Origin of the sequence: Halomonas sp. ANAO-440 (assembly GCF_019915905.1) — a bacterium.
In the GTDB taxonomy this organism is placed as follows: domain Bacteria; phylum Pseudomonadota; class Gammaproteobacteria; order Pseudomonadales; family Halomonadaceae; genus Halomonas; species Halomonas chromatireducens.
This window is the reverse complement of the sequence record NZ_JAHXBV010000002.1, coordinates 1-56,684: the sequence shown is the minus strand read 5'-3', so window position 1 is coordinate 56,684 and position 56,684 is coordinate 1. Positions and strand designations below refer to the sequence as shown.

Annotated in this window: 53 protein-coding genes (1 of these 53 running past the window's edge); 26 read left to right on the top strand and 27 right to left on the bottom strand. The window is 63.5% G+C overall.

Annotation, left to right across the window (positions count from 1 at the left end; translation table 11 throughout):
• Positions 1 to 74: the 5' end (the start) of an SUF system Fe-S cluster assembly regulator gene (locus KZO25_RS01240; RefSeq protein ID WP_066451309.1), read on the bottom strand. Its footprint begins 391 nt before the window's first position; the window shows 74 of its 465 coding nt (coding positions 1-74); its start codon is at positions 72 to 74; its stop codon lies off the left edge, out of view.
• 323 nt (positions 75 to 397) lie between these two features.
• Here KZO25_RS01240 and KZO25_RS01235 point away from each other — a divergent pair, with 323 nt between their 5' ends.
• The 3 genes from KZO25_RS01235 (at position 398) to KZO25_RS01225 (ending at position 3,251) form a co-directional block, all read left to right on the top strand.
• Positions 398 to 1,438, top strand: coding sequence for a TAXI family TRAP transporter solute-binding subunit (locus KZO25_RS01235; RefSeq protein ID WP_223135583.1), 1,041 nt, complete (start codon positions 398 to 400; stop codon positions 1,436 to 1,438).
• A gap of 403 nt (positions 1,439 to 1,841) precedes the next feature.
• Complete coding sequence (locus KZO25_RS01230) at positions 1,842 to 2,315, top strand: Lrp/AsnC family transcriptional regulator (RefSeq protein WP_083517746.1); 474 nt, start codon at positions 1,842 to 1,844, stop codon at positions 2,313 to 2,315.
• Between the two features lie 27 nt (positions 2,316 to 2,342).
• A complete protein-coding gene (locus tag KZO25_RS01225; RefSeq protein ID WP_262488782.1) occupies positions 2,343 to 3,251 on the top strand; it encodes a complex I NDUFA9 subunit family protein in 909 nt (302 codons plus the stop codon).
• Between the two features lie 15 nt (positions 3,252 to 3,266).
• On the opposite strand, the gene KZO25_RS01220 is transcribed toward KZO25_RS01225, so the two are convergent.
• From KZO25_RS01220 to KZO25_RS01210, 3 genes are all read right to left on the bottom strand, one after another.
• Positions 3,267 to 3,947 (bottom strand): phosphate signaling complex PhoU family protein, encoded by a 681-nt coding sequence (locus KZO25_RS01220; protein WP_066451298.1) that lies wholly within the window; start codon positions 3,945 to 3,947, stop codon positions 3,267 to 3,269.
• A gap of 26 nt (positions 3,948 to 3,973) precedes the next feature.
• The gene (locus tag KZO25_RS01215; protein ID WP_262488781.1) at positions 3,974 to 5,182 is read right to left on the bottom strand and encodes a Na/Pi symporter; all 1,209 of its coding nucleotides are present in this window, start codon (positions 5,180 to 5,182) and stop codon (positions 3,974 to 3,976) included.
• A gap of 149 nt (positions 5,183 to 5,331) precedes the next feature.
• On the bottom strand, positions 5,332 to 5,769 hold the full coding sequence (locus KZO25_RS01210) for a nucleoside deaminase (RefSeq protein ID WP_223135581.1): 438 nt from the start codon (positions 5,767 to 5,769) through the stop codon (positions 5,332 to 5,334).
• 169 nt (positions 5,770 to 5,938) lie between these two features.
• Here KZO25_RS01210 and KZO25_RS01205 point away from each other — a divergent pair, with 169 nt between their 5' ends.
• Positions 5,939 to 6,514 (top strand): NADPH-dependent FMN reductase, encoded by a 576-nt coding sequence (locus KZO25_RS01205; protein WP_223135580.1) that lies wholly within the window; start codon positions 5,939 to 5,941, stop codon positions 6,512 to 6,514.
• Positions 6,515 to 6,551: 37 nt separating this feature from the next.
• On the opposite strand, the gene KZO25_RS01200 is transcribed toward KZO25_RS01205, so the two are convergent.
• Positions 6,552 to 7,103 (bottom strand): hypothetical protein, encoded by a 552-nt coding sequence (locus KZO25_RS01200; protein WP_223135579.1) that lies wholly within the window; start codon positions 7,101 to 7,103, stop codon positions 6,552 to 6,554.
• A 310-nt stretch (positions 7,104 to 7,413) separates the two neighbouring features.
• Here KZO25_RS01200 and KZO25_RS01195 point away from each other — a divergent pair, with 310 nt between their 5' ends.
• From KZO25_RS01195 to phoR, 6 genes are all read left to right on the top strand, one after another.
• Entirely contained in the window at positions 7,414 to 8,367 is a 954-nt protein-coding gene (locus KZO25_RS01195) for a PstS family phosphate ABC transporter substrate-binding protein (RefSeq protein WP_066451280.1), read from the top strand.
• Between the two features lie 139 nt (positions 8,368 to 8,506).
• Positions 8,507 to 10,810, top strand: a complete 2,304-nt coding sequence (locus KZO25_RS01190; RefSeq protein WP_223135578.1) for an ABC transporter permease subunit — start codon at positions 8,507 to 8,509, stop codon at positions 10,808 to 10,810.
• 15 nt (positions 10,811 to 10,825) lie between these two features.
• On the top strand, positions 10,826 to 12,502 hold the full coding sequence (gene pstA / locus KZO25_RS01185) for a phosphate ABC transporter permease PstA (protein WP_223135577.1): 1,677 nt from the start codon (positions 10,826 to 10,828) through the stop codon (positions 12,500 to 12,502).
• 81 nt (positions 12,503 to 12,583) lie between these two features.
• Positions 12,584 to 13,378 (top strand): phosphate ABC transporter ATP-binding protein PstB, encoded by a 795-nt coding sequence (pstB, locus tag KZO25_RS01180; protein WP_410505368.1) that lies wholly within the window; start codon positions 12,584 to 12,586, stop codon positions 13,376 to 13,378.
• Between the two features lie 118 nt (positions 13,379 to 13,496).
• On the top strand, positions 13,497 to 14,186 hold the full coding sequence (gene phoB, locus KZO25_RS01175; protein WP_223135575.1) for a phosphate regulon transcriptional regulator PhoB: 690 nt from the start codon (positions 13,497 to 13,499) through the stop codon (positions 14,184 to 14,186).
• 1 nt (position 14,187) lies between these two features.
• Positions 14,188 to 15,495, top strand: a complete 1,308-nt coding sequence (phoR, locus tag KZO25_RS01170) for a phosphate regulon sensor histidine kinase PhoR (RefSeq protein WP_223135574.1) — start codon at positions 14,188 to 14,190, stop codon at positions 15,493 to 15,495.
• Here the strand turns inward: phoR and phoU are convergent.
• From phoU to KZO25_RS01135, 7 genes are all read right to left on the bottom strand, one after another.
• Positions 15,479 to 16,207, bottom strand: a complete 729-nt coding sequence (gene phoU / locus KZO25_RS01165) for a phosphate signaling complex protein PhoU (RefSeq protein WP_066451271.1) — start codon at positions 16,205 to 16,207, stop codon at positions 15,479 to 15,481. The genes phoR and phoU overlap by 17 nt on opposite strands.
• A gap of 19 nt (positions 16,208 to 16,226) precedes the next feature.
• On the bottom strand, positions 16,227 to 17,084 hold the full coding sequence (gene pstB, locus KZO25_RS01160; RefSeq protein ID WP_223135573.1) for a phosphate ABC transporter ATP-binding protein PstB: 858 nt from the start codon (positions 17,082 to 17,084) through the stop codon (positions 16,227 to 16,229).
• Between the two features lie 19 nt (positions 17,085 to 17,103).
• The gene (pstA, locus tag KZO25_RS01155) at positions 17,104 to 18,687 is read right to left on the bottom strand and encodes a phosphate ABC transporter permease PstA (RefSeq protein WP_223135572.1); all 1,584 of its coding nucleotides are present in this window, start codon (positions 18,685 to 18,687) and stop codon (positions 17,104 to 17,106) included.
• A complete protein-coding gene (locus KZO25_RS01150; RefSeq protein WP_223135814.1) occupies positions 18,684 to 19,817 on the bottom strand; it encodes an ABC transporter permease subunit in 1,134 nt (377 codons plus the stop codon). The genes pstA (KZO25_RS01155) and KZO25_RS01150 overlap by 4 nt, the downstream gene beginning before the upstream one ends.
• 43 nt (positions 19,818 to 19,860) lie before the next feature.
• Entirely contained in the window at positions 19,861 to 20,841 is a 981-nt protein-coding gene (locus KZO25_RS01145) for a phosphate ABC transporter substrate-binding protein (protein WP_316935345.1), read from the bottom strand.
• A gap of 61 nt (positions 20,842 to 20,902) precedes the next feature.
• The gene (locus tag KZO25_RS01140) at positions 20,903 to 21,289 is read right to left on the bottom strand and encodes a response regulator transcription factor (RefSeq protein WP_223135571.1); all 387 of its coding nucleotides are present in this window, start codon (positions 21,287 to 21,289) and stop codon (positions 20,903 to 20,905) included.
• A 22-nt stretch (positions 21,290 to 21,311) separates the two neighbouring features.
• Positions 21,312 to 24,611 carry a chemotaxis protein CheB gene (locus KZO25_RS01135; protein WP_223135570.1) on the bottom strand — a complete coding sequence of 1,100 codons (3,300 nt, stop codon included), beginning with the start codon at positions 24,609 to 24,611 and terminating at the stop codon, positions 21,312 to 21,314.
• Between the two features lie 305 nt (positions 24,612 to 24,916).
• Between KZO25_RS01135 and KZO25_RS01130 the strand changes: the two genes are divergently transcribed.
• Positions 24,917 to 25,861 carry a 2-dehydropantoate 2-reductase gene (locus KZO25_RS01130; protein ID WP_083517613.1) on the top strand — a complete coding sequence of 315 codons (945 nt, stop codon included), beginning with the start codon at positions 24,917 to 24,919 and terminating at the stop codon, positions 25,859 to 25,861.
• A 124-nt stretch (positions 25,862 to 25,985) separates the two neighbouring features.
• Complete coding sequence (locus KZO25_RS01125) at positions 25,986 to 26,753, top strand: class I SAM-dependent methyltransferase (RefSeq protein WP_223135569.1); 768 nt, start codon at positions 25,986 to 25,988, stop codon at positions 26,751 to 26,753.
• Positions 26,754 to 26,769: 16 nt separating this feature from the next.
• Here KZO25_RS01125 and KZO25_RS01120 read toward each other — a convergent pair whose 3' ends face one another.
• The 4 genes from KZO25_RS01120 to KZO25_RS01105 all read right to left on the bottom strand — a co-directional run bounded on the left by KZO25_RS01120 (position 26,770) and on the right by KZO25_RS01105 (position 30,494).
• Positions 26,770 to 27,735 (bottom strand): putative zinc-binding metallopeptidase, encoded by a 966-nt coding sequence (locus KZO25_RS01120; RefSeq protein WP_066451254.1) that lies wholly within the window; start codon positions 27,733 to 27,735, stop codon positions 26,770 to 26,772.
• Positions 27,736 to 28,008: 273 nt separating this feature from the next.
• The gene (locus tag KZO25_RS01115; RefSeq protein ID WP_066451253.1) at positions 28,009 to 28,653 is read right to left on the bottom strand and encodes a lysozyme-like domain containing protein; all 645 of its coding nucleotides are present in this window, start codon (positions 28,651 to 28,653) and stop codon (positions 28,009 to 28,011) included.
• A 206-nt stretch (positions 28,654 to 28,859) separates the two neighbouring features.
• A complete protein-coding gene (gene thpD, locus KZO25_RS01110) occupies positions 28,860 to 29,768 on the bottom strand; it encodes an ectoine hydroxylase (protein ID WP_223135568.1) in 909 nt (302 codons plus the stop codon).
• Positions 29,769 to 30,017: 249 nt separating this feature from the next.
• Entirely contained in the window at positions 30,018 to 30,494 is a 477-nt protein-coding gene (locus tag KZO25_RS01105) for a YbhB/YbcL family Raf kinase inhibitor-like protein (protein WP_066451251.1), read from the bottom strand.
• 131 nt (positions 30,495 to 30,625) lie between these two features.
• Here KZO25_RS01105 and KZO25_RS01100 point away from each other — a divergent pair, with 131 nt between their 5' ends.
• Positions 30,626 to 31,087 (top strand): flavodoxin family protein, encoded by a 462-nt coding sequence (locus KZO25_RS01100; RefSeq protein ID WP_066451249.1) that lies wholly within the window; start codon positions 30,626 to 30,628, stop codon positions 31,085 to 31,087.
• Between the two features lie 122 nt (positions 31,088 to 31,209).
• Here the strand turns inward: KZO25_RS01100 and KZO25_RS20195 are convergent, their stop codons facing one another.
• From KZO25_RS20195 to fadB, 3 genes are all read right to left on the bottom strand, one after another.
• The gene (locus tag KZO25_RS20195; RefSeq protein ID WP_066451246.1) at positions 31,210 to 31,395 is read right to left on the bottom strand and encodes a CCGSCS motif protein; all 186 of its coding nucleotides are present in this window, start codon (positions 31,393 to 31,395) and stop codon (positions 31,210 to 31,212) included.
• A 136-nt stretch (positions 31,396 to 31,531) separates the two neighbouring features.
• Positions 31,532 to 32,710, bottom strand: a complete 1,179-nt coding sequence (gene fadA / locus KZO25_RS01090; RefSeq protein WP_066451243.1) for an acetyl-CoA C-acyltransferase FadA — start codon at positions 32,708 to 32,710, stop codon at positions 31,532 to 31,534.
• Between the two features lie 28 nt (positions 32,711 to 32,738).
• Positions 32,739 to 34,928, bottom strand: a complete 2,190-nt coding sequence (fadB, locus tag KZO25_RS01085; RefSeq protein WP_223135567.1) for a fatty acid oxidation complex subunit alpha FadB — start codon at positions 34,926 to 34,928, stop codon at positions 32,739 to 32,741.
• Between the two features lie 200 nt (positions 34,929 to 35,128).
• On the opposite strand from fadB, the gene KZO25_RS01080 reads away from it, so the two are divergent.
• The gene (locus KZO25_RS01080) at positions 35,129 to 36,406 is read left to right on the top strand and encodes a DUF5924 family protein (protein ID WP_410505365.1); all 1,278 of its coding nucleotides are present in this window, start codon (positions 35,129 to 35,131) and stop codon (positions 36,404 to 36,406) included.
• 103 nt (positions 36,407 to 36,509) lie between these two features.
• Positions 36,510 to 36,953, top strand: coding sequence for a transcriptional regulator SlyA (gene slyA, locus KZO25_RS01075; protein WP_066451238.1), 444 nt, complete (start codon positions 36,510 to 36,512; stop codon positions 36,951 to 36,953).
• Positions 36,954 to 36,961: 8 nt separating this feature from the next.
• Here slyA and KZO25_RS01070 read toward each other — a convergent pair whose 3' ends face one another.
• A complete protein-coding gene (locus KZO25_RS01070) occupies positions 36,962 to 37,516 on the bottom strand; it encodes a preprotein translocase subunit YajC (protein WP_223135566.1) in 555 nt (184 codons plus the stop codon).
• Between the two features lie 106 nt (positions 37,517 to 37,622).
• On the opposite strand from KZO25_RS01070, the gene KZO25_RS01065 reads away from it, so the two are divergent.
• Entirely contained in the window at positions 37,623 to 38,078 is a 456-nt protein-coding gene (locus KZO25_RS01065) for a universal stress protein (RefSeq protein WP_066451234.1), read from the top strand.
• A 110-nt stretch (positions 38,079 to 38,188) separates the two neighbouring features.
• Here KZO25_RS01065 and KZO25_RS01060 read toward each other — a convergent pair whose 3' ends face one another.
• Positions 38,189 to 40,114, bottom strand: a complete 1,926-nt coding sequence (locus KZO25_RS01060) for an ATP-binding cassette domain-containing protein (RefSeq protein ID WP_223135565.1) — start codon at positions 40,112 to 40,114, stop codon at positions 38,189 to 38,191.
• Positions 40,115 to 40,240: 126 nt separating this feature from the next.
• Between KZO25_RS01060 and KZO25_RS01055 the strand changes: the two genes are divergently transcribed.
• Complete coding sequence (locus KZO25_RS01055) at positions 40,241 to 41,137, top strand: TatD family hydrolase (RefSeq protein ID WP_223135564.1); 897 nt, start codon at positions 40,241 to 40,243, stop codon at positions 41,135 to 41,137.
• 1 nt (position 41,138) lies between these two features.
• A complete protein-coding gene (locus KZO25_RS01050; RefSeq protein ID WP_223135563.1) occupies positions 41,139 to 41,618 on the top strand; it encodes a hypothetical protein in 480 nt (159 codons plus the stop codon).
• A 6-nt stretch (positions 41,619 to 41,624) separates the two neighbouring features.
• On the opposite strand, the gene KZO25_RS01045 is transcribed toward KZO25_RS01050, so the two are convergent.
• Positions 41,625 to 42,680: an ACP S-malonyltransferase gene (locus tag KZO25_RS01045; RefSeq protein ID WP_223135562.1), complete on the bottom strand. Its 1,056-nt coding sequence runs from the start codon at positions 42,678 to 42,680 to the stop codon at positions 41,625 to 41,627.
• Complete coding sequence (locus tag KZO25_RS01040; protein WP_316935338.1) at positions 42,677 to 44,911, bottom strand: thiamine pyrophosphate-dependent enzyme; 2,235 nt, start codon at positions 44,909 to 44,911, stop codon at positions 42,677 to 42,679. Before KZO25_RS01040 ends, KZO25_RS01045 begins: the two co-directional genes overlap by 4 nt.
• 107 nt (positions 44,912 to 45,018) lie before the next feature.
• On the opposite strand from KZO25_RS01040, the gene KZO25_RS01035 reads away from it, so the two are divergent.
• On the top strand, positions 45,019 to 45,927 hold the full coding sequence (locus KZO25_RS01035) for a LysR family transcriptional regulator (RefSeq protein WP_223135561.1): 909 nt from the start codon (positions 45,019 to 45,021) through the stop codon (positions 45,925 to 45,927).
• Here the strand turns inward: KZO25_RS01035 and KZO25_RS01030 are convergent.
• Entirely contained in the window at positions 45,852 to 46,412 is a 561-nt protein-coding gene (locus KZO25_RS01030; RefSeq protein WP_223135560.1) for an elongation factor P hydroxylase, read from the bottom strand. The two genes, KZO25_RS01035 and KZO25_RS01030, sit on opposite strands and share 76 nt — an antisense overlap.
• A gap of 153 nt (positions 46,413 to 46,565) precedes the next feature.
• On the opposite strand from KZO25_RS01030, the gene KZO25_RS01025 reads away from it, so the two are divergent.
• The 3 genes from KZO25_RS01025 to KZO25_RS01015 all read left to right on the top strand — a co-directional run bounded on the left by KZO25_RS01025 (position 46,566) and on the right by KZO25_RS01015 (position 49,892).
• Entirely contained in the window at positions 46,566 to 48,014 is a 1,449-nt protein-coding gene (locus KZO25_RS01025; RefSeq protein WP_223135559.1) for an MATE family efflux transporter, read from the top strand.
• Positions 48,015 to 48,045: 31 nt separating this feature from the next.
• Complete coding sequence (locus KZO25_RS01020) at positions 48,046 to 49,044, top strand: DUF3080 domain-containing protein (protein WP_262488780.1); 999 nt, start codon at positions 48,046 to 48,048, stop codon at positions 49,042 to 49,044.
• Between the two features lie 137 nt (positions 49,045 to 49,181).
• Positions 49,182 to 49,892 carry a hypothetical protein gene (locus tag KZO25_RS01015; RefSeq protein ID WP_066451199.1) on the top strand — a complete coding sequence of 237 codons (711 nt, stop codon included), beginning with the start codon at positions 49,182 to 49,184 and terminating at the stop codon, positions 49,890 to 49,892.
• A gap of 98 nt (positions 49,893 to 49,990) precedes the next feature.
• On the opposite strand, the gene tusA is transcribed toward KZO25_RS01015, so the two are convergent.
• The gene (gene tusA / locus KZO25_RS01010; RefSeq protein ID WP_066451194.1) at positions 49,991 to 50,242 is read right to left on the bottom strand and encodes a sulfurtransferase TusA; all 252 of its coding nucleotides are present in this window, start codon (positions 50,240 to 50,242) and stop codon (positions 49,991 to 49,993) included.
• Positions 50,243 to 50,273: 31 nt separating this feature from the next.
• Here tusA and KZO25_RS01005 point away from each other — a divergent pair, with 31 nt between their 5' ends.
• Complete coding sequence (locus KZO25_RS01005; RefSeq protein WP_043512077.1) at positions 50,274 to 50,561, top strand: antibiotic biosynthesis monooxygenase family protein; 288 nt, start codon at positions 50,274 to 50,276, stop codon at positions 50,559 to 50,561.
• A gap of 68 nt (positions 50,562 to 50,629) precedes the next feature.
• On the opposite strand, the gene rlmM is transcribed toward KZO25_RS01005, so the two are convergent.
• Positions 50,630 to 51,679: a 23S rRNA (cytidine(2498)-2'-O)-methyltransferase RlmM gene (gene rlmM / locus KZO25_RS01000; RefSeq protein ID WP_223135810.1), complete on the bottom strand. Its 1,050-nt coding sequence runs from the start codon at positions 51,677 to 51,679 to the stop codon at positions 50,630 to 50,632.
• A gap of 44 nt (positions 51,680 to 51,723) precedes the next feature.
• Positions 51,724 to 52,167, bottom strand: coding sequence for a DUF2721 domain-containing protein (locus KZO25_RS00995; protein WP_066443339.1), 444 nt, complete (start codon positions 52,165 to 52,167; stop codon positions 51,724 to 51,726).
• Between the two features lie 252 nt (positions 52,168 to 52,419).
• Between KZO25_RS00995 and gdhA the strand changes: the two genes are divergently transcribed.
• The 3 genes from gdhA (at position 52,420) to KZO25_RS00980 (ending at position 55,968) form a co-directional block, all read left to right on the top strand.
• Entirely contained in the window at positions 52,420 to 53,772 is a 1,353-nt protein-coding gene (gdhA, locus tag KZO25_RS00990) for an NADP-specific glutamate dehydrogenase (protein WP_066443337.1), read from the top strand.
• Positions 53,773 to 54,149: 377 nt separating this feature from the next.
• Positions 54,150 to 54,431, top strand: a complete 282-nt coding sequence (locus KZO25_RS00985) for a hypothetical protein (protein ID WP_223135557.1) — start codon at positions 54,150 to 54,152, stop codon at positions 54,429 to 54,431.
• A gap of 508 nt (positions 54,432 to 54,939) precedes the next feature.
• A complete protein-coding gene (locus tag KZO25_RS00980) occupies positions 54,940 to 55,968 on the top strand; it encodes an IS110 family transposase (RefSeq protein WP_223135556.1) in 1,029 nt (342 codons plus the stop codon).
• Positions 55,969 to 56,684: the final 716 nt, after the last annotated feature.

The following is a 56,684-nucleotide window of genomic DNA, read 5'->3' as shown; positions in this document are numbered from 1 at the left end:
GGCTGCTCCGGGTGACGGGCGATCTGCGCCATCACCACCGCGGCATAGTCGGTCAGCCGAGAAAGCTTGAGCATGCCTGACTCCTAACGATTCGCCGCCAAGCCCTGTACGAGCTTCGCATTCGATTGAGGACCATTTTAGTCCTGTATGGATTCGATGTGAAGTCCCCTCTGGCCATTTGGCCATGGCTAGCGCCACGATACCGGCAAGATCGATGCCGATAGCATAAAAAACAACAATCATTCTCATTAAAACGAAACGCCGCAGGCGTGCTGCACCACATCATCGAAAGCAATGCGCGAGCGCATCAAGGGCTATTTCCATTCGCCTGCTAGACTCAAACAAGCACACAACAAAGATACAAAACGTCTACGCGAGCCCCTCCAGGGAGATCCTCATGAAACCATGTGGAACAGTGACGAAATCGACCGCAGGATTGGCCAGCCTTGGCGGCGGCCTGCTGGCAGGGTTGATACTGGCGCTGCCGGCCCAGGCAGCGGAAGATCAGATCGTCATTGGAACGGCCAGCTCAACCGGCGTCTACCACATTACGGGCCAGGCTTTTTGTCGCCTGCTTGAAGGCCCATGTCATGCCCGCCCGTCGGAAGGTTCTGTCGCCAATCTGCGCGATATCCGTCGTGGTGAAGTGCCGATCGCACTGGCCCAGTCGGACCAGCAGTACTACGCCGTGGAGGGTCGGGAAGGCTTCGCAGACGCCGGCCCGGATGACACGCTTCGCGCTCTTTTTTCAGTACATAGCGAACCCTTTACCCTGGTGGTACGCCGGGAGTCCGGCATTCAAGGCTTCGACGACCTGGAGCAGCGTGCGGTCAACATTGGCAACCCCGGTTCCGGGCAGCGGGCCACCATGCTGCAGCTGATGGCCGCCAGGGGCTGGACACTGGACAATTTCGCCCTGGTCAATGAGCTGCCCGCCGATCAGCAGTCGCTGGAACTGTGTCATGGCAATATCGATGCCATGGTCTACACCGTGGGGCATCCGGACCTAAGCATTCGCCAGGCCGTGGATCTCTGCAACGCCGCCGTGGTCGGCGTCGAGGGGGATTTCGTCGCGTCCCTGGTAGACGAGGCACCCTACTACAGCCTGGCCGAAATCCCCGCCGGACTCTACTACGACGACCAGCCGGAAGTGCAGACCTTCGGCGTCCGCGCCACCGTCGTGGCCAGCGAAGCCACCGATCCGGATCAGGTCTATACCCTGGTCGCTGCCGTGTTCGACAATTTTGAGCGTTTCACTGACTTTCATCCCGCCTATGCGGTTCTCGAACCCGAACGGATGATCAAGGATGGTCTCTCGGCACCGCTTCATGAAGGCGCCCTGCGCTACTACCGCGAGCGTGGCTGGATCGAGGAAGCATCCAACGGCGAAGACAAGGACGCAGCCGAGGAGGCGGAGACCAACGCTGCGACGGACTAGCAGCCTAGGCGTTGCCCGAAAAGTCGGCGAGCGAAGGCCAGGGCCGTTCCCTACGGGCCAACGCACTTCCCACTTCTCTGTGGGTCGCAAGGCAAAATCGGCGTGAAGACGGACAGGGCTCGCGTGCGAGTTTACGGGGTGTAAATGAGTACTTTGAGCCGATTTTTTTCACGTCTGGCCGAGCGCAGCCAGTTTTCGGACTGAGCCTAGCGCTTATACCTTCTTGACGAACACAGACTTCCACTTCATCGATCCGATGCCATCGACCTCTAGACCACAAAGGAGTAGCCGGCGGTGTGGGCCAACTCCACTGGCGAACATGGGCAATATTACCCAGAATCAAAGGGACTATTAGCCGCCCAAGCCAAGAAATAACGGAATGTTACATTGATGAGGCATGGCCATGCGCACCTTGAAACTCGACCGCATCGACCGCCTGCTGCTGGAAGCCCTGCAGCAGGACGCCCGCCTGACTACCGCGGAGCTGGCGGAGCGTGTCAACCTATCGCCCTCCCCCTGTGCCAGACGTATTCGACGACTCGAGCAGGACAACCTGATCACACGCTACCGCGCCGAACTGGATAAGGAACGACTGGGGCTCGATCTCACCATATTCGTCCAGGTACGCCTCAGCCAACATCAAGACTCACTGGTCGAACAATTCGAAGCTGCGGTCAGCGAGATGCCAGAAATCATTAATTGTCATACCATTTCCGGGGCCTTTGATTATCTGCTTCAGGTGGTCACCGCCGACCTGCGCGGCTACGAACGCTGGGTACGGCGACTACAGAAGCTGCCCATGGTCAGCAGCGTGGACAGCAGCTTCGCCATACGCGCTGTCAAGGAGAACGGTGCGCTGCCCCTGCCAGCGGGCTGAAAGCTGCAATCTCGAAAGGAGGCAATGATGTCGTTCGGCTGTGTCACCGTCTTCGGCGGCACCGGCTTTCTCGGCAGCCACGTGGTCCGTGAGCTGGCGGACGCCGGTCGGACGGTACGCATCGCCGCCCGTCGGCCCGCCCTGCCCGACTGGGCGGAACCCGGCGATCCGCTGGAGCTCGTAAGCGTCGATATTCGCAGCAAGGCCGATATCGCCAAGGCGCTGGAAGGGGCCGATAGCGTGGTGAATGCGGTCAGTCTCTATGTGGAAAGTCGTAGCACACGCTTCCAGACCATTCACGTGGAGGCCGCCGGGCAACTGGCGCAGCTTGCCCATGAGGCAGGCATCCAGCGGCTGGTACAGCTTTCGGGCATCGGGGCCGACCCGGCCTCGCGCTCGGCCTATGTCCGTGCGCGAGGCCGTGGCGAAACGGCAGTTGTCACGGCGCTTCCCAAGGCAATCATCCTGCGGCCCAGCGTCATGTTCGGCCCCGATGACGCCTTCCTGTCGGCCCTGGCGGGCTTGACGAGGCTGCCGGTCATTCCCCTGTTCGGCCATGGCGAGACGCGCCTGCAGCCGGTTCATGTGGTGGACGTGGCCCGCGCCATCGGCAGGCTGCTGGGCAGCGACCCGCCCGAGCGACGCCTCTTCGAACTCGGCGGCCCCGATATCATTCGCTACCGGGAAGCGGTGGAACTGGTCATGCGCGAACTGTCGCGGGAACGGCCTCTGCTTCCCATCCCCTTCCCGCTGTGGCAGCTGCTGGCGCTCATGGCCTCCCCCCTGCCCAATCCACCGCTGACCCGCGACCAGGTGGTCTTGATGACCCAGGACAATGTCGCAAACGACGCCATTGGCAGCTTCGATGACCTGGGCATACTGCCACGCTCGCTACGAGACAGCCTCCCACTATGTTTAGCGGTTGATGCGGTTTGACCCTACCCTGCCCGCTCAGCCGTCGTCGTCGGCATCGGAATAGAAGTCCAGGTCTTCCAGCCGCCCCAGAACGGCCGTGGCGATGTTGGCGAGATGTGCTGCGACACGCTTGTAATGCCGCGCCAGCAGTGAGTAGGCCACCGCCTCGTGAAACGCGATATGGTGCTCGTCGCGAAACAGCTCCTCGATCAGGCGGTCACTGCGCTGACGCACTTCCACCGCCTTGGTGAGCGCCTGGCGGGCCTGCTTTTCGTCGGAATTCCGCGTCGCCTTGATCACCTTGTCGAACATGTCACCCATCTCGAGCGCCATGTTGTCGAGGGGCTCCTGGTACTTGGGCACATGGAAGCCTTCGGTGTAGAAATGCCCCACCTCGAAGACATTCTTGCAGTAGTCGCCAATGCGCTCGGCATCCTTGGCCACGCTCATCAAGGCCAGGCAAATGGCGACATCATGCCCCGGATTGACGGTCAGGTGACGCAACACCTTGCGGCGAATCGAGCGCTCCAGCTCGTTGATCGCCTGGTCACGGTCATAGAGCGGCTGACGCACCTCATCGGCCGACGCCTGACTGTGCAGCACTTCATTGGCGCGGTCGAACATCCAGGCGCCATGCTTGAGCATCTGGGTCAGATCCTCGAAGGCCAGATTGAGCGTGTTTTCCGAGGTCAGGGCGCTGTAAAGCTGTCGAAACATGGTAGAAATCTCCTGAGGCGCCGCGCTCAGCGCAGGCTCGTGAACAGTTCGGTGGCGCCGATTCCCAGCAGCGGTATCACCAGGAATACGCCGATCAGGAAGACGAAGGCGTAACGGGTCTGGCGGGCGGCCAGCCGGCCATACCAGGTGGCAATCCGCAGCGGGATATAGCGCAGCGGGTACCAGACGGCGGTGCCGGTCAGGTTGAAGATGACATGAAACAGGGCCACGGTCATCGCGGCAGCCACAGGGTTCGCCGTGGCCGCCAGCACGCTGGTCACCGTGGTGCCCAGGTTGGCACCCATCATGAAGGGCAACACGCGGCGCAGGCGAACGACCCCGGCGCCTGCCAGCGGCACCATCAGGCTGCTGGTGATGGTGCTGGACTGGACCAGTACAGTGGAGACCAGGCCGACACCGTAGGCACGCACATCGCTGCGAAAGAAGTAGGTGCGGAACAGGCCATCCATGTGACGTAGCAGGGCGCCTCGCAGGTTCTGCACCATGAAGATCAGCGCAGCGAACATCAGCAGCATGCCAAGACCGGCCACCACCAGCCCCTGGGCAGCCGGGGTGGTCGTCAGCAAGGAGGCGACACCGTTCGCACCATCGACCACCGGCGCGGTGATCACCTTGACCGGGCTGTCAGGGCGAGCCACCTCCTCCATTCCGATCAGGTCGGCCAGCCAGCCGGCCAGCCGGGTAAAGATCCCCCTGCCAGCTTCGTGGAAGAACCCGCTGATGAACTCCAGGGGAAAGACGATCGCCACGGTCAGGATATTGAAGAAGTCATGCATTAATGCCGCCGTGAACGAGCGGCGGAAATTGCGCTTGATCCGCACGTTGGCCAACGCCACGATCACCCCGGTGACCGCCGTCCCGATATTGGCCCCCATGATGGCGAACACCGCCGTGCCCAGCGTCATCTCGCCGCTGGCGACCAGCGTCACGATCAGCGCCGAGGTGAAGGATGAGCTCTGCACGATCATGGTGACCAGAACGCCGGCCAGCAGAGCGATGAAGGGGTTCTCGCCGTAGGCGAAGAGCTGGGTCAGGAAGTCGCTGGCCCGGCCGAACGTTCCCAGCCCCGAGCCGAGTACGTTGAGTGCCGCCAGGAAAAAGTAGAGGCAGAGACCGGCATAGATGCCGCGCAGCCAGGCCGGTACCTCACGGATATCCTCGCGGGTGAGAGCCGCTCGGTTCGTGTCGGGCGAAGAGGAATCTGGTTTCGACATGAAAAGGCCGTTGAGAGGTTACACGTTCAGGATGACGGGTGTGTGACACCCACGTTACTGTCCGCGCACGGTAACCGGGACATGTGACAGTTTCATGACAGCCAGGCATATCGCCTCGCCGACATGGGTCCACCTTCCGGTACGGCGCGCTATTCCCCGATGTCTTCGTTCCAGAGGTCGGGCGATGCCTCGATGAAAGCGGACATCATGTCGATGCAGGCCTGCGACTGCAGCACCTCGACAACGACGCCCCGAGAACGCAGCAGCGCCTCCTCACCCATGAAGGTCCGATTCTCGCCAACGACCACCCGGGGAATGCCGTAGAGCAGGATGGCGCCGCTGCACATCGGGCAGGGTGACAGCGTCGTATAGAGCACGCAATCCCGATACACTGAGGCTGGCTGGCGCCCCGCATTCTCCAGGGCATCCATCTCGCCATGCAACACCGTGCTGCCCGACTGCACCCGCCGGTTATGGCCTCGCCCCAGGATGCGTCCACGGTAGACCAGTACCGAGCCGATGGGGATACCCCCTTCCGCCAGGCCCCGGCGGGCTTCATCCAGGGCAGCTTGCATATACTTGTCCATGGAAGGCTGACTCCAAGTCCATGAGATGGGAAAACGCCGGTCGCCGCGTGACCATAGCAAAACAGCGGCAACTCTGCGCGATGACCGGCCGGCGAAGCGGGAAGCGGAGAGTGTAGCAACCTGCCGGCCGGGCTCATCCAAACGACGAAATGGCACAGGGAGATCCAAGATGTCAGACCAGACCACCGCAGCTCGAATCCTGGTATTCGCCGGAAGCACCCGGGAAGCGTCCTTCAACAAGCGGCTGGCCCGCCTGGGTGCCCGCCGCCTGGACGCGCTGGGCGCCCAGGCCACCTTCATCGACCTGCGCGACTATCCAATGCCGCTCTACCAGGGTGACCTGGAGGCCGAACATGGCCTGCCCGAAAACGCGCTGGCCCTGCGCAAGCTGCTGGCCGAGCATCGGGGCCTGCTGATCGCCTCCCCGGAGTACAACGGCTTCATTACCCCATTGATGAAGAACACCATCGACTGGATCTCACGTCCCCATGAAGGCGAGAGCGGCCTCAAGCTGTTCGCGGGCCGGGTCGCTGCGCTGCTCGCAGCCTCGCCCGGTGGACTGGGCGGCATGCGCCAGCTGCTGAGCAATGTCGGGGTGACGGTACTCCCGGACCAGCTGGCCGTAGCCAAGGCGGGTGACGCCTTCGATGACCACGGCGCCCTGACCGACGAGAGCCACCAGCAGAAATTGGACGCCATCTGCCAGCGGCTCGCCGAAACAACGAAGCTGTTCGACCGGGCATGAGCGAGACCGCGCGAAGCCCTGGCAAAGCCAGCAGCAGCTACTCCCAGCGCCAGCCGTGCCGCTGCCACCACGCCAGCGCTATTTCACGGTTCTCGCGGTTGGTGCTCTCCGTCAGCACCGTACCCAGTTGGATGTAGTCGCCGCCGGTTTCCGCCATGAGCGCGGAATCCTGGGTGGCCAGCTGTAGCGCGTAGAGCACCAGCATCAACTCATAGGCATCGGTAGTGTCGATCAGGCCGAACAGCAGCGGCACCGCCGGCTCACCGATCTGTCCAAGCCGCTCCGCGGCGATGTACCAGACCCGCGGGTGCTCGTCGCCCCCATAGGTGTCGATGAAGCGCCGATCCGCCAGCCGGCTTACGTAGTAATGCGCCTCATCCTCCTCGGTGGCGAACAGGGCCGGCAGCCAGTAGCGATCTTCCCTTGCCGTGCCGCTTGGCGGCGGTTCGGCTTGGGAGGAAGGCGGCGGTGCCTCCGCCTGTGGTAGCGCCGCCTCATCCGCCGGTGGCGGCTCGGAACGCCCGGCACAGCCAGCGGCCAACAGCGCGGTCAGCAAGCCCAGGCCGGCGGAAAGCGTGCGAATTGACATAATGCCCCTTCTCCCTACGTTCGGCATGTCATTGCCGGTAACTTACAAGCCGGCCACCGCCCCTCCCTGCCGGTAAAAGAGGGACTAAACCAGCCGGATTCTATCGCGGTCGCGGCAAGCCGCACAGCACTTCACGGACACTCACGAGCGCTTGCCGTTACACAGGGCTGTCACAGAAGGTTCATCAAACCCCCGGCTTTTGTCACCGAAGTGTCATCCGCTCTCCCTATAGTCGCAGCCATCGGTCATCGCGAATGTGATCGAGATTCCAAGCTGGATGCCAGCGCTGCGAAATAGTGGAGAGAGAAAAATGAAACTGAAGGTAATGGCTGCTGCCGTCATCGGCGCCTCGTTCATTTCGATGCCTGTCCTGGCGGATGTCGATCCCGATCTGCCCGACTACGAGACCGTCAGCGGTATCTCCGGCAACATGACCAGCATCGGCTCCGATACCCTCAACAACCTGATGACCCTGTGGGCCGAAGAGTTCGCTGGCTACTACCCCAACGTCAACATCCAGATTCAGGGCGCCGGCTCCGGCACCGCGCCGACCGCGTTGACCGAGGGCACCGCCCAGTTCGGCCCCATGAGCCGCGAGATGCGCACTTCCGAGATCCAGTCCTTCGAGGAGCGCTTCGGTTATCCGCCGACCATGGTACCGGTGGCCATCGACGCCCTGGCGGTCTACGTCAACCAGGACAACCCGATAGAGAGCCTGACCATCCCCCAGATCGATGCGATCTTCTCCGATACCCGCCGCTGCGGCTATGACGAGGACATCACCCGCTGGGGTCAGCTGGGGCTGGACGGCGCCTGGGAGAACCGCGACTTCACCCTGTACAGCCGCAATGCCGTTTCCGGCACCTACGGCTTCTTCGCCGAGAACGCCCTTTGCGGCGGCGACTTCAAGGCCTCGATCAACGAGCAGCCGGGCTCCGCCTCGGTGGTGCAGGGCGTCAGCGAGTCGGTCAACGGCATCGGCTACTCCGGCATCGGCTACATCACCTCCCAGGTGCGTGCGGTGCCGGTAGCACGTGACGAAGGTGAAGAAGCCTTTACCGTGGACAACGAGAACTATCCGCTGGCGCGCTACCTGATGGTCTACGTCAACAAGCACCCCAACGAAGACCTGGATCCGCAGCAGGCCGAGTTCCTGCGCATGATCCTGTCGCGTCAGGGCCAGGAAGTCACCAACCGTGACGGCTACATCCCGCTGCCCGAGGCGGTTGCCAGTCGCGTGCGCGGTGAGCTGGGCCTCGACTGATCCGAGTGATCGAGCGGGCCATACAAGGGGCGCTTCGGCGCCCCTTTCGCATGCATGAGGGCAGCACTGTCACGGATCTGTCATCTACGCCCCTTACGCTTGCCCTACCTTTCGCACTCCCCGGGACTGCCAATCCATCATGAATGACATTTCCCAGTCACCACAACGTCGTCAAATCGCCCCTGGCGGGCAGCGCTCGCTGCTGCCCTCACCCGAGCAGCGCGAGCGGCTGCGCAAGCGGCGCGCCTTCAAGGATCACTTGTCACGCTACGGCATCGGCATTGCTGGGATCGGCGTGGTCGCCGCCCTGGCGATGATCTTCGTCTATCTATTCTCCGAAGTGGCGCCGCTGTTCCGTTCCGCCACGGTCGACCCCCAGGCCAGCTACAGCGTGCCGGGTGTCGACGCCGACGACGAACTGGTGCACCTGAGCCTGGAGCGCTATAACCAGCTGGGTACCAGCTTCTCCCAGCTTGGTAACGTCACCTTCTTCGAGACCGAGGACGGTGCCATCCGCACCCAGTTCGAGCTGCCAATCCCGGAGCAGGCGACGACCACGGCGGTGGCTACCGCCGTCGCCAATGCCAATGCGGTGGCCTACGGTTTCGATAACGGTCAGGTGTCGCTCGGGGTACTGGAGTACGAGCTCTCCTATCCCGATAACCTGCGTCATATCGAGCCCGACCTGGCCCTGCCGCTGGGCGATGAACCCATCACCCTCGATGAGGCCGGGCGCGCCATCGAGGTGCTCGGCGTGCAGGTCAGCGATCGCGGCACCTATATTGCCGCTGCCACCGAAGACGGCGAGCTGCTGCTGGCCTCGTTTCAGCGGCGCGAGAACCTGATGACCGGCGAGGTCAGCATCGAGCAGGACACGGTCACGCTGCCGGCCTTCGACGGCGAGCCGCGCCAGATCCTCATCGACGGTCGCTTCCGCCATCTCTACGTGGGCGATGACGGTGGCCGGATCCACCACTACGACATCGGTAACCTGGACAATGTCGACTACCTGGGTGCCGTACAGGTCACCGACCAGGGCCAGGTCACCAGGATGGCCTATCTCAACGGCACGGTGTCGATCATTGCCGGGACCAGCGACGGCCAGGTGCGTCAATATTTTCCGGTGCGCCAGAGCGGCGGGCAGCACAGCCTCGAGCACATCCGCGACTTCGCCCGCTACCAGGGCGCCATTACCCATATCGAGCCGGAGTACAACCGCCACGGGTTCCTGGTCGGCGACGACCAGGGCTACCTTGGTATCCACCACACCACCGCTGGGCAGGATGTCTTTCAGGCCCGCATGACCGAGGGGCCGCTGAGCCGGATCGCGGTCTCGCCGGTGAATACCATGGCGCTGATCGTCGATGACCAACGCCAGCTGCAGCGCGCCGAGGTGGCAAATCGCCACCCGGACATCTCGCTGTCGTCGCTGTGGGGCAAGGTCTGGTACGAAGGACGCAGCGAGCCGCGCTATATCTGGCAGTCCACCGCCTCCACCGATGCCTTCGAGCCCAAGATGAGCCTGATGCCGCTCACCGTCGGCACCCTCAAGGCGGCCTTCTACGCCATGCTGTTCGCCACCCCGCTGGCGCTGATGGGAGCGGTCTATACCGCCTACTTCATGACCCCCAAGCTGCGCGGCAAGGTCAAGCCGACCATCGAGATCATGGAGGCACTGCCGACGGTGATCCTCGGGTTCCTCGCCGGCCTGTGGCTGGCGCCCTTCATCGAGGGCAGCCTGCCCGCGGTGTTCAGCGTGCTGCTGCTGATGCCGCTGGCGATGCTGGCCTTCGCCTACGCCTGGAGCCGACTGCCGGAGGGTATTCGCCGGCTCGCGCCGGAGGGCTGGGAAGCGGCGCTGCTGGTGCCGGTGATCCTGCTGGTGGGCTGGTTCTGCGTGGCCATGAGCCCGCACCTGGAGATCTGGCTGTTCGACGGCAACATGCGCCAGTGGTTGACCGACATCGGCATCGTCTACGACCAGCGCAACGCCCTGGTGGTAGGCATCGCCATGGGCTTTGCGGTGATCCCGACGATCTTCTCGATCGCCGAGGATGCGGTGTTCAACGTGCCGCGCCACCTGACCCAAGGCTCGCTGGCGCTGGGCGCCACCCGCTGGCAGACGGTGCTGGGCGTGGTGCTTCCCACCGCCAGCCCCGGGATGTTTTCGGCGGTGATGATGGGCTTCGGCCGCGCCGTGGGCGAGACCATGATCGTGCTGATGGCCACCGGCAACAGCCCGATCATGAACTTCAATATCTTCGAGGGCATGCGCACCCTGTCGGCGAATATCGCCGTCGAACTGACCGAAACCGCGGTGGGCTCGAGCCACTTCCGGGTGCTGTTCCTCGCCGCCCTGGTCCTGCTGGCCATGACCTTCGTGGTCAACACCCTGGCCGAGATCATTCGCCAGCGCCTGCGCAAGCGCTACAGCAGCCTCTAATTCCAGGAGTCGATGATGAAGCAATGGTACAAGAGCGGCGCCCCCTGGATCTGGCTGAATGCCGGCGCTGTCGCGATCTCCGTGATCATGGTGCTTGGCTTGATCGGTCTGATCGCCGTGCGCGGTCTCAGCCACTTCTGGCCGGCCGAGATCGTCGAGTTCCAGGTCGGTGATCCGGAGCTGGGCCTTGGCCAGATGGTCATGGGGGAGCACGTGCGCTCCCAGACCATTCCGGTTCAGGTGGCGCGGGATGCCGGCATCGCCGTGCCGCCGGAACTGGGCGAGGGCGACCTGGTGACGCGTCACCTGATCAAGCAGGGCAATCGCGACGTCACAGGGCGCGACTTTGCCTGGTATCCCGAACTGCAGATGAGCGAATGGCAGACGCCCCCCGATGCCATGGTGCTGGAGCGACGCGAATGGGGTGACTTCTTCGGCTACCCGCTGCGCCTCCTCGAAGATGGCGAGGTGGTCGCCGAAGGCGAGGGGCTGTGGGACGAACTGCAGGCGCGGATTGACCGCGGCAATGAGCTGTTCCGCGAGATACGCCGTATCGAGCGCCGCGACGTTGGCGTCATCAGCGAGCGCATGGAGGAGTTGCGCCTCCAGCAGCGCGGCCTGCAGCGCGATCCAGATATCGATCCGGACACGCTCGCCGACGCGCTGGACCGGATCGAGAGCGAGGGCGCCTCGCTGCAGGCGGAGTTCGAGGTCCTGCGTGAAGAGCTCGAGGTGCTGCGCCAGGCCAGCCGCCGCGACGTGCTGGTGGCCAGCGTGGCCGGCGGTGAAGAGGTCGAGGTCAGCGTCGGCGAGATCGTTCGCGCGGTGCAGCCCAACAGCATGTCGTTGGGTGCCAAGGCGGCGGCCTATGTGCAGCAGTTCTGGGCCTTCGTCAGCGGTGAGCCCCGCGAGGCGAATACCGCCGGCGGCATCTTCCCGGCGATCTTCGGCACCGTGACCATGGTGCTGCTGATGTCGCTGATCGTCAGCCCCTTCGGCGTACTGGCGGCCATCTACCTGCGCGAGTACGCCAAGCAGGGGCCGCTGCTCAAGCTGATCCGGATCTCGGTCTACAACCTCGCCGGGGTGCCGTCGATCGTCTATGGGGTGTTCGGCCTGGGCTTCTTCGTCTACACCCTGGGCGGCTCCATCGATGAACTGTTCTACGCCGACCGCTTACCGTCGCCGACCTTCGGTTCGCCGGCGCTGATCTGGGCTTCGCTGACCCTGGCGCTGCTGACCCTGCCGGTGGTCATCGTCTCCACCGAGGAGGGCCTGGCGCGGATTCCCTCCTCGGTGCGCCAGGGCAGCCTGGCGCTGGGGGCGACCAAGTCCGAGACGCTGTGGAAGGTGGTGGTGCCGCTGGCCACGCCGGCGATGATGACCGGCATGATCCTGGCGATTGCCCGAGCGGCGGGGGAGGTGGCGCCGCTGATGCTGGTGGGGGTGGTCAAGCTGGCGCCGACGCTGCCGGTGGATGGCAGCTTCCCCTTCGTGCACCTGGACCGCCAGATCATGCACCTCGGCTTCCATATCTACGACGTCGGCTTCCAGAGCCCCAACGTCGAGGCCGCGCGGCCGCTGGTCTACGCCACGGCGCTGGTGCTGGTGATCCTGATCATCGTGCTCAACATGACCGCCATCAGCATCCGTAACCGGCTGCGCGAACGCTACCGCGCCGCGTCCGATTGACGCCAACCCGACTGCATGGCGGCGGCCTGGGCCGTCGCCACGATACTTAAGAGGCGAGAGATGACTACCATGACGTCAGCCATGACCACCGCCAGCCATCGTGACGCCATGCGCGGCATGGGCAAGACCACTTTCAAGGTGCGCGACCTCAACCTGTTCTACGGCAAGGACCAGGCGCTCAAGGGCATCGACCTGGATATCCCGGCCAACAAGGTGACCGCCTTTATCGGCCCCTCCGGCTGTGGCAAGTCGACCCTGCTGCGCTGCTTCAACCGCATGAACGATCTGGTCGATATTTGCCGCGTCGAGGGCGATATCCTGCTCGACGGCGAGGACATCTACGCCCGCGGCGTGGATGTCGCCGAGCTGCGCCGCAAGGTGGGCATGGTGTTCCAGAAGCCCAACCCCTTCCCCAAGTCGATCTTCGAGAACGTCGCCTACGGCCTGCGCCTGCAGGGCGTCAACAGCAAGTCGGTGCTCGACGAGGTGGTAGAGCGCTCGCTGCGCGGCGCGGCGCTGTGGGACGAGGTCAAGGATCGCCTCGGCGACAACGCTTTCGGCCTCTCCGGCGGCCAGCAGCAGCGCCTGGTGATCGCCCGGGCCATCGCCATTGAGCCGGAGGTGATCCTGCTCGACGAACCGGCCTCGGCGCTGGACCCGATCTCGACGCTGAAGATCGAGGAACTGATCCACGAGCTCAAGGAGCAGTACACCATCCTCATCGTCACCCACAACATGCAGCAGGCGGCCAGGGTCTCCGACTACACCGCCTTCATGTACCTCGGCGATCTGGTTGAGTTCGGCGAGACCAACACCATCTTCACCGAGCCCGAGAAGAAGCAGACCGAGGATTACATCACCGGACGCTATGGATGATGCCGGCACCCACCGTCGTCACTTCCACCGGGTCGCCGGGTGCGATAGCGCTGTCATCGAAATGACATGATATCGTGCTGTTATCGTCATCGACCCGCTACTGAGCTAGAGGCCCCGAATGACAGCCAAGACCGTTCTGATCGTCGATGATGAAGCGCCGATCCGCGAAATGATTGCCGTGGCCCTGGAAATGGCCGACTACCGGGTGCTCGAGGCCGACAACGCCCAGACCGCCCACGCCATGGTCGTCGACCACCAGCCCGACCTGCTGCTGCTCGACTGGATGATGCCCGGCACCAGCGGGATCGAACTGGCCCGTCGCCTCAAGCGCGAGACCACCACCAGCGAGCTGCCGATCATCCTGCTCACCGCCAAGGGCGAGGAGGACAACAAGATCCTGGGGCTCGAGGCCGGCGCCGACGACTACATCACCAAGCCCTTCTCGCCGCGGGAACTGGTGGCCCGGCTCAAGGCCGTGCTGCGCCGCTCCACCCCGAAGGGGGTGGAAGACCTTGTCGAGGTCGAGGGGCTCGAGCTCGACCCGGTCAGCCACCGGGTCAGCGCCAACGGCAAGTCGCTGGAAATAGGACCCACCGAGTACCGCCTGCTGCAGTTCTTCATGACCCACCAGGAGCGAGCCTATACCCGCGGCCAGCTGCTGGACCAGGTGTGGGGCGGCAATGTCTATGTCGAGGAGCGCACCGTGGACGTGCATATCCGTCGCCTGCGCAAGGCCCTGGGCGATGACCACCAGCATCTGATCCAGACCGTGCGTGGCACCGGCTACCGTTTTTCCATCAAGGTCTGACATGCGCCTATGGAGCCATGAAATCTGGCGGCTAGGGCTGTTGGCCGGGGCCGGCGGCCTGATCGGCTGGTTCTTCTCGGCCTTCGGGCTCGGCCTTGCCGCCGGCATGGGCGTCTACCTCTACCGCCACCTGCGCCGGCTTCGCGCCCTTCACCGCTGGCTCACCCGCAACCCCCAGGCCGAGCCACCCGCCGCCAATGGCCTGTGGGGGGAGCTGTTCGATCGGCTCTACCGCTATCAGAAAGGCCAGCGCCATACCCAGGAGCGGCTACGTACCACGCTCAAGCGCATCCAGGAGTCCTCCGAAGCCATGCGCGACAGCGTGGTGATGCTCGACCAGCATGGCGACCTGGAGTGGTGGAACGGCGCCGCCGACCGCATGCTGGGCCTGCGCACCCACCAGGATCGCGGCCAGCACATCACCAACCTGGTGCGCGATCCGCGCTTCGTCGCCTACTTCAATGCCCGCGACTACCGTGACCCCCTGACGCTGCCCTCGCCCATCGACGAGCGGATGGTCCTGCAGATCCAGATCACCCTCTACGGTGACGACGAGCGCCTGTTGATGGCGCGGGACATCACGCGCCTGCATCGCCTGGAGCAGATGCGGCGCGACTTCGTCGCCAACGTCTCTCACGAACTGAGGACCCCGCTGACCGTGCTGGCCGGCTATCTCGAGACCTACGCCGACAACGCCGACCAGCTGCCACCCCGCCTTGCCCGCAGCCTCGCCCAGATGCAGGGGCAGACCACGCGCATGCAGAGCCTGGTCAACGACCTGCTGCTGCTGTCACGTCTGGAGCTCGAGCAGAGCGGTGACGACCACGCGCCGCTGGACATGAGCGAGCTGCTCGAGAGCGTCCGCCACGATGCCGCAGCGCTCGCCAACGGCCAGCAGCAGATCTCGGTGGAAATCGACGAGCAGCGGCCGCTGCTCGGCAGCGAACAGGAGATTCGCAGTGCGGTATCGAACCTGGCCTACAACGCCGTGCGCTACACCCCGGCAGGCAGCCAGATCGTCCTGCGCTGGAAGGCGTGCGGCCCAGGTGCCTGTATCGAGGTAGAAGACAACGGCGACGGCATCGACCCGGAGCATGTGCCCCGGCTCACCGAGCGCTTCTACCGGGTCGACAAGGGCAGAAGCACTGCCACCGGCGGCACCGGCCTGGGGCTGGCCATCGTCAAGCATGTGCTGCTGCGCCACGACGCGACCCTGGAGATCGATACGCGCCCCGGCCAGGGGGCGCTGTTCCGCTGCGTCTTTCCCGAAGGGCGGCTGGTCTCACGGCGCCTCAACCACGACGCTTGAGCGCATCCTCATCGATCTGGTCCGGGTCCATGTGGCGAATATCCAGCCCCTTGACCAGGTAGATGACGTACTCCGCCAGGTTGTCGGCATGATCACCGACCCGCTCCAGGGCACGCAGTATCCACATCACGCTTAGCACCGGACCGATGGCGCGGTTGTCCTCCATCATGAAGGTCATCAGCGAGCGCATGGCGCTGCCGTATTCGTCGTCCACCGCCTCGTCCTCCCGCACCACCTGCAGCGCCAGCTCGGTATCGAAACGGGCGAAGGCCGTCAGCGCATCGCGCAGCATCTTGCGCACGTGCTCGCTGATGTGGCGCACTTCCACCAGTCCGCGCACGGTGGTGCCGCTCTCGATCAGGCTCAGGGCGTTGCGGGCGATCTTGCTCGCTTCGTCGCCGATACGCTCCAGGTCCGCCGTGGCACGGATCACCGCCAGTACCAGGCGCAGGTCCGACGCCGCCGGCTGCCGGCGCGCCAGCACCCGGGTACACTCGTCGTCGATCTTGAGCTGCATGTCGTTGACCTGGCGATCTCTGTCGCGGACCTTCTCGGCCAGCCGGCTGTCGCCCTCGAGCAGGGCCCTGACCGCCTCCAGGACCTGGTTCTCGACCAGCCCCCCCATGGTCATCAGGTGGGTCTTGAGCTCCTCCAGCTCCTGATTGAACTGCCGGGAGATATGCTGGCTATGGGTGTCGCTGGTGATGTCCATGTGACTCTCCTGGTGACCGTCAGGCCATGCGGCCGGTGATGTAGTTTTCGGTGCGCGCCAGGCGCGGGTTGGTGAACAGGCTGGCCGTGGGGGCGTACTCCACCAGTTCACCGTCGTGGAGGAAGGCGGTGTAGTCCGAAACCCGCGCCGCCTGCTGCATGTTGTGGGTGACCAGCACCAGGGTCAGCTGCGACTTCAGGCTGCGAATCAGCTCCTCGATCTTCAGCGTCGAGATCGGGTCCAGCGCCGAGGCCGGTTCGTCGAGCAGCAGAACCTCGGGGCGAACGGCCAGGGTCCTGGCAATCACCAGGCGCTGCTGCTGGCCGATGGAGAGCGACCAGGCCGAGGCACGCAGGCGATCCTTCACCTCATCCCAGAGCGCCGCCGCCTCCAACGCCCACTCGACGATGTCGTTCATCCGCCGCCGCGTCAGGCCCCCCTGCAGGCGGAGTCCGAAAGCCACGTTCTCGTAGATCGACATGGGAAACGGGTTGGGAGCCTGGAATACCATCCCCACCCGGCGCCGCAGCTCGTCCACCGCCACCTCGGGTGCATGGATCTCCTGTCCCTCCAGGCGGATGCTGCCCTGCCGACTCACCGCCTCGTTGAGGTCGTGGAGCCGGTTCAGGGCCCGCAGCAGGGTCGACTTGCCGCAGCCGGAGGGTCCGATGAAGGCCGTGACCCGGTGCCGCGGCACCCGCAGGGTCAGGTCGCGAAGCGCCGGCTTGCCACCGTAGGCCAGGCTCAACCCCTCGACATCGAGACAGCTGACATCGGGGGCAAAGTCGATGATCGGCCCCGCTGTGTTGGAGCGACCCGATTCCAGACGACTGGCATCCGATCGCTGGCTTGGCTGTGAGAGCGGCAGTTCGGACATCGCTTGGCTCTATCCTCCGTCAGTGGCGCGACAGCGCACCGTGACGCGCCCTGAAATAATGGCGCAGAAATATTGCAGTCAGGTTAAGCACCACCACCACCAGCACCAGCAGCAGCGCGGTGGCATAGACCACCGGCATGGCCGCCTGGATATCGTCGCCGTGGAACGCGGTATCGTAGACGTGATAGCCCAGGTGCATGAACTTGCGATCAAGATGCAGGAAGGGGAATTCGCCGTCCACCGGCACCTGTGGCGCCAGCTTGGCGACACCCACCAGCATCAGCGGCGCCACTTCGCCGGCGGCACGGGCGACGGCCAGGATCACGCCGGTCAGCATGGCGGGTACGGCCATGGGCAGCACCACCCGGGTCAGCATCTCAAGACGCGTGGCGCCCAGCGCCAGCGCCCCCTCCCGCTGATGCTCGGGAATCCGGACCAGCCCCTCTTCGGTGGCCACGATCACCACCGGCAGTGTCAGCAGCGCCAGGGTCAGCGAGGCCCACAGCAGCCCCCCGGTGCCGAAGGTGGGCGACGGCAGCTCGTCGCTGAAGAACCACTCATCGAGAGAGCCGCCAATCCCGTAGACGAAGACCCCGAGACCAAACACGCCATAGACGATGGAGGGCACGCCGGCCAGGTTGCGTACCGCGATGCGTACCCAGTTCGTCAGGCGCCCCTGGTGGGCCACCTCGTTGAGGTAGACCGCCGCCAGCACGCCGAAAGGCGTGACCAGCAGTGACATCAGCATCACCATCAGCACGGTACCGAAGATTGCCGGCCATACGCCGCCGGCGGTATTCGCCGCCCGCGGCCCCTCGGAAAGAAAGCGCCACACGCCCCGCGACCAGGCGCCGATCTTTTCCGGCAGCGGCATGGCATTGGGCCGCCAGGCCCTGAGCACCTCGTCCAGGGTCAGGAGCAGTCGCCGGCCATCGACGCTCTCCAGCACGACCACATCCCTCCGCATGCTCTCCTGAAGCTCACGAACCCGCTCGTTGGTCTCGGCCAGCCTGCGCTGCGTCGCCCTATCGCCGGGGTCCTTCTCGAGCCGGCGCATCAGCGGCTGGATCACGCCGTGCTGGAGGTCATCGCGCTCGCCACGCAGCGCATCTACCGCGGCCAGGCGCGCCTGGAGCGCGGCCCAGGCCGCTTCGCCGCCTTCGGCTGTCCGAGCCCCTGTCTGCCCCGCGGGTCGCACCTCGACCAGGCGACCGATGAAGTCACCATGGCGCAGACGTTCCATGACCACAAGCTCACGGGGGCGGTCGCTTTCGACGATGCGGTCGACTTCCACCCACTGCCAGACATGGCCGTCGAGATCGCGATTGCCGGTAAAGTAGAGCCGCTCCTGGCCCCCGCTTGCGCCATCCGCTACCGGCAGCGGAAGTTCGCGCACCGCACGGCCCGCGAACACCTGGCCATCGTCGAGTTCCACCAGCGACACGGATGCCGGCCAGAAGTATGCGAGGCCGCGCACCGCGATCAGCGTCAGCAGTCCTCCGAGCAGCAGCAGCGACAGGGCCACGCTGCCGGCGGCCAGCCAGGCCCAGGCCCCCTCGCCCCGTGGCAGCCGGGCGCGCGCCGTCACCGAGGCCGGACTCATGACAGGTCTCCCAGCCGACGATAGCGGCGCCGCAGCCGGCTGCGCACCACCTCGGCCATGGTATTGACCAGGAAGGTGAACAGGAACAGCAGCAGTGCCGCCAGGATCAGCAGCCGGTAGCTATCGCTGCCCGGTACCGCCTCGGGCAATTCGATGGCGATGCCCGCCGCCATGGAGCGCATCCCCTCCAGCGGACTGAGGCTCATCAGCGCGGTATTACCGCTGGCCATCAGGACGATCATTGTCTCGCCCACGGCTCGGCCCGCGCCGATCATCACGGCGGCGAAAACGCCAGGCGCCGCCGCCGGCAGCACCACCTTCCACAGGGTCTGCCACCGGGTTGCCCCCATGGCCTGGGCGCCCTCGCCCAGGCTGCTCGGCACCCCCGACAGGGCGTCTTCCGCCAGGGCGTAGACACTGGGCATCACCGCAAAGCCCATGGCCAGGCCAACGATCAGGGCATTACGACTGGCATAGTCGATGCCCAGCTCGGCATCCAGCCAGCCGCGAAGGTCACCGGCGAAGAGCCGTGCCTCCAGCCAGGGGGCCAGTTCCAGCGCAGCCAGCCCCAGCATGGCCAGCCAGGGCGCCAGCCATAGCCCGGCCCAGGCTAGCGGCAGTCGCTGGCGCAGTGCAGGGCTCAGCCATCGCCAGGCACCACCCGCTATCAGGATGCCCAGCGGCATCACCAGCAGCAGGGCGAAGGCCCCGGCCAGGTGGCGCTCCACCCAGGGGGCCAGCACCAGGCCCGCCACGAAGCCGATGACCACCCCGGGCAGGGCTTCCATCAGCTCCAGTGTGGGCTTGATCCGGCTGCGCAGCCGTGGAGACATATACACGGAGGAATGAATGGCCGCCCCCAGCGCCATGGGGACGGCGAATACCAGCGCCCAGAAGGCCGCCTTCAAGGTCCCCCAGGCCAGCGGCGACAGCGACAGGGTGATCTGCTCCTGGCCAAGTGCGCCGCTGAATAGTGACGGCACCACCTCGATTGCCAGGAAGGCGCCGATGGCCAGCACCGCCAGGATCACACCGATACCCCCCGCCGCGATCAGCCCCGTCGCCAGGCGATCGAGCAGATGGCGCCGCGGAGACCGGTGTGCAGGAGAAGCGGGAAAGGCCTTGGTCATGAGCAGGAGAATATAACGGCTTGATGACAATTGGATGACAAGCTCACGGCGCCAGGCCGAGCTCATGCCGCTGGCGCGACAGTGTTGCTTCAGGCAAGGCAACGAAGCCCAGGGACGCTACCGTCTCCTGCCCCTGCGGGGAAAGCACCAGGTCGAGAAAGGCCCGCTCCGGCGCTGGCAACACGTCACCCGGGGGGAGGTTGAGGTAGAGATAGAGCGAGCGCCCCAGCGGATAGTCACCGCGTTGCACGCTCTCGGTGTCCGGGGTATGCAGCGCTCCCTCGGCATCCACCAGGCCCAGTGCCTTGACCCCGGGGGTCAGGTGGTTGAGGCCGGCATAGCCGATGGCGTCGAGGCTCTCGGTGACCGCCGCCACTACGGCCGCCGAGCCGGGGTGCTCGTTCAGCCTACGGCGGTACTGGCCGTCGCACAGCGCACGCTGGCGGAACAGGCCATGGCTGCCCGATGCCAGGTTGCGGCCATGCAGCTCGATGCGTCGGGTGGGGAAGTCGAGGCCCAGCTGTTCCCAGCGATCAATGGCATGCTCGGCGCCACAGCGACGGGTACGCGAGAAGATCGCATCGAGCGTCTCCAGCGGGAGGACATCGAGTGGATGATGGCGATGCACCACCACCGCCAGGGCATCGCGGGCCACCTCGACCTCCAGTGGCGGATAGCCATGACGCGCCATGAACGCCTCGCGCTCCTCGTCGGTCATGGGACGCGACATGGGGCCCAGCCGGGTGGTGCCGGCGGTCAATGCGGGCGGGGCACTGGCGGAACCGCTGACCTGCAGTTGCAGGCGCACGCCGGGATAATGGTGGGTGAGCTGTTCGCCCCAGCGCAGCATAAGCCCGGCCAGGGTATCGGAGCCCACCGTACCCAGCGTTCCCATGGGCATATCGCCACGCAGCGGAGCCTGCTCCAGTGACAGAGCCTGAACCGGTAACCAGGCAAGGCCGACCAGCAGAGCCAGCAGGCCGTGCCGCCAGCGCAGAAGCCACCGCCCAGATGCTGGCCTCACTCCTCCCTATCCAGCATCAACCGGCTATGCACCCGACTCTCGAACAAGATGCCCCCTTCATTTACAAGGTTTTACTGACATAGCGCCGACCCTGCATCATCTGCCGAATGGAACCCGGCAGCTCGTCCGGGTCACCCTTGAGGATATACCCCTCGGCGCCGGCCTCGAAGGCCTGATCGACATAGCGACGCTCCCCGTGACCGGAGAGGATCGCGCACTTCATCGCCGGGTATTTCACCTTGATCGATTTGATCAGATCCAACCCATTGATTCCACCCAGGGAGAGGTCGACCAGCACCAGGTCAGGTGTCATCTCCTTGAGGCTTTCCAACGCAACCTCCCCCGACTCGACGGTCTCGCAGACCTCCAGGTCCTCCTCCTGTTCGATGAACTCTCGCAACATGTCACGCATGAAGGCGTGATCCTCGACGACAAGGACTTTTATCATGGCATCCATGCTCCCGATATAGTCAGGTTTTCGCTGTAGAAGTCCCATGGGCCTCCTGTAACCATTCCGGCCGAGCCGGTACCTTTATCAGGATAGATGTTCCCACGCCCGGCGTGGTCTCTATCTGCATGCAGCCGCCCATTAGCCGAAGGCGCTCGCGGCTGGTGACCAGCCCGAAGCCGGGGTGCGTTTGCTGCTCCGCCTCCACCATTGGCAGGTCGAATCCGCTGCCCGTATCGCTGACCCGGATGAGAATGTGCGTATTCGTCTGGTCGAGCTCGATGTGTGCCCGATGCACGTCGGAGTGTTTCTTGACGTTGAACAGCAGCTCGCGAACGATCTGGAAGAGCAGTACGCGCAGATCCTTATCGGGAGTGTGGGGCGGATGCTGTATGGTCAGATCCACCGTCAGCTCGTGGAGCTCCAGCATCTGGCGCTGCAACCATTCCAGTGCTTCGGCCAGCCCCTCGGACTTGAGGATGGGGGGGCTGAGATCGACGGTGAGCTGACGTGTGGTTTCGATGGCCTGCCGAATCCATAATAGGGTGCCCGCGACCAGCTCGGTCAACTGCTGGTGCCCTGCCTCGCTGAGTTTCTTCTGAACCAGGAGCTGCTTGATCTGCAGGCCATAGAGCAGCTGCTGCAGGTCATCATGCAGCACCTGGGACACCCTGCGCCGCTCTTCCTGCTCGGCCATGGTCAGCTTCGACGCCAGCTCGCTGTCCAGCCTGATACGCTCTTTGACCTCCACCTCCAGCGCCCGGTGGGCCTCGGACAGCTCCTCTTCGAAACGCTTGCGCTCGGTGATGTCGACGAAGGTGATCACCACGCCAGCGATCTGGTCGCTGGTGCTGCGGTAGGGGCGCACGCGGGTGAGATACCAGTTTCCTTCGATGTCCTCTACCTCGCGGTCGATCGGCTCCAACCTGGCGAGCACCTCCTGCGAGTCGCCGATGAGCTGGTCATAGCCGAGCCGGTGGGTCAGGTCCGATAGCGGCCGGCCGATGTCAGCCACGCGAATATTGAATAGCCGGCCCACCTGAGGGGTGAAACGCAGGATGTGAAGCTCAGGGTCGAGGAAGATCGTGGCGATCCCGGTAGCACTGAGCAGGTTCTGCAGGTCGTTGGAGAGCTGGCTGAGCTCTTCCACCTTGTCGCGATTTTCCTGGCTGACCGTTGTCAGCTCCTCGTTCATCGACTGCAGCTCCTCCTTGGAGGTCTCCAGCTCCTCCATGGTAGAGCGCAGCTCCTCGTTGGCCGACTGCAGCTCCTCATTGGCCGCTCTCATATCCTCCTGACCCGACTCGTAGTCTTCGATCACCGTCTGCAGGCGCTGCTTGTTGAGCTCCAGTTCCGCTTCGAGCTCCGCTGTCGATGAAGCATCCCCCGTAGCCCGCCCGGCGGCTTCTACCCTGGACTCCGTTCGCTCCTCGAAGATGACCAGAGCGAGGCCCTGCTGCCCCTGGTCCTCCTGCTCTTCAGCAGGGCGCACATGCATGATGACTTGGCGCCGCTCCCCGTCGAGACGAATTCGTATGGGCTGGGAGCGAACCGGCCTGCCCCTCTGGTTCGCCGTAGCCAGGGCTGCACGCAGCTCAAGGCGCAGCTCCTCGCGTACCAGCTTGAAGACGCTGAAGGTGGGTTCACCGCCCGGATGCACCAGAAAGCGTCCGACGTTCTCGGAAAAATGAACGACCATGCCGGCGGCATTGAGTAGAAGGCTCGGTGGTGCATAGCGTTCGACGATCTTCTGGTGCAGGGCGCCATAGGTGGCCAGAGGCTTGGTATCTGCCACCGACTGATTTTTCGCCTGGCCAGGGCGCCCCCCTGTACGGGGAAAGACCGGAAGTTTCAGGGCATGGGTGGGCACGTCTCGCTTGCGATAGACGCAATGCTGCTTGTCCTCGATATGGAACAGATCGGAGCGGCTGGTTGTCTCCGAGGCACCCAGAATCAGGTAGCCGGAGGGGTTGAGGGCATAATGGAAGACCTGGATGACATCCTGCTGCACATCGCGTTGCAGGTAGATCAACACATTGCGGCAGGTGATCAGGTCGAGCCTGGAAAAGGGGGGATCGCCCATCAGGTTGTGGGAGGCAAAGACCACCAGCTCCCGCACATCCTTGCGAACCCGAAAGCCGCCATCCTCCAAGGTGAAAAAGCGGCGTATTCGCTCGTCGGAGACGTCGATCTGGATATCGCCGGAATAGAGCCCCTCTCGCCCCATTCTGAGCGAAGGCTCATGCAGGTCGGAGGCGAAGACCTGCAGGCCAGGCGGGTTGTCGACGCGTGCCGCCTGCTCCATCAGCAGAATCGCCAGTGAATAGGCCTCCTCACCGGTGGCACAGCCAACCGTCCAGACACGAATCTGGTCCTCAGGCCCCTTGCCCTCGAACAGCTTGGGTATGACATCGTTTTCAAGCCCTTCGAAGACCTCACGGTCGCGGAAGAAGTTGGTAACGTTGATCAGGAACTCATCCGCCAGCGCTCGGACCTCATCCGGTTGCTCGCGCAGCAGCTCAAGATAAGGGCCCAGCTCCTCGACATGGTTCAGCTGCATTCGCCGCCGGATACGGCGCATCACCGTAGAGTGCTTGTAGCGGCTGAAGTCTCTGCCGGTACGGGCACGAATCTGAGTGAAAATCTGCTGCTGGAGCTGCAACTGCGCCTCATCGAAATCGTCGCTCTCATCGTCAGGCACCACGACGCGAGGCTGTGTGCGCGCATAGCGCATGATCTCGTCAGGAATTTCCGCCACCGGCAGCACCCGGTCGATGAGGCCAGTCGAGAGCGCACTCTGCGGCATGCCGTCGAACTCGGCCTCGTTGGGGTCCTGCACGATCGTCAAACCGTTGCGCCCCTTGATTTCCTTGATGCCCAGCGTGCCGTCCGATCCCGTACCGGTCAGAATGACCCCGACCGAGCGGCCATCATGGGTGGATGCCAGGGTGCGAAAGAAATGGTCGATTGCCGCACGGTCGCGGCGCGCCTCCTCCAGATCGGAGAGCCGCAGGTGGGTGTCGACGGAATTGAGATTGCGCCCCGGCGGGATGACATAGACCTGATCGGCTTCAAGGACGACGGTCTCGTTCACCTGGCGGACGGGAATCTTGCAGTAGGCCTGGAGGAGGTCGGCCAGTTGGCTCTCGTGATCCGGTGAAAGGTGCATCACGACGACGAAGGTCAACCCGGTCTTCTCCGGCACATTGGCAAAGAACGTCTTGAGCGCCGCCAGGCCCCCGGCCGATGCCCCGATGCCTACCACTGTCGGTTTTTCATCCCCATTCTTGACTGGGCCATCAGCCTGGTCCGATCCTTTCATCCAATCAATCCTCGTTCTGGGAGCACCCACAGCGATAAGTATCCTGTTGCAAATCAGCCGGCATTTCCAGCGCCAGCGGCGTCCATCATGGCGGAGCCGGCCAACACTGAAGGCTGGCCTCGCACCAGGGGGAATACAGCGTGGGGTAGCAAAAGGCTAGGCCATAATCGAGCCATGCGCCGGGACACCATCGCCCTGTTGCAGGGTCGCGCTGCACCAATGGAGCCGATGGGTATAGTTTTGGCATTACCACTATCCTGATAACTCTGATGCTTATAGGAAGACGCCGAGTCGCAGGAGACAAGATGAGATTTGCAATCATGGGTAGCGGTGGTGTGGGAGGATACTTCGGAGCCCGCCTGGCGGAAGCGGGCGAGGACGTGACCTTCATCGCCCGTGGCGAGCACCTGGCCGCCATCCGCCAGGATGGGCTGATCGTTACCAGTATCAAGGGGGACGTCTCGATCAAGCCTGCCCAGGCCACCGACGACCCGGCCAGCGTCGGCGTAGTGGACTGCGTGATCGTGGCAGTAAAGGCGTGGCAGGTGCGTGAGGCAGCGGAGGCGATCCGCCCGATGATCGGCCCGCACACCATCGTGCTGCCGCTGGAGAACGGCGTGGAAGCCGCCGACACCCTGATCGATGTGCTGGGTTCGGCGCCGGTGATCGACGGCCTGTGCGGCATCCTGGCCTGGCGCGAGGCCCCGGGGCATGTGCGCCACGCCGGGGTGGATCCCTTCGTGCGCTTCGGCGAGTGCGACAATCATGCCAGCGAACGAATCAGCCAGCTCAAGGCCGTCTTCGATGGGGCTCGGGGTGTCAGCGCAGAGATCCCCGATGACATCAAGGTCGCCCAGTGGAGCAAGTTTCTGTTCATCTGCGCCATGAGCGGCATCGGCAGCATCACCCGCGCGCCCATCGGGGTAACGCGCCAGTTGCCGGAGACACGGGCCATCATCGAGCGCATGCTCGAGGAGATCGATGCCGTCGCCCGCGCCCATGGGGTGGCCTTCCCCGAGGACGCTGCCGTCCGTGCCATGCATTTCATCGATGCCATGCCGGCGGAAAGCACCTCCTCCATGCAGCGCAATATCATGGCCGGTCAGCCCTCGGAGCTGGAATCGCAGAACGGTGCAGTGGTGCGTCTCGGCCGCGCCGTGGGCGTCGCCACACCGACCCATGAGCTGGTCCATGCTGCCCTGCTGCCCCAGGAGCAGGCCGCTCGCGACAAAGAGGCGAGCGACCGGTAGGCCGGTCCGCGATGGCAGCCTGCCCGACAAACGTTGCCCCAGTCACTGGAATGAGCACCACGGATGGCGGGATCGCGTGAATGCGGTAATCTAGGTGAAAGAGCAACTCACTCCCGGAGGCACCATGAACGACGTTCCCCACAACGCCCCCGGGCAACATTGGCAGGCCAGTGGCTATGCCCATCACGCCGACTTCGTTCCCGCCCTGGGCGAGGAAGTGGCTGCGCTGCTGGCGCCGAATGCCGGTGAGCGCATCCTCGACCTGGGCTGCGGCGACGGCAGGCTGACCGAGGTCCTGGCCAAGTCCGGTGCTACGGTCATCGGCGTGGATGCCTCCCCCGACATGGTCGAGGCCGCCAGGGCACGCGGCCTGGACGCGCGGGTGGTGGATGCCCACCACCTACCCTTCGATCATGAGTTCGATGCAGTATTCAGCAATGCCGCGCTGCATTGGATGCTCAATCATGAGGCCGTCATCGCCAGCGTGCATCGTGCACTCAAGCCCGGGGGACGCTTCGTCGCCGAATTCGGCGGTCACGGCAACGTCGCCGCCATCTGCACCGCCTTGCTGGCCGCGCTCCAGGCTCGCGGCATCAGCGGCAAGGCGCGTTTCCCCTGGTTCTTCCCTACCGTGGAGGAGTACAGCACCAGCCTGACGGCGGCCGGCTTCACCATTGATTCCATCGAACTGATTCCACGCCCCACCCCCCTGCCCACCGGAATGGCCGGCTGGCTGGCCACCTTCGCCAACCCCTTCCTGCATGGCCTAGAGGAAGAGGTGCGCGAAGCCATTCTCGACAACGCCGTCGACCTGCTGTCCCATAGCCTGAGCGACAGCCACGGTAACTGGACCGCCGACTATGTCCGCCTGCGTCTCAAGGCGTACCGCTGAGGGAACGAAAAAGCGCTCATAACCCCTGGGCGCCTCGACGCAGCCAGTCATGCATGAAAGCTAGCTTGCGGCGCGACACTTCGGAAAGCACGAAGGGATACAGGTCCAGCAACCCCATTGAGCGATTGATGTGATTGACCCCCATGACCAGATGAGTCGCAACATGGATCAAGCGCTCGGCATCCGCCTCCATGTAGGGATCCCACCCGTGATGCGGCAGGTCGGCAGAGGAAAGGCCTGCGGCAACGAAGCTGTCGGCGATATCCGTGAGATGCAGCAGATGGGCAGCGGTTTCTGCCCAGTCCTCATGGGGATGAGCGGAGGCATAGGTGCTGACAAAGCTCGAGCGCCAGCCCGCAGGCGGGCCTTGTCGGTAGTGCCGCTGCAGGGCCTCCGCGTAATCTTCTCGCTCGTCTCCAAACATCGCCCGGAAGGCGTCGAGAAAGTCGTCTCGCAGGCTGAGTCGCCACCAGAGCATATGCGAAACCTCGTGCCGCATATGGCCGATCATGGTCCGGTATGGCTCTTCAAGCGCCTCACGCCGGGCGGTTCGCAGCACAGGGTCCGCCTCCGCCACGCTGATGGTGACCACCCCCCCTACATGCCCCATGGCAACCGGCGTTGGCCCTTCGGCCAGCAGATGGAACACCGGGGGAGCCCCGGGATCTTCCGGCCGGAACCAGTTCCACCGGCCCAGGTTATCGATCACCCAGCGCTTGGCAGCCTCGGTTTTGGCCCAGTGGGGCATGGCATTGGGTATGGAAGGGTCCGGGGCAAGTGCCGTCATCGCACAAGAGCGACAGAACCCCCCCTGCTCGGGGGCAATCCAGTTGCATCCTATCACGTCGCGATTGGCGCAGAATGGGGGCATGGTAATGAAGGCCCTGGCCTGCGGGTCATAGGCAACAGGGGTACCCGTGGCTGTAGCGAGGTTGTCAAACCACAGAGACCCGCGACCGACCGGATTGGCATAGACACGCATAGGCAATGACTCCTGGACTCCGCCAGAGCGTGCGCAGGATAAGCGCGCTGTTCTCTGGCGCAGTACTCTGGATAAGGAGCGCGGCTGAATGCCGAACTCCACCTTTCAGCCTATCACTTAAGCAGCAAGTGCCCAGGCATCTCTTGTTACCCAAAGTAAGAAGCCGCAATCCCGATTGGCGGTACCAACTGGCCTGAGCTGCAGAAACGCTGTCACCTGGTTGGATTACCGCGAGCTATCGGAAAGCATGGCACCATACGTCAGCATGAATCATCACGCCGAACAGAAGGGGCCGAACTGGTAAAAGCGACGGCATCGCAGCTCGGCTTCGCAGGCGGGAAGCTGTGCCTGGTAGCGGGCGGCTCGTGAACTGACCTGATTGGCGGCTTGAAGAACCTGGGGCTTGTTCTGGTAAGTACCTCGGCGATAGCCACCTTGGCCTTCATGATAGGCGAGGTAAAGATGCTCTGGATTATGCAGCGATATACCGAGCTGGTCGTGGGTGCGCCGGTTGTACCAGCCAATGAAGTCAGTGGCATGCTTCATATTGCTGCGGCGTGCCAGCGTACTGCCGGCTTCCTCCCGGTACTCGCCCCAGACAGGATCCAGGGCCTGCGCATAGCCTCGGGCCGAAGAGGGTCGGCTGCCGGGAATGAAGCCCAGGATGCGATTCCTGGGCGGGCGAGCATGGCTCCGGAAGGACGATTCCTGCTGAATGAAGGCCATCTGGGTGGCGATGGGCGTCCCCCAACGCTCTTCCGCAGCACGTGCGTGATCGTACCACCTCGGATGCTCATCAAAGATCTGGCAGATATTGGTCTGATCCTGTGGTGGCGCAGGCGCCATCATGGCACAGCCCGAAGCCAGCAGGCCGATGGCCACTACGCCTAGTCGAGGCACTATACATAATCGAGGCATTAGCCATAGCCGAGACGCTAACCACCATGAGCCGGGTCGAAGCCGCCTCTGGCGGCTCCGGTTCCTGTCTATCTGAGCCACACAGCCCTGCTTCATCGCACACCCAACGGTCAGCTTCTTCAGCCAGGGAGCCTACTGCAGAGTCGGCAGGCCGGCAAACCCGGCAGACAAACAGGCAGCCGTGCCGGGGCTTGCCGGACGCTGTGCTACCGGACCGGCCTTAAAGGGGTCCAGTCCTTGCGGTTGGCCAGAAATTCAGGCCGTGGCCGGTTACCGCAGAAAGGGTTGAGCAAGCCGTTCTCGACGCTGTTGTAGACGAAGAACAGGTTGCTCCTGGGCCAGCAGGACATATTCATGTTGGAACCGTGCATGGTATTGCACTCGAACAGCACCAATGATCCCGGCCCCCCCTTGGGCGCCTCGATGTCCCCCTCCAGCATCAGCGTGCGCAGGCTGGCATTGTCCGGCACGCCCACGTCCTGACTCTTGAGGGACTCCTTGTAGTTGTCCTGAGGAGTCCGCCCCACACAGGGAATAAAATAATTGTGGGAACCAGGCACCAGCATCAGCGGGCCGTTGAACTCGCCGTTCTCGGTCAGGATGATCGAGCAACTCAAAGAGCGCATGCGGGGCATGCCGTCTTCGCTGTGCCAGGTCTCGAAATCGGAGTGCCAGTTGAAGCCCTTGCCCTTGAAGCCCGGTTTGTAGTTGATGCGTGACTGATGGATATAGACGTCGCTGCCCAGCAGCTGCTGGACCATCGCCAGCAGGCGCGGATCCCGGGTCAGGCGGCTGAAGCGTTCGGATATCTCATGGATACCGAAGATCGAGCGGATCTCATGGCGGCCGGGCTCGAGTACCGTACCCTCGGAAAGCTTGAGGTCTTCATCCTCCTCGTAATCGGACAACTCCTGAATAAAGGCATCCATCTCGTCCTTGTCGAAATAGTCCTCGAAGGAAAGAAAACCCTTTCGTTCGTACTCCCTCAATTGCTCCTCATTCAGCGGCCCGTCCCTGCGTTGCGCTCCCTCGCTGTGTACAACGGGGTCGAAACGCTCGAACATTCCCAGCTTACGCTCCAACCGAGTCGGAAATAGATCCTGAGCGTCATTCATTGCATGTTCCTCCTTGATCATCTTTCACCACCAATCTCCTGATTGGTAATCCCACCCTAGACAGTCAAGCAGAGCCATGCAAAGCGACTTTGTTTCACCACATTGCGACTGTAATGGCTTGGTGTATCTTCCCTTTCTTCCGTGGTGAACATGCGATGAAATCAATGCTTCGTCAATTTAACCTCTCGAGCTACCGGCCCAACTCGCGACGCTGGGCCGCGAGTGGGGAATTACCAGGCGCGCCCTGCCTCAGGCGCGCTGGTAGGTTCCGATCAGTCGGTTCATGCCCAGCAGATGGGGCTCGAGCTGATTGAGCAGCTCGGACAGGCCGAGGCCTTCCGGAAGATCGGTTGGCTTGTCCAGAGCCAGTACCCAGAAATAGTAGTGATGCTGACCATGCCCCTCCGGCGGCATGGGTCCGCCATAGCCCATCTTGCCGAAATCGTTCTTGCCCCGGGTGCCGTCACCGGTGTTCTCCGCCAGGGAGGTGGTCGACCCCGGCAGGTTGTAGAGCAGCCAATGAACGAACCCGTAGCCGCCGTTCTGCACCAGGGGCGCATCCGGGTCGTGGCATATGATGGCATACCCTTTCGTGCCGTCCGGGGCATCGCGCCAGCTCAGTGATGGCGAGACATCATCCCCCTCTCCGGTAAACTTTTCGGGTATGGCGCCATGGGCATTGAAGGCGGAACTTTCCAGCTGCATATTCGAAAGTGCAAAGGCCATTGCAGTTGTCCTCCTTGGTTCCAGTGATAGTTCCTACGCTTGTTCTTACGATAGTCTCAGCAATTTCTGCAATCGAAAGAGAAAGGGCGAGGTGCCGAAACAGCGTCGGAAAAAGGCATTAGACTGTCAATATGAAACAGCTTCTGATCGTGGCCCATGCGCCCTCCCCCAATACGCAGAGACTCCGCGACGCCGCCGAACGCGGGGCGCGACACCCAGAAATCGAGGCGCTAGAAGTCATCGTCAAGCCCCCGCTGGAAGCGGAGCCCGATGACGTGCGGGCCTGTGATGCCATCCTGCTCGGCACCACCGAAAACCTGGGCTACATGAGCGGTGCCCTTAAGGATTTCTTCGACCGCTGCTACTACCCGGTGCTGGAAGAGAAACAGGGGCTTCCCTGCGCCCTCTATATCCGCGCCGGCCACGACGGCACCGGCACACGCCGGGCGGTAGAGAGCATCGTTACCGGGCTGCGCTGGAAATGGGTACAGGAGCCGCTGGTATTGCGGGGCGAATGGCAGGATGGCTTCGTCGACCAGGTCGAGGAGCTAGGCCTCTATCTGGCCGCAGGGCTCGAAGCGGGGGTGCTATAGCCCATTGGCCTTGCGCCCACCTGCCGAAGCAATTGCGGGCATGCCCGGAAGGCATGCCCGCTGTTTCTGGCCTGGCGGTGGCTATTGCGTACCCAACGGTCGCCGGCTAAGCGCTCCCCGGGTTAGTGGCAGGAACCGCAGCAAACACCAGGCTCCCCGTGCTTCGCCTGCTTTTGTACCTCGGCGCTGGCACTCTCACCTGTCGTGGCGTCGGTGCCCGGCGCTGGTGACGCCTCAGGCTCAAACGTCTGAACGGCTGGCTTGTCTTCCGTCTTGTCTTGCTTGAAAAGGTTCTTGAGACGCCCCATGGGAGTCACCTCGCAGTGGATTCAATAAGGAGTATGCAAAATGCATCTTATTGTTCATCCACCAAGGCGTCAACGGCTCAAACGAAAACGGCCCCGCACCTATAAAGGTACGGGGCCCCAGTTCCTGCAAGAACGCTTACTTCAGTCGTTCAAATACCGTGGCAACGCCCTGCCCCATGCCAATACACATGGTGGCCAGTCCCAGCGTGGTATCGCGCTGCTGCATCACGTTGAGCAGCGTGGTGCTGATACGAGCACCGGAGCAGCCCAGCGGATGGCCCAGGGCAATGGCACCGCCATTGAGGTTGACCTTCTCGTCCATGGCGTCGAGGAAGCCGAGGTCCTTGAGCACCGGGATCCCCTGGGCGGCAAAGGCCTCGTTGAGCTCGACCGTCTGGATGTCCGCAGACGAGAGACCGGCTGCCTTCAGCGCCTGCTGAGAGGCCGGCACCGGGCCATAGCCCATGATCGAGGCGTCACAGCCGGCAACGCCGGTCGACAGCACCCTGGCGATCGGCTCGAGGCCCAGCGCCTGGGCGCGTTCGTAGCTCATCACCGCCATGCCCGCGGCACCCACGGAGAGCGCAGAGGAAGTGCCTGCGGTGACAGTGCCACCCCGCGGGTCGAAGACCGGCTTGAGCTCTGCCATCTTCTCCAGGCTGGCATCGCTGCGCACGACTTCATCATGCTTGAACAGAGTCCTGAAGCCACGCTGATCGTGGCCTTCGACGCCGATGATCTCGTTGTCGAAATAGCCCTTCTCGTTGGCCGCCAGGGCGCGCTGGTGCGAACGCACGCCGAACTTGTCCTGCTCCTCGCGGGTGACACCGTGCATCTTGCCCAGCAGCTCGGCGGTAAGGCCCATCATCATGGCCGCCTTGGCGGCATACTTGCTGGCCGCCGGGTTGACGTCCACACCGTGGGCCATGGGCACGTGCTCCATGTGCTCGACGCCGCCGATGATGTAGAAATCACCCATGCCGGCCTTGATGTTGGCAGCGGCGATATGCAGCGCGGTCATGGACGAGCCACACAGGCGATTGACGGTCTGGGCCGGCACGCTGCGGGGAATGCCGGTCATGATCGCCGCGTTACGGGCAATGTTCATGGCCTGTTCGAGGGTCTGGTTGACGCAGCCCCAGATCACGTCATCGACTTCGGACGGATCAAGGTTGGGGTTGCGATCGAACAGCGCCTGCATCACCGCGGCGGAGAGGTTCTCGGCACGCACGTTGCGGAAAGCCCCGTTCTTGGCCTTCGCCATGGCAGTGCGGACGCAGTCGACCACCACGATGTCTCTCGGATTCAAACTCATATCAACTCACCTCCTGATCGTGGTGGATTCAGCTCTGGGCCTGGGTGGTATAGAAGCGTTCGCCGGCTTCGGCCATCTTGCGCAGCTTGTCGGTGGGCGCGTAGAGCGGCCCCAGCTCGTCGGCCAGGCCATCGGCCAGCTTGACGAACTCACCGATTCCCATGGCGTCGATGTAGCGCAGCGCACCGCCGCGGAACGGCGGGAAGCCGATGCCGTAGATCAACGCCATGTCCGCTTCGGCCGGTGTCTCGACGATGCCATCCTCCAGGCAGCGCACGGTCTCCAGGCACAGCGGCACCATCATGCGAGCGATGATGTCCTCGTCGGAGAACTCCTGCTCCGACTTGACCACCTGCTTGACCAGCTCATAGGCCTTGTCGTCGCTGACTTTCTTCGGCTTGCCCTTCTTGTCTTCCTCGTAGGCGTAGAAGCCCTTGTCGTTCTTCTGGCCCAGGCGCTCATTCTCATACATCACCTGGATGGCGCTCTTGCTTCCGTCACCGCCCATCTGGCCCATGCGTTCGGGGAAACCCTCGGCCATCACTTCACCAGCATGAACAGCGGTATCCATGCCAACCACGTCGAGCAGGTAGGCGGGACCCATGGGCCAGCCGAACTTCTCCATGATCTTGTCGACGCGCTGGAAGTCGGCGCCCTGCTCCACCAGCAGACTGAAGCCGCCGAAATAGGGGAACAGCACCCGGTTGACCAGGAACCCGGGGCAATCGTTGACCACGATGGGGGTCTTGCCCATGGCGCGGGCATAGGCCACGGTGGCCGCCACGGCGGCGTCACCGGTCTTCTCGCCACGGATGACCTCGACCAGCGGCATGCGGTGCACCGGATTGAAGAAGTGCATGCCGCAGAAGTTCTCGGGCCGCTTGAGGTTTTCGGCCAGGCGGGTGATGGAAATGGTGGAGGTATTGGAGGTGAGGATGGTCTCCTCGCCGACCAGGCCTTCCACTTCGGTCAGCACCGCGTCCTTGACCTTGGGGTTCTCGACTACGGCTTCGACTACCAGGTCAACGTGGCCAAAGTCGCCGTAGGAGAGGGTCGGCCGGATCAGGGTCAGCTTCTCGGCCATCTGCTCGGTGGTCAACTTCTTCCGTTCCACCTGCTTGGCGAACAGCTTGCGAGACTCCTTGAGACCTAGTTCGACAGCCTCTTCCTTGATGTCCTTCATCAGGATCGGCGTGCCCTTGGAGGCGCTCTGGTAGGCGATGCCGCCGCCCATGATGCCCGCACCCAACACGGCGGTCTGCTTGACCGGCCGGGCCTGTTTCTCGTACTTGCTGGCCTTCTTCTTGACCACCTGATCGTTGAGGAACAGCCCCACGAGGTTGAAGGCAACATCGCTCAGCGCCAGCTTGGCGAAGGCCTTGGCCTCGATGGCCTGGGCCCGCCCGCGCTCTTCGCCGGCGCCCTTCTGGATCACCTTGATCGCTTCTACCGGTGCCGGGTAGTGCGGCCCCGCCTTGCCCTTGACGTAGCCCTTGGCGGTCTCGAAGGCCATCATCTGTTCGATGGGATTGAGCTTGAGCGGCCCTGTCTTCTCGTCGCGGCGCGCCTGGTAGTCCAATTCGCCGCTGTAGGCACGCGCCAGAATATCCAGCGCGGCGTCTTCGAGGGATTCATTCGGCACCACCGCATCGACGGCACCCATCTTGAGCGCGGCATCGGCACGGTTCTCGGTACCACCGGCGATCCATTCGATGGCGTTGTCGGCCCCGATCATCCGAGGCAGGCGCACGCAGCCACCCCAGCCCGGCAGGATGCCCAGCTTGGTCTCGGGCAGGCCGATCTTGGCCTTCTCGCCCATGACACGGAAATCGGTGGTCAGCGTGACTTCACAGCCGCCGCCCAGCGCCAGGCCGTTGATGGCGGTAACCGTGGGGAACGGCAGGTCCTCGATGGCGTTGAAGATGTCGTGAACCTTGAGGTTCATCTCGACCAGATACTCCTCGCCCTTATCGAACAGGCCATGGAATTCGGTGATATCGGCACCCACGATGAAGACATCCTTGGCGCTGCCGATAACCAGCCCCTTGAGGCCGCTCTCGCTCTGGATCGCCTTGACGGCATCGCCCAGCTCGGTCACGACCGCGCTGGACAGCTTGTTGATGGACTCACCCTTCAGGTCGAAGGTGAGCATGGCGATGTCGTCGCCCCCGGTCTTGGTACCGCGTGCCACCGAGATGGCATTGCCTTGATAAATCATCCACGAATCTCCACACAGAGGTTGGCGTTGGAGGAGTGCCCAATTTCATACGGCCGTTTGATTCCTCGAAGCTTGGTGCACTACGGCCAGTACGTCAAGCCCCGGGTGCATCACCAATGGTCTAGCAGCCAGCACTTCGAATCACCGGCGATACAGGATGGCTGTTAGGATAGTCGCAATGTCCCGCCAAGGTGTCGTCCATGAATCTGCCCGATACGGCACCCTCCACGCCTCCGCCCGGCACATCGCCACGGATGCGGCGTTTCCATGATCGGGTCGAACGGCTGGTCGAGCTTGTCCATCCCTGGCGCAGGCTGTGGCCACCCCTCGCCTTTGCCGCCGGAGTCGGCAGCTTCTTTTTGGTGGATCGCCAGCAGTGGTTAGGGGCCGTACTGGCATTGAGCATGCTGCTGGCCTGGGTCCTGCTGCTCTCCGAGAGCCTGATTGCGCGCCTGCTGGCCCGCCGTGGCCACCCCAGCCTGCCCAAGGGCATCACCACCTTCATCGCCCAGATGGTGCATCAGGAGACGCTGTTCTTCTGCCTCCCCTTCGTGCTTGCCACGACTGTCTGGGCCAGCGGCCAGGGCCTGTTCGCCCTGCTGGTGCTTGGCATGGCTTTTTTCTCCATTCTCGACCCGCTCTACTACAAGCTGGCCGAGCGTGCCCGCTGGCTCTATTTCGCCTTCCATGCCCAGTGCGTATTCCTGGTTGTACTGGTGATCATGCCGCTGATGCTTCAATTGACGACAGGCCAGAGCCTGAGGCTCGCCCTGGCGTGCATGCTGATAGTCAGCGTGCCCAGCCTGCTGCAGCTCTTGCGACCGATGACCCTCCAGCGCTGGGCCATCGCATTGGCCATGCTGCCGCTCTTGACACTGCTGGCATGGACCGGACGCGCCTGGGTTCCGCCTGCCAACCTCTGGATATCGGCCAGCGCCCTGTCACCGGCCTTCGATGTCGCACAGCGAAGTCCTCAAGGCAGCGCCCTGCTGACGCCCGACACCCTCCGCAGCCAGGGACTCTATGCCTACACGGCCATTCGCGCCCCTCGGGGCCTGCGGGAAGAGGTCTTGCACGAGTGGCGGCATGAAGGCGAGCTGGTCGACCGCATTCCGCTGACCATCAACGGGGGGCGCCAGGAGGGCTACCGGGCATGGACCCACAAGATGAACTTTCCCGAGGACCCCACCGGAAAGTGGCGCATCGATGTGATGACGGACAGCGGGCAGCGCATCGGGGTGCTGCGCTTTCAGGTAGCGCAGGATGCATCGGAGGCCACCCTGGCCGATGGGCGGGCCTCGCCGCCGCCGGGGCTGCCTGGACTCGACCTGCGGCGTCTGGTTCCGGGAAATCGCCACAGCCAGAGCGAACGACCCGCTGAGCGGAATACACCAGTTGAATCCGCCCCTCATCCCCGGGAAGGTAACGAATCCGACGCGGGTGACACGGAGACACTGGAGGCAGAGACAGACTTCTAGCGCCTGCTTGATAGTCACTGTCTCCTGTCGCCTGTCGCTTGGAGTTGCATTACACGCTGCGGGTCCGGACAATTCGGCAAATTCAACGCAATTGCGGAGTCCCATGCACCAGAACATCGGTTTCCGGCTCTCCCGCCTGCCCCGGCTGTGGCGGGCCATCATCGACGAGCGACTGGCGCCCCTGGGCCTGACTCAGACGCGCTGGATCACCCTCTACCATCTCTGGCGTCTCGGCGATGGGCAGCCCCAGTGCGACCTGGCCCGCGCCATCGGCGTGGAAGCGCCTTCGCTGGTACGTACCCTCGACCAGCTCTCGGAACAGGGACTGATCGAGCGGCGGCCCTGCGAACAGGACCGCCGCACCAAACGGGTCTTCCTTACCTCAGAGGCAACCCCACTGCTGGAGCAGATCGACGAGGTAGTGACCCAGGCGCGTCGCGAGATGCTGACAGGCCTCAGTGATGATGACGTCAAGCAACTGGATGCCCTGCTGGCCCATATCGAAAACAACGGCCTGGCAATCCAGGCCCGCGAAAGCGGCGTCTGACCCACCCGCTAAAGGTCAGGCTTTGGAGGGATAGCGCCTTCTCTCTCGCCGAAGGCACGGGTGGCCGGCGGCCGGTCGGCATGGCCGGCCAGGGCATCGCGCAGGCGGCGAAAGTCGGCCACGTAGGTTAGAAAACGCTCGGCGCCCTGGGACTCCCACCACCAGAGCGTGATGCCATGCTCGCTGGACTCGACCACCAGGGCATCCTGGGGCAAACGCATGAGCAGAGCCTCGAGCGGCTCCCGGGCATCGTCCGGCAGGGCGCGGAGAGGCTCGATACGCCAGCGCCAGCCTGCCAGAAAGGGCTTTAGTGCGTTGCTGGCGTCACTGTCACGCACCAGCAGGAACCGGGGACCGGGTGACTCGACCGGATAGGACCAGCGATAGCCAGGCATGGCCGTACCGATGCCATGCAGCGGCGGTGTCTCCAGCTTCACCTTGACCCCGGCTTTCGCTGCGGCATTGCGCAGTGGTGCAATACGGCGCTGCCTCGGGCTGGGCTTGAGCCACATCACTGGTGCGACCATCAACAGCAGCACCCCGATTATCATTGCCCAAACCATCGGCTTCTCCTGAATGAATCTTGACGCAAGTCGTTGTCTTGGCTCGGCAGTCGTCCTAGAGTGTTGGCATGACACCAATGACCATGCCGTTTCGCAGGAGCCTGCCATGAGCAATGAATACCGCCACATCCTGGTCGCCGTCGACCTGACCAAGGATTCCCACAAGGTCCTCGAGCGTGCCATGCAGATCGCCGAACGCAACCAGGCGAAGCTTTCCATCATGCATACCCTGGAACCGCTGGGCTTCGCCTACGGTGGCGATATCCCCATGGACCTCACCAGCATCCAGGATCAGCTCGACGAGCACGCCAAGCAGCGCCTGGCCGAGATTGCCGACCCTCACGTCGCCAAGGAAAATCAGCACGTGGTGGTGGGAATGCCGGATACAGAGATCCACCGCTTCGCGGATGAACATACCGTCGACCTGATCGTGGTGGGCTCCCATGGCCGACATGGCTTCGCCCTGCTGCTGGGATCCACCTCTACCGGGGTGCTGCACGGCGCCCAGTGTGACGTTCTTGCCGTGCGTGTCGGCAAGAAGGGGGAAAAGAGCGCCGAATAACCTAACTCCTGCTCCCGCCCAACAACCTTTTTCGGCTTGTGGAAACGCAGGCGTCGCGTCACTAGCGAAAAGGCGTTGGTCGCCGCCGGCACGTAGTAGCGAATCATCGCTTACTCACCGGCGGCCAGCGCCTCCAATTCCATCCAGCGCTCCATGGCCATCTCCAGCTCGGCCTGCTTGTCGTTCAGCGCCTGCAGAGTGGCGGTGACGCTGTCGGCGTCCTGCTGGTAGAAGCCAGGATCACCCACTCGAGACTCGAAGTCAGCCACTTCGGCCTCCAGGGTCTCGATCCGTGACGGCAGCGTATCCAGCTCGCGCTGCAGCTTGTAGGAGAGCTTGACCGCTTTCTTTGCCGCTTCGGGCTGGGATGTTTTCTTGTCCTGGGCCGGCTCGGCTGCCTGGCGCGTGGGTTCGACCCCCTGGCGGGCGGCACCTTCCCAGGGCGCTGGCGGCAGGCTGCCGCCCTGACGCACCCAGTCGGTATAGCCACCCACGTATTCGCGAACCTGGCCGTCACCCTCGAAGGCCAGCACTCCGGTCACCACGTTATCCATGAAGGCCCGGTCGTGGGAGACCAGCAGCAGCGTACCCTCGAAGTTGAGCAGGAGCTCCTCCAGGAGCTCCAGCGTCTCGACATCGAGGTCGTTGGTCGGCTCGTCGAGCACCAGCACGTTGGCCGGCTGGGTGAACAGCTTGGCCAGCAACAGGCGGTTGGATTCACCCCCCGAAAGCGCCTTGACCGGCTGGCGGGCACGCTCGGGGGTGAACAGGAAGTCCTGCAGGTAGCTGATGACATGCTTGTCCTTGCCGCCCACGGTGACCCGATCGCTGCCCTGCGCCACGTTGTCGTAGACGGTCTTTTCCGGCTCCAGGCCGGCGCGCAGCTGGTCGAAATAAGCCACCTGCAGGTTGGTTCCGAGCCGCACCTCTCCTTCGCTCGGCTCCAGTTGTCCGAGCAGTATCTTGAGCAGTGTGGTCTTGCCGGCACCGTTGCGACCGATCAGGCCAATACGGTCGCCGCGCTGTATCTCCAGGCTGAGGTCGCGGATCACCACCTCGTCGCCGAAGCGCTGGGTGACATGCTTGAGCTCGACGACCCGCTTTCCGCTGCGCTCGCCGCTGTCCACGCTGAGGTTGGCCTTGCCCTGGCGCTCGCGGCGCTGGCTGCGGTCGCGACGCAGCTGCTCCAGGGCACGTACCCGGCCCTCGTTGCGGGTGCGACGGGCCTTGATGCCCTGGCGAATCCATGCCTCCTCCTGGGCGAGCTTCTTGTCGAACTCGGCGTGCTCCCGGGCCTCGACCTCCAGCTCGTGGTTCTTCTGCTCCTGGTACTTGGCATAGTCGCCGGGGTAGCGCCCCAGGCGGCCGCGGTCGAGCTCCAGGATTGCCGTGGCCAGCTTCGACAGGAAGGCCCGGTCGTGGGTGATGAACAGCACCGATCCGGGGAAGGCGGCGAGCTGCTCCTCCAGCCAGGCGATGGTATCCAGGTCCAGGTGGTTGGTGGGCTCGTCGAGGAGCAGCAAGTCCGGCTCGGCAACCAGCGCCCGGGCCAGTGCCACGCGCCGGCGCCAGCCACCCGAGAGCGAGGCCATCTCGTCGTCGGCGGGTAGCCCGAGACGGGTCAACACCACGTCGATGCGCTGGTGGAAGGACCAGCCGTCGATGGCCTCCAGCCGGGTCTGGAGCTGGGCCATGCGGTTCATGTCCGGGTCGGGATCCTGGATCAGATGATGGTATTCGGCGAGCAGCTTGCCGGCCTGGGGCAGCCCTTCGGCCACCACATCGAAGATGGTCTCGCCGGAAGCCGCCGGCAGGTCCTGGGCCAGCACGCCGATCTTGAGTCCCGGCGCCCGCCAGATGCTGCCACCATCCGGCAGGATCTCACCGGCAATCAGCTTGAGCAGCGTCGACTTGCCGGTGCCGTTGCGGCCCACCAGCGCCAGCCGCTCGCCCCTCTCCAGCACCAGGTCGGCGCCGTCGAGCAGCACATGATTGCCATAGGCCAGTTGCAGCCGTTCCAGACGTAGCAGGGTCACTCGCACACCTCATCCAGTCATCGAGGCGGCTAGTGTAACGCATGGCCGGCTCGGCGTGGTCCTGTACAATACGATGCATTCCGGAGGCACTCGCCCCGATGCCCTGACGACAGTAGGAGTTCTGCCTTGGTTGACCCGACCGAGACCAGCGATGATTTTCTGCCCGAGGCCCTGCGGTTCCGCTCACCTGCTCCGCTGGTGGATATCGGCGCCAACCTGACCCATGAGAGCTTCGCCCGCGATCTCGACGCGGTGATCGCCCGCGCCAGGGCGGCCAACGTCACCGGCCTGATCCTGACCGGCACCGACCGTGAGCATGCCGAGCAGGCCGTAGCGCTGGCACGATGCCATGCGGGGCTTTATGCCACCGCCGGTGTCCATCCCCACGATGCCAGCCGCTGGGACGCCTCACTGCAGCAGGCGATGCGCGAGCTGCACCGGCAACCCGAAGTGGTGGCGGTAGGCGAGTGCGGGCTGGACTTCAATCGCAACTTCTCGACACCCGCAGAACAGGAGCGGGCCTTCGAGGCGCAGTTGGGCCTGGCGGTGGAGTGCGGCAAACCGCTGTTCATCCACGAACGCGACGCCGGCAAGCGCATGCGTGACATCCTGCATGCCTGGCGCGACGATCTCCCGGATGCCGTCATCCACTGCTTCACCGCCGATCGCGAGACCCTCTACGGCTACCGTGACCTCGACCTGCATATCGGCCTGACCGGCTGGATCTGCGATGAGCGCCGCGGCCATCACCTGCGCGAACTGGTCGGCGAAGTCCCCCGGGATCGACTCATGGTGGAAACCGACTGCCCCTACCTGCTGCCGCGCAATTTACCTGCCAAACTCAAGGGGAGGCGGCACGAGCCGTCACTGCTGCCCTGGATCGTGAGAGAGATCGCCCATTGGCAGGGAGTCAGCGAAGTCGAGCTGGCCCAGGCCACGTCCCAAACCGCTCGGGCCTTCTTCCGGCTGGCAGAGACCGAGGATCCCAACGTTGCTGGCACTTTCCAGCAGGAGGAGCACTGAGATGGCCGATATTCCCGGATTCATTGCCGTGGAGACCGGCGACGACAGCGACCTGCCCCTGGCCATTGCCTGGGCGCTGTCTGACGGACGCATCAAGCACACCCTGATACAGCCGGATGATGACTGGCTCGACGACGAGATGAATGCCCTGAACGGCTACAGCATGGAAGAGCTGACCAGCTTTGGCGCAAGCCCGCTGGACGTGATCCGCGAGTTGGAGAGCGACCACTTCAACGCCACCCTCTTCACCGCCGGCATCCGCGACGACGAGGCCGCCCTGGCACGCCTCTTCGACACCTACGGCATCGACCCCTTCGTCGAACTGGCACCGGCCGACAGCCTCTACCCCGCCCTGGCCGGCGGCGAGTGGAGCCGTGCCCGCAACGAGCTGTTCGGCGAGATGGGGCTCGAGCCGATGCGGCCCGAGCACGAGGTCGAGGTCATGCTGCGGCTGCACGAGCGCCTGGGCCTGGCGGAATAGCGAGCCTCAGCGCAGCAGCCAGTCACGCTGCTCAGGCATGCCCATGCAGATCAGCAGGGGGTCTTCGGCCTGTCGGGCCTGGAAGGCCTCCTTGCTGTCGAGCCCTTTCCAGCCCAGCTGAATCAGCGCCTGGGCGGTGGCACCGCCCAGCGTCGCGCCCGGCCCCGGAATGACGATACGGTCCGGCGCAAACTCCCTTACTCCGACCCGCAGGGCCGCCGTGTAGCCATAGGGCGCCACCAACTGTTCACCGAGGGTATAGTCCCACAGTGCCTGGGGAGCAGTGCTCCAGGGCGTCCAGACATGGCCACGCCCGTCGATCATCGGCACCCTGGGCACCCGGAACGGGGCGTCCGTCAGCCGCTGGCGAGCCGCCTCCCGCACCTCCTGCTGCAGCGGCGTGTGAAAGGCCGAGTGTTGATGCAGCCGCATCGGGAAACGCTCCCGGGGCGGCAGCGCCTCGGTCAGCCTGGCCAGCCCGACCTCATTGCCGCCGAAGACCAGCATGCCGCCCAGGTCGATGGAGAGGTAGAGCGCCGCGCCCTGTTCACCATGCAGCCGCTCCACCAGCCCCAGCAGGTCACGGCGTAGCGACCACTGCGGCCGCCACTGCTCGTCCACCCAGGGGTAGAGGACCTGCCCGCCGACAAGGGTCTCCTGCATCATCTGGCCCATGGTGCCGATCAGGTGGTGGGCATCCTCGGGCGTCAGGGCACCGCTGCCCGCCAGGGCGATATACCAGCCCATGGAGTTGCCGGTGACGGCGACGACTTCATAGCGCTCGGGATCGATGGCCTGCATATCGGCCAGGGCACAGGCATAGATCAGCGGCGAGGCGTGTTCACCTCTCCCATGCAGGCTCTGGCGAAAGGGAATCTCGCCGTCCAGCTCGCTGAGACTCGGCAGCCCCGCCTCGCGGCGCTGGGCATCGAAGCGGGCCAGCCACTCGCTGCCTGACGCCCGGCGCTTGAGGCTGCCCCACTCCGGGGCATTGTAGGTACCGCGGCCGGGGCAGACGAGCAATAGCCGTTCGCGTGTCACTGTCGTATTCGAGGCTGTCATTCGCTGTCGCTCCCTGCCGATACCTTGCCGCTGGACGCTGCCGCCGGCACGCCGGAGACTGCCGAATCCGACCTGCCGACGGCTCGCCGCGCCCGTTCAACGATGGCATCCGCCGAGGGCAGGGTCACCGTGGCCGCCCGCCCCAACGGAATGAAGCTGTCCTCGGCCGTCAGCCGATGCAGGCGGTGGCTTTCCATACCGCGCTCCACCAGGCCGGTGATCAGCTCTTCGCTGACCGAGCCGCTGCGGCGACACTCATCCACCACCAGCACCTGTCCGCACTCGGCAACGTGGTGATGCACGGCGTCATGGTCGATGGCGGTCAGCCAGCGCAGGTCGATAATCCGCAGGGCAATGCCTTCGGCCTCCAGACGCACGGCGGCCTGCCGGGAGAGGTAGACCCCGTTGCCGTAGGTGACGATGGCCAGGTCGCGCCCTTCGCCCCATGCACCAAGTTCACCCACGCCGAGGCGATGCTCCGGCCCCGGATCGGCGAAGCACCACTTCTGGTCCCCCTCTTCATGCAGGTCGCGGTTGTGGTAGAGGGCAATGGGCTCGAGCATGACCACGACGCGCTGCTCCTCGTCGGCAAGGCGCACCGCCTCCTGCATCAGCCCGACGGCATCGGCGGCATTGGAGGGGCACGCCACCAGCAGGCCGGGGATGTCGCGCAACACGGCGATGGCGTTGTCGTTGTGGAAATGGCCGCCGAAACCCTTCTGGTAGCCGAGCCCGGCAATGCGCACCACCATGGGATTGGTGTACTGGCCGTTGGAGAAGAAGCTGAGCGTCGCCGCCTCGCCGCGCAGTTGGTCCTCGGCATTGTGCAGGTAGGCGAGAAACTGGATCTCCAGAATCGGTACCAGGCCGTTGTGACCCAGGCCGATCCCGAGCCCGAGGATGCTCTGCTCATCGAGCAGGGTATCGATCACCCGGTGCGGGCCGAACTGGGCCTGCAGCTTCTGGGTGACGCCGTAGACGCCGCCCTTGCGGCCGATATCCTCGCCGGCCAGCACCAGGTGGGGATGGCGGCACATCAGGCGATGCAGCGACTGGTTCAACAGCTTCGCCATGGGTCCGGGGGAGGTGTCGACGTCCCCCTCCCACGGCCGCTGACGCCCTGGCCGCAGCGGCGGCACGATGCTGGCCATGACCTGCGCGGCAGTTTCGAGCCGAGGCCGGCGAATCGCCTCTTCGGCGACCCGGGCCACGCACTCCCCCACGGCCCGGTAGAGCTCGCCGATCTGCCCCTTGTCGAGCACCCCATGCCTCTGGAGCAGCCCGGCGCTGACCAGCAAGGGGTCACGCGCCTCGTCGGCCTTGATGCGCTGGGGCGTCATGTAGGCCTGCTGGGCATCCGAGCCGGCATGGCCAAACAGCCGCACGCAGCGCATGTGCAGGAACACCGGCTGCTTGCGACTGCGCGCGATACGCGCAGCCTCCCGGGCGGCGCGCCAGGTATCGAGCAGGTCGAGCCCGTCACAGCTGAGATAGTGAAAGCCGGGGCGAGCGCGCATGCTCGCCTCGATCCAGCCATCGGGCGTGAGGGTGGAGATGCCGATGCCGTTGTCCTCGCAGACCATCACCAGGGGCATGGGCGAGCCCTGGTAGGCGGCCCAGCCGGCGGCGTTGAGCGCACCCTGGGCGGTGGAGTGGTTGAACGAGGCGTCGCCGAAACTGCAGATCGCCACGCTATCGGCCGGCCATTCGCCACCGCCGCCCAGGCGTCGCCACAGGCCGAGGCCGTAGGCGGCCCCCATCGCCTTGGGCAGGTGCGAGGCGATGGTGCTGGTCTGGGGCGGAACATGCAGCGCCTTCGAACCCAGCACCTTGTGCCGGCCACCGGAGATCGGGTCGTCGGCCGAGGCAGCGAAGCTCAACAGCAGGTCCCAGAGCGGCGTCTGTCCCGGCACGCTGCGGCTGCGCTGGATCAGGAAGGCGGCGTCGCGATAATGCAGGAAGGCGGGATCGGTGTGACGAAAGGCCCGGGCAATGGCGGCATTGCCCTCGTGGCCGGCGCTGCCGATGGTATAGAAGGCCTCGCCCCGGGCCTGCAGCCGCCGGGCATGCAGGTCCAGGTGGCGGCTCATGAGCTGGGATTCGAACAGCTCGGCCAGGCCGGCGGGGCTGAGTCCGGCCTCGTCGAGCGTCCACGCCTGCTCGGGTTCGGGCCAGTCGCCGGAACGCAGGGCAGAGAAGAACAGTTTTTCCTGGGGCAGCGGGTCGGCCACGGTAGCGGGCTCCTGTCGGCATTCGCGAGAGTGAATGCCTACAGCCTAGCGCGCCTGCTTGCTAAAGGGATAATATCGATATCCTGGATCAGGTATAGGTAACCTTTATGGATGTGCGCAGCCTGCGCTACTTCATTGCGGCCTACGAGAGCGGCTCGATCAGCGCCGCCGCCCGGCGCTGCCATGTGGCCCAGCCCTCCATCTCCACGGCGCTGGCCCAGCTGGAGGAGCGGCTCGGCACGCCGCTGTTCGAGCGGCACCGTCGTGGCATCACCGCCACCGAGGAGGGGAACCGGCTCTATCCACTGGCGCGCCAGGTCAGCGAGAACCTGGACGCCATCAGCCGCCTGTTTCGCACCGACTCGCCCCCCACGCCGGTTCGTCTGGGCCTGATGCGCTCATTGGGCGCCAGCCGCATGACGACGCTGCTCAAGGAGTACATCGGCCGTGGCGACAACTTGGCCCTGACGCTGGTCAATCCGGAAGAGCGCTGCGATGCCCGCATCATCGGCGAACAGGACCTGGCCCATGGAGAGCGCTTTCAGCCGATCTGGCACGACAGCTATCGCCTGGCGCTGCCGAGCGGACACCCATTGGCCATGCAGGCGTCGATCGCGCTGGACGACCTGGATGGGCTGCCCTTCATCTGGCGCCACCCCTGCGCCGCCATGGAGCAACTCGCCGCCGCGCTGAACTCGGTGGAAGTGCGCTGCCAGATCCGGGCGCGCCTGCGCACCATCGAGTACACCCTGGGCCTGGTCGCCGCCGGGGTCGGGGTCTCCCTGGTGCCGGCCTGGCCCGAGATCCTCGCGCGACACGACGTGCAGTGCCGCCCCATCGATGGCCTGGTCATCCATCAGACCATTGGCGTCGCCTATCCGACCCACCAAACCCCACCCGCGCTGGCACCGCTGCTGGCCCTGGGCAAGGAAGCATGGGCTCAGGCCGGCAGCGACACCGGTAGCGAAGCGCGCCCTGACACGACGGCGTCGTCCAGGCTTCGCCCCTCGCGGTAGAACGCCCCCAGCGCAGCCTGGAACGCCGCCGCCCGGGGCGGCAAGCCCTCTCGTTCATAACGAGAAGCCCTCGCCTCGACCCGGGCCAGGAAGGCGGCACGGTCCACCTCCGCCTCGCCACCCAGGTTGTCGACGCTGACATTGAACTGCCGGCCGCAGGCGCGCGTGAAGAGCAACTCCAGGGCCTGGGGAGCCACCTCCGCGGCCTCGAAGGCGCGCTGCTGCTCAGCATCGCGGCCATCGGGAAGGTACCAGTAGCCGTAGTCTTCAAAGCGACGACGCCGCTCCCCGGCGATGCACCAGTGGCTGATCTCATGCAGGGCGCTGGCATAGAAGCCATGTGCGAAGATCACCCGATGAAAGGAGCAGCCGGCATCGGCCGGCCGGTAGAGCGGCTCATCGCCACCGCGCACCAGCCGCGTATTGAAAGTGTCCTGGAAGAGTCCGTCGAACAGCGCGATCACATCGTCGAGTCGGTGGGTCACGTGGGCTCCGGGTCATAGAGAAGGATTCATTATAAACACGTGGTACAGCGGGCGAAAATCACCGCCAATTGCTAACATAACCGGTTTCCTCGGTCGTTGAGACCAGGCTTTACGACGTTTTGGCGGCATTATCGCCTGCATGGAGCATGACCCTTGGCCACCTTTTTCACCCAACTCGCCGGCGTCAGCCGCAAGGAAACGCGGCCGCTGATCACCCTGGCGCTGCCGATCTGCGGCGCCCAGCTGGCCCAGGCCGGCATGAGCGTCGCCGATGTGATGATGACCGGGCGCCTCAGCGCCACCGACCTGGCGGCGGTTTCCGTGGGCTCCAGCATCTGGCTGCCACTGATGCTGTTCATGACCGGCACCCTGATGGGACTCACCCCCATCGTCGCCCAATTGCTGGGCGGCGGCACCACCGCTCGCATCCGCCCCAACGTGCACCAGGCGCTGTGGGTGGCCCTGGCACTAGGCCTGGGCGCTGCCCTGCTGCTGTGGTTCACGGTGATGCCGATCTTCCGGCTGATGGAGGTGCCTGATGAGGTGGCACGACGCTCGGCCGCCTACCTCTCCGCCGTGGCCTTCGGCATGCCCGGGGTCGCCCTGTTCCAGGCCCTGCGGGCCTTCTCCGACGGCATGAACCACACCCGCCCTGCGCTGTGGATCAGCCTGGTGGGCCTGGCCGTGAACATACCCAGCAACTATGTGCTGATCTATGGCGGCGACGGGCTCACCGAGCTGTTTGGCGAGTGGTTGCCCGCATGGGTACAGGCAATTCCTGCACTTGGCGCCTTCGGTTGCGGTATCGCCACCGCGCTCTCCATGTGGGTGATGAGCCTGGCGATGATCGCCTATACCCGGCGCTCCCGGGCCTACGGCGATGTCGAGCTCTGGTGCGACCCCGCGCCGCCGCAATGGAAACTGATCGGCGAGCTGCTCTATGTCGGCGTACCGATCGGCGTGGCGATCTTCGTCGAAGTGACGCTGTTCACCCTGATTGCACTGTTCATCGCCAGCCTCGGCGAGGTGACGGTCGCGGCACACCAGGTCGCACTCAACTACACCTCGATCCTGTTCATGCTGCCGCTGTCGCTGAGCATGGCGCTGACCGTGCGGGTCGGCAACACCCTGGGCCAGGGACGCCCCGACCATGCCCGCCTGGTGGCCTGGAACGGTATCGCCATCTGCCTGCTGGTGGCCGGGTTCAACAGCCTGGTGCTATGGTTCACCGCTGAACCGGTCATCGCCCTCTATACCCACGACGTCGGGGTGCAACGCCTGGCGGTTTCACTGGTCATATTGGCCATGGTCTATCAGGTTTCCGACTCGCTGCAGGTCAATCTGGCCGGCGCGCTGCGTGGCTACAAGGACACCCGCATCGTCATGGTGATCACGCTGGTCGCCTACTGGCTCGTCGGGCTGGGCGGCGGACACTGGCTGGGCATGCATGGCCTTGCCGGCTTGAGCGGCCCCCTCGGGGTGCACGGCTACTGGATCGGGCTGATCGCCGGCCTGACAGTGGCGGCCCTGCTGCTCGGCGAGCGACTACGGCGACTGGCCAGGGGAGTGGCGAATGGCGCAATCGAGATCCCGCGCAGCTGAGTGCTGCCTGAAGCGATGCTTGGCCGGCCTGATGACCGCGGCTTTGCTGGTCGGCTGCGGTGGTAGTGGCGAAGGTGAAGCCCTGCTGACGAGCTACCAGCGCGACCTCGCCGAGGCGCTGGGGCAGCCAGAGCCACACCCCGGAGCCCCCACCAATATCGGCGCCTTTCCCGAACGGCGCGAGCGTCTGTTCCAGATTCCCGAAACCCGCGAGGGCATGCTCGATGTCTACGCCCTGCGAGAATGTCATATCACCTCGCTGGTGGCTGCCAGGAACAATCAGCTAGGCCGAGTCGCTCCACCCAGCCAGCGCTGGATCTACGAACTGGAGCTCTGGCGACGCCTGCACGCCTGCTGGCACAGCGACGTGCCAGAGGCACTTTCCGAGAATAACCGTGACCGCCTGGCACGACTCACCATTGCCAAGACCGAGCAGTTGCCACTGGTCAGCTGGAATACCCTGTTCGACTCCGATGAGTGGACCGGCAGCTTCTCCCGGGCCAGCTCTCCTCTGGAACCCGATTCACGTGACGCCATCGATGAGCAATTGTCAGCCATCGAGTGGCTGCAAGCCGCCACGCTGAACCAGTTCAGCCAGGAGTGGCAGCATGCGTCGTCAACCCTTGAGGGGCACCTCGACACCCTTCGCCGCCGGCCGCTGACAGCAGAAGTGCTGCGGGCTCTAATGCTGGCTCAGCAGCGCCTCGGTGAAGCCAATGCGCTGCTGGAAGCCAGCCTGGCCGATACAGCAAGCTGCCAGAGATTGACTATGCGCGGCTCCGACCTGAAGTCGCTGTTCCAGCAGAAGCCGGCAATCGAATGGCTGGACGACCTCGAAGCACAAGCCAATCACTGGCTGGGCGCCATCGAGGCACTGCTGGAAAGCCATGTCACCCCTCCCGAAGCCGTCGCCCTCTACCGTGACCGCTGGCTGTCGCTGGACAATCCCGAAGCGCCTTTTCCTGCCTTGCTCGCGACACGCAACGCGCATCAACGTTACTGGCAGGCGCTCGCTGAGCGCTGTAAGTGAAAAACCTTTCGTCAGGCTTAACTTACACGGTGACTCTGTGATATTGGTGGGAACAAGTAGGTAGGTGTGGATCCCGTCAGCCTTGCCGCAGCCGTGACACTTTACAGCTCGGCCCATGCAGAATCTGGAGGGAGATCATGGGTATGACAATGTCACCCCGCCCTGCCCGGGTCATCGACCTGGAAACGATGCGCCAGAAACAGCTGGCCAAGCGACGCCTGATACGCCTCTCTCCAGAGCTCGACGGCCTGGAGATGATCTATCGTCTCGCCTCCGACCCCGACTCCTTCTACGGCATGCCGATACTCGCTTGGGGCCTTCGCGAGGATGGCGAGGTGGTGGGCCTGGTCCCATGGATGGAGGCGCTCACGCCCTGTCATTATATTGACGACGCCGAGCATGGCAGTTTCGTGGGTTACCGAGATCCGGAAACCGAGGAACTGATGGAGACGGCCCCGCCTCACAAGGTATACGAACTGGAGCATGCCGCCGCCTACTTCGATTACGAAGAGACCCGTGACATCACCCTCATCCAGCAGCTTCCAGACACCCTTGGCACCCATGCCCTATGCGTCGATGACGACCATGGCCCGTGGCAGCTTAAGCAGGTATTCGGCTGGCGCCTATACAGTGACGGTAACGTCGAGGCCCTGCTGGCCGATGAAAAACTGATCGAGTCTACCCCCGTGCTTCCGGGAGACCCCTGCCTTTACCCCGGCCACAGCCGCCACCGAATGGTGTACTTCTTTCAGCGCAGCATCGCCAGTCGCATCCGCGAGCAGGACCCCGGCACCCTGGAAGCCCTGGCACTGATGGTAATACCCGAAGCGTCGGCGACCTCCGGCTGAGACGAACAGCCATACGCCATCCCCTACCCAGCCCCCAGCCAGACCCTGTACAAGAGCCATTTAGCACAGGCGCTTTTCCTACAAGGTCTGGCGATACATCAGCCTAAGCGGATAAAGTAGAGGTAACGTTCGCCCGACTCCTGCTGAGCCAGCAGCTCATGTCCAAGAAAGCTGCAGAACTTCGGCACGTCCCGGGTAGTGGCCGGATCAGTGGCCACCACCTTGAGTACCTCGCCGGACTGCATGTCACGGACTTTGTTGTGCATCAGCATGACGGGTTCCGGGCAGTAGAGACCGCTAGTGTCCAGTTCAGCCTGAAAATCCGGCGGCGAGTCGGCAGTATCAACCATCGATTGACCTCGGTGTAGGGAGCCAGCTTAGATGATCAAGATCATTATCGAACGTCGCATCATGCCCGGCCTGGAAGAAGAATATGAGGAGGCCGCCCGTGAGGCCATCCGCTGGTCCTTGGGAGCCAGGGGCTTCGTGGGCGGCGAGACGCTCATGGAACTCGGGCACAGTGACAGACGCCTGATGATCACCAAATGGCGCGACCTTCGTGCATGGAAGGAGTGGTATAACAGCGAAGAGCGCTCCAGGGTCATGCAGCGCATCTGGCCGTTGCTGACCGAGGATGAATCCATCCGCATCTACGAACCGTCCTACTAGACCCGTCGCCCCGGACCGCTTTCAACTCATCCGACTGATTCTATCATCAACCGTCGTTGCCGATGGAATCAGTCCAGCAACCTGACGTGAACGGTGACCTCTTCTCGATCATGATAAAGATGCCGGCAGCGTATCTCAGCCCGAACGCCGGCTTCAGACAGCGACGCTTCCAGCCCCGACAGGCACCGCGACACCTCCTCCCAGCGACGTTTCATCGGCAGCTTCAGGTTGAATACCGCCTCCCGACACCAGCGTTGCACAAGCCAGCGCTGCACCATGGCAGTGACCCGTGAAGGCTTGTCGACGATATCGCACACCAGCCAGTCGAGCCGCTCCGGAGGCTGCCAGACAAAGCCATCCTCGCGCAGGTGCTCCACCAGTCCCGAAGCCATCAAGGCCTTGTCCATCGGTCCGTTGTCGATGGCAAAGACGTTCATGCCTCGCGCGACCAATTGCCAGGTCCAGCCACCCGGTGCCGCGCCAAGGTCGGCGGCCTGCATGCCCTCCGCCAACCGCTCATCCCACTGATCACGCGGCACGAACTCATGCCAGGCCTCCTCCAGCTTGAGGGTCGAGCGACTTGGCGCAGCATGTGGAAAACGCAGCCGACGAATACCACCCGGGAGTTCGCTGCGATTGCCAGGGAAGCTCATCCCCAACTGCACCCGATCGCCATCGCTCCACAACAGGTGAAGCCTCCGACCGGCAGCCTTGCGGCGCAGCGCCCCGCGCTTCTTCAGCATCGACTCGAGGGGACGTGTCAGCGCCTTGATCAGCCCCGAGAGTGCCTTGCCGTCATTGGTATCGGGCGTTTCATGCCAGATGGAATCGAAGTTCCAGCCACTCGCCACCACCTGTTCGATGATCGGCGACAGACGGTTCTCCCGTGATAGCGTCAGTCCCGGAAGCGCAACCAGGCTCTGCCGCGCAAATATCAACCCCTCCAATGGCAGTTCACGCTGGAGCAGGTTGACGGGGCGTGCGTCCGACACATGAAAGCAGACGTACCCGGCCTGAGGGTCGTATTCCGCCTGCCCGGACCACCCAAGTCCCCTGGCGCGGGAATCGATTTCAGCCGCCAGGTCAGCTTCGAAACCGGGGCGACAATAGAACAGCATCCGATCGGGTAGCTGGGACTTTTCTACCGCTTGAACTTGCTGCGTCAAGGGACCTCCTTCGGCTTGTCTTGCGAGGTGCGCCCGCTACGGCTCTGCCTGCCACCCAGCGCCTCGATATCCTGTAGCTGTACGTTCAGCGCATTCGTTGAAATTGTAACTTCCCAGAGTGAGTAGACCAGGGACACGGACAGCGTGACCAGGCTCGCCCCGAACAGAATCATGCCCAGCAGTTCTAGCGAGAGGAAAAGGGCAAACATCGACAGGGTGCAAAGCAGAAAACTCAGCACACCAGCAACCTGCATGCGCTTGGTCAGTGAGATTCTTCTGCGCAGCAGCAGAATCTGGCGTGTCGTAGCGTCCTGGTGAAGGCTGCGCTCTTCCTCCGCCAACTTGCGGATCAGCTGCGCCAGTACCAGAAATCGATTGGTATAGGCCAGCAGCAGCAGCGAAATGGCAGGAAACAGCAGGGCCGGTGTGGTCAGGGTCACGGTTCCGGAACTCCGCTTTATTCAAGGAAATACATGATACCAGCCAACCGTCGGGCAGGGTTGCGAAGAGGCGCATCGTTTATTTGTCGTTTATGAACCATTCTTAGTGATCGATATTGGTGCATAAGATAGGTCCTTTTTAAAGGCTTTTCGACTCATATCTATGTCTAATCTCAGCATGACCCATACAGTTGCTGCATAATGGTGCATTGGATTATAGTGACCACAATCCACTTTCAATCAGGAAGCCTCATGACCTACGTTCACGATACCCTTGAGGGTCTCAGGAAAAGCAGCCCGGCCCAAGGTGAGTTCTATCAGGCCGCCGAAGAAGTTCTCGAATGCCTGCGCCCACTGCTTGATGCGGTGCCTCGTTACCATCAGCACAGCATCATCGAGCGCATCGTCGAGCCGGAGCGCCAGATCATGTTTCGGGTCAGCTGGGTCGACGATGGCGGCAAGGTACAGGTCAACAAGGGCTATCGGATCCAGTTCAATTCTGCCCTGGGGCCCTACAAGGGTGGCCTGCGATTCCATCCCAGCGTCAATGCCAGCATCATCAAGTTCCTGGGCTTTGAGCAGATCTTCAAGAACGCCCTGACCGGCCTGCCGATTGGTGGAGGCAAAGGTGGCTCCAACTTCGACCCTAAGGGCAAGTCCGACGGCGAGATCATGCGCTTCTGCCAGGCCTTCATGACCGAACTATATCGCCACATCGGGCCCACCACAGACGTACCGGCTGGCGACATCGGCGTTGGCGCTCGAGAGATTGGCTACCTATACGGTCAATACAAGCGCCTTACTGGACGCTACGAAGGCATTCTCACCGGCAAGGGGCTGAACTGGGGCGGGTCCCTGGGTCGCAAGGAAGCTACCGGCTATGGTGCGGTCTACTTTGCTCAGAACATGCTCGAAGCACAGGGCGACAGCATCATGGGCAAGACCTGCCTGGTATCGGGTGCCGGCAACGTGGCCACCTACACCATCGAGAAGCTCTATCAGCTCGGCGCCCGGCCAGTCACCTGCTCCGATTCCCGGGGCACCATCCACCATCCGGAAGGCATTAACCTGGATACCCTCAAGCTGCTCAAGGAAGTCAAGCGCGCCTCATTGCGTGAATATGTCGAACATCATCCGGAGGCGCACTATATCGACGCCCAGGACTATCCCTCCGACGGACATGCGGTATGGCGCCTCAAGGGCGATGTCGCCTTCCCGAGCGCTACTCAGAACGAGGTAACGGAAGCAGATGCCCGAGCCTTGCTCGAGAACGGCATCCATTGCATCAGCGAAGGCTCCAACATGGCCTCAACCGCCTCAGCAGTCGATCGCTTTCTCGAAGCAAGAATCGCTTACGGACCCGGCAAGGCTGCCAATGCCGGCGGCGTGGCCACCAGCCAGCTGGAGATGGCTCAAAACAGCAGCATGCAGCAGTGGACACTGGAGAAGGTCGACACCAAGCTCCAGGCCATCATGGCCGATATCCACAAGCAGTGTGCCGATACTGCCGCGGAGTTTGATGAGCCAACGAACCTGGTGCTTGGTGCCAACATTGCAGGCTTCCGCAAGGTAGCCGATGCCATGATCGAACAGGGCGTAGTCTAGACACAGCTACCAACACCCCCTCTCTATAACCCGGCGCCATTGGCGCCGGTTTTTTTGCACCCCTCACAGCCGACGGCCAAGCGAAGAAAGTGAGAACAACTCGCACGTGTTACATGGGCGCATGTGTCAGATAACACCACTTTTTCAACCCTGTGCCGGACACCAGCCGATCCGCAAGTAAATCCATAAGAACCTGATATCTAGTGTTTTTTTATATTATTGGCAGAACTGGCCCGTAGTCTGCATTCCTCAGAGTGAGCAAGACGAGCGGGTTGAGCTTTCGATCAAGGCTATTTAGGTCACTCTTCACCGCCATGACGAACGAAGCCCCAGGCTTCACCAGGCACTTCAAGTCAGACTCCAATGGAGGTATGCACATGATGTCCAAGGAATTCCTCAAGAAGCTCGGTATTGTTGGTATCACTTTTGGTCTTGCAGCCAGCCCGCTGGCATTTGCCGACTTCCATGATGAGGAAGAAGGTCAAGAGCCTGTACCACAGGAAACTGCTCCTGAGGGCGAAGCCGATGACGGCTTTGGCGCCGGCGCTGACACCGAGTATGAGAACGAAGAGGAAGAGTGGGACGCCGAGGAGTGGGAAGAAGAGAATGAAGAGGAAGAGTGGGAAGTCGAAGACGAGGATGACGATCAGGAATGGTAATACCTGATAGCCCTCACGGACGCTCTACTCTACCCAGGGACGGGTAACCAATCACCACCAGGTTGGTTTACGAAGATCACCTCCGGCATTGCCGGAGGTGATTTCGTTTTACCTGATTACTCACCTTGATCAGCCATCGGGCCAATCTTGAGCCACACTGAAAGAGTTCGGATGGTCAAGACGTTATAAATCGTCCCCCCTTACCGATTTTCTCCACCAACGTTGCCACGCCGCTGTAGGAGTAGCTTCAACTCACGACTGGAGGCCGCAGGCCTCCCGGCGGTGTTGCCGGTATTCGCGACGACAGCCAACCTTTCAGCCTCCGCCGAGGCGCCTATCGGCGCCAGTCGCGATGGGAACCAGCGCTCCAACAGCGGCTTTCTCCACCAACGTTGCCACGCCGCTGTAGGAAATGGGATGGACCCGTCCCTCCTTGTGCCAAGATGAGTTTGCAACGCCATCTGGGTGCATGGGGCACCACACGGCATCTTGAAGAGAGGGTCCATCCATGAATCACATTAGCATCGTCGGGATTGATCTTGCCAAGCGTGTCTTTCAACTTCATGCAGTCGATCCCAAAGGCCGCCAGATATTCAGCAAGAAGGTGTCTCGCTCGGGCTTACGCCTGACGCTGGCCCAGGTACCTCCCTGCCGCGTCGCCATGGAGGCATGCGGCGGTGCCCACTACTGGGCAAGGGAGATCCAGGCCCTGGGGCATGAGGTCCAATTGATCCCTCCCCAGTACGTGAAGCCCTTTGTGCTGGGCCACAAGAGCGATGCCCGGGATGCCCGCGCGATCGCCGAGGCAGCGGCCCGCGATGCCACGCCACGGGTGGCGCCCAAGACACTGGAACAGCAGGCGCTGCAAGCCATGCATCGCGTGCGCTCCCGGGCGATTGCCAACCGCACGGCCCTGGGCAATGAGCTGCATGGCTTGCTCGCCGAAATGGGCATCTGCGTGGCGAAGGGTCACTCGGTGTTTCGCCAGGGTGAGGTCCGGCGCTTACTCGCCGAGCACCGGGCCCAGCTCGGCGACGACCTCTTCGTGGTGCTGGATGATGTTCTGGATCAGTGGCTCTCGCTGGATGCGCGCATTCATGCCTACGATCAGCGCCTGGCACGGCTGGCCAGGGCGACGCCGGTGTGTCGACGCCTGATGAGCGTGCCCGGCATCGGGCCGGTCAATGCGACGTTGCTGGCCAGCCATATCGGTGATCCGAAACGGTTTGCCAATGGCCGATCCTTCAGCGCCTCGATTGGCCTGGTGCCACGCCAGCACTCGAGCGGCGGCAAGGAACGACTGATGAGCATCTCCAAGCGGGGCAACGGCGAGGTGCGTCGGCAACTCGTGCATGGGGCCCGAGCGGCCTTACGCGCCTTTCAGTGCCAGCAGCAGCCGGATCGACTGGCTCGCTGGGCATGCGCCCTGGCGGCACGGCGTGGGGCGGCCAAGGCCACTGTCGCCCTGGCAAACAAGCTGGGCAGGATCTGCTGGGCGGTCATGGTGCGAGATACCGCCTACGCGACCACCCCGTAATGCGATGACGCGATGACATAGTCACGATTTTTCCCCGAGGTTGCGCAGGTACGAACGTAGATGGCAGGACAGGTCAGACCGGCTCTCCGCCACGCTGTGAAGCTATATGGCCCGATGTTGAGGCCGAGTAGGAGATCAGCTCGGAGAGCGCGCATCCCATCATGGCCAGGCACCGATGACGTGCCGCTAACAGGCCGGATATAAGCGTGCAGTCTCACCCCCCGCCGATACGTTTCGGGCTTGCACAACGGGACGGGTCCATATAAGTAGCTTCAGCTCACGACTGGAGGCCGCAGGCCTCCCGGCGGTGTTGCCGGTATTCGCGACGACAGCCAACCTTTCAGCCCCGCCGAGGTGCCTGCTGAGTCTTATGCCTAATCAGGTAGTTTTATGCAGAGCAATATAGAAAAAACCCCGAGCTCTTTCGAACTCGGGGTTTTTGGAATAGGTGCCTGACTATGTTCGGGCCGGCCATCCGGCGGGCGGCGCTCCGCTACTCTCCATGGGAGACCCCAAAATGGCGAAGCCCCGACCAATGGCCGGGGCTTCTGAATAAATGCCTGACGATTACCCGGGCGGCGCTCCGCTACTCTCGCATGGGGGTGAGACCGCCCGGCCTTTCGCGGCACCGCCGCGAGGGCGGTCGAACGCCCCGAGCCGGCGAGGGGCCGGCCCGCGGAGCGGCCCCACATATAAAGAGCGGGTCTCCCCATGCC

Bases quoted from the DNA above. Each gene is read 5' to 3' on its own strand.
- KZO25_RS01130 (WP_083517613.1), top strand. From the start codon at position 24,917: ATGAGATTTGCAATCATGGGTAGCGGTGGTGTGGGAGGATACTTCGGA.
- KZO25_RS01050 (WP_223135563.1), top strand. From the start codon at position 41,139: ATGGCCGATATTCCCGGATTCATTGCCGTGGAGACCGGCGACGACAGC.
- KZO25_RS01070 (WP_223135566.1), bottom strand. From the start codon at position 37,516: ATGGTTTGGGCAATGATAATCGGGGTGCTGCTGTTGATGGTCGCACCA.
- KZO25_RS01215 (WP_262488781.1), bottom strand. From the start codon at position 5,182: ATGTCGAAACCAGATTCCTCTTCGCCCGACACGAACCGAGCGGCTCTC.
- KZO25_RS01225 (WP_262488782.1), top strand. From the start codon at position 2,343: ATGTCGTTCGGCTGTGTCACCGTCTTCGGCGGCACCGGCTTTCTCGGC.
- KZO25_RS01205 (WP_223135580.1), top strand. From the start codon at position 5,939: ATGTCAGACCAGACCACCGCAGCTCGAATCCTGGTATTCGCCGGAAGC.
- KZO25_RS01135 (WP_223135570.1), bottom strand. From the start codon at position 24,611: ATGAAAGGATCGGACCAGGCTGATGGCCCAGTCAAGAATGGGGATGAA.
- KZO25_RS01150 (WP_223135814.1), bottom strand. From the start codon at position 19,817: ATGACCAAGGCCTTTCCCGCTTCTCCTGCACACCGGTCTCCGCGGCGC.
- KZO25_RS01235 (WP_223135583.1), top strand. From the start codon at position 398: ATGAAACCATGTGGAACAGTGACGAAATCGACCGCAGGATTGGCCAGC.
- KZO25_RS01220 (WP_066451298.1), bottom strand. From the start codon at position 3,947: ATGTTTCGACAGCTTTACAGCGCCCTGACCTCGGAAAACACGCTCAAT.
- KZO25_RS01195 (WP_066451280.1), top strand. From the start codon at position 7,414: ATGAAACTGAAGGTAATGGCTGCTGCCGTCATCGGCGCCTCGTTCATT.
- fadA (WP_066451243.1), bottom strand. From the start codon at position 32,710: ATGAGTTTGAATCCGAGAGACATCGTGGTGGTCGACTGCGTCCGCACT.
- KZO25_RS01100 (WP_066451249.1), top strand. From the start codon at position 30,626: ATGAAACAGCTTCTGATCGTGGCCCATGCGCCCTCCCCCAATACGCAG.
- KZO25_RS20195 (WP_066451246.1), bottom strand. From the start codon at position 31,395: ATGGGGCGTCTCAAGAACCTTTTCAAGCAAGACAAGACGGAAGACAAG.
- KZO25_RS00985 (WP_223135557.1), top strand. From the start codon at position 54,150: ATGATGTCCAAGGAATTCCTCAAGAAGCTCGGTATTGTTGGTATCACT.
- fadB (WP_223135567.1), bottom strand. From the start codon at position 34,928: ATGATTTATCAAGGCAATGCCATCTCGGTGGCACGCGGTACCAAGACC.
- phoU (WP_066451271.1), bottom strand. From the start codon at position 16,207: ATGGACATCACCAGCGACACCCATAGCCAGCATATCTCCCGGCAGTTC.
- KZO25_RS01115 (WP_066451253.1), bottom strand. From the start codon at position 28,653: ATGCCTCGATTATGTATAGTGCCTCGACTAGGCGTAGTGGCCATCGGC.
- KZO25_RS01230 (WP_083517746.1), top strand. From the start codon at position 1,842: ATGCGCACCTTGAAACTCGACCGCATCGACCGCCTGCTGCTGGAAGCC.
- phoB (WP_223135575.1), top strand. From the start codon at position 13,497: ATGACAGCCAAGACCGTTCTGATCGTCGATGATGAAGCGCCGATCCGC.
- KZO25_RS01080 (WP_410505365.1), top strand. From the start codon at position 35,129: ATGAATCTGCCCGATACGGCACCCTCCACGCCTCCGCCCGGCACATCG.
- KZO25_RS01140 (WP_223135571.1), bottom strand. From the start codon at position 21,289: ATGATAAAAGTCCTTGTCGTCGAGGATCACGCCTTCATGCGTGACATG.
- tusA (WP_066451194.1), bottom strand. From the start codon at position 50,242: ATGGTTGATACTGCCGACTCGCCGCCGGATTTTCAGGCTGAACTGGAC.
- KZO25_RS01105 (WP_066451251.1), bottom strand. From the start codon at position 30,494: ATGGCCTTTGCACTTTCGAATATGCAGCTGGAAAGTTCCGCCTTCAAT.
- rlmM (WP_223135810.1), bottom strand. From the start codon at position 51,679: ATGCTGTTCTATTGTCGCCCCGGTTTCGAAGCTGACCTGGCGGCTGAA.
- KZO25_RS01005 (WP_043512077.1), top strand. From the start codon at position 50,274: ATGATCAAGATCATTATCGAACGTCGCATCATGCCCGGCCTGGAAGAA.
- KZO25_RS00980 (WP_223135556.1), top strand. From the start codon at position 54,940: ATGAATCACATTAGCATCGTCGGGATTGATCTTGCCAAGCGTGTCTTT.
- KZO25_RS01210 (WP_223135581.1), bottom strand. From the start codon at position 5,769: ATGGACAAGTATATGCAAGCTGCCCTGGATGAAGCCCGCCGGGGCCTG.
- KZO25_RS01125 (WP_223135569.1), top strand. From the start codon at position 25,986: ATGAACGACGTTCCCCACAACGCCCCCGGGCAACATTGGCAGGCCAGT.
- KZO25_RS01190 (WP_223135578.1), top strand. From the start codon at position 8,507: ATGAATGACATTTCCCAGTCACCACAACGTCGTCAAATCGCCCCTGGC.
- gdhA (WP_066443337.1), top strand. From the start codon at position 52,420: ATGACCTACGTTCACGATACCCTTGAGGGTCTCAGGAAAAGCAGCCCG.
- KZO25_RS01020 (WP_262488780.1), top strand. From the start codon at position 48,046: ATGACCGCGGCTTTGCTGGTCGGCTGCGGTGGTAGTGGCGAAGGTGAA.
- KZO25_RS01045 (WP_223135562.1), bottom strand. From the start codon at position 42,680: ATGACAGCCTCGAATACGACAGTGACACGCGAACGGCTATTGCTCGTC.
- pstA (WP_223135577.1), top strand. From the start codon at position 10,826: ATGAAGCAATGGTACAAGAGCGGCGCCCCCTGGATCTGGCTGAATGCC.
- KZO25_RS01120 (WP_066451254.1), bottom strand. From the start codon at position 27,735: ATGCGTGTCTATGCCAATCCGGTCGGTCGCGGGTCTCTGTGGTTTGAC.
- KZO25_RS01035 (WP_223135561.1), top strand. From the start codon at position 45,019: ATGGATGTGCGCAGCCTGCGCTACTTCATTGCGGCCTACGAGAGCGGC.
- KZO25_RS01065 (WP_066451234.1), top strand. From the start codon at position 37,623: ATGAGCAATGAATACCGCCACATCCTGGTCGCCGTCGACCTGACCAAG.
- pstB (WP_223135573.1), bottom strand. From the start codon at position 17,084: ATGTCCGAACTGCCGCTCTCACAGCCAAGCCAGCGATCGGATGCCAGT.
- KZO25_RS01200 (WP_223135579.1), bottom strand. From the start codon at position 7,103: ATGTCAATTCGCACGCTTTCCGCCGGCCTGGGCTTGCTGACCGCGCTG.
- slyA (WP_066451238.1), top strand. From the start codon at position 36,510: ATGCACCAGAACATCGGTTTCCGGCTCTCCCGCCTGCCCCGGCTGTGG.
- thpD (WP_223135568.1), bottom strand. From the start codon at position 29,768: ATGAATGACGCTCAGGATCTATTTCCGACTCGGTTGGAGCGTAAGCTG.
- KZO25_RS01015 (WP_066451199.1), top strand. From the start codon at position 49,182: ATGGGTATGACAATGTCACCCCGCCCTGCCCGGGTCATCGACCTGGAA.
- pstB (WP_410505368.1), top strand. From the start codon at position 12,584: ATGACCACCGCCAGCCATCGTGACGCCATGCGCGGCATGGGCAAGACC.
- pstA (WP_223135572.1), bottom strand. From the start codon at position 18,687: ATGAGTCCGGCCTCGGTGACGGCGCGCGCCCGGCTGCCACGGGGCGAG.
- phoR (WP_223135574.1), top strand. From the start codon at position 14,188: ATGCGCCTATGGAGCCATGAAATCTGGCGGCTAGGGCTGTTGGCCGGG.